Source organism: Ruegeria halocynthiae (genome assembly GCF_900106805.1).
GTDB classification, from domain to species: Bacteria; Pseudomonadota; Alphaproteobacteria; order Rhodobacterales; family Rhodobacteraceae; genus Ruegeria; species Ruegeria halocynthiae.
Window position 1 is genome coordinate 56,436 of sequence record NZ_FNNP01000004.1, and the last position, 56,786, is coordinate 113,221.

The following is a 56,786-nucleotide window of genomic DNA, read 5'->3' on the forward strand; positions in this document are numbered from 1 at the left end:
GATTGGGCGTTCAACGAAAATCAGCGCACCGCCATCTGACATCAGCAGCGATTGCCGGAATGTCTCTTCTGCGCCTTTGGCCAGAACGAAGGAGATCACGAAGGCCGCAATGTTGAAGTCATATTTGCGCATCAGCCAGCCGACAAAACCGGCACAGGTCATCACTGTCACATCGAACATCGAGCCGCGTGCCGAATAGGCCGCAACAAAGGCCGTCATGAAGATCAACGGATAGAGCACATTGGTCGGGATTTTAAGGATTAGTCGGGCTACTTGCGTGGCACCAAAATATCCAATTAGGCCGTAGGCGAAAATACCGAGCATCCCGCAGGCAAAGAGCTTGTAGACAAGTTCCTTGTCGGTCAGGAACAGCGTCGGTCCGACTTGGATGCCATGGATCAGGAACACGCCCAAAAGGATCGCGCCAATGGTCGAGCCTGGAATACCCAAAGTCAGCAACGGAGCCATGGACGGTCCGGACACCGCGTTGTTGGCGGCTTCTGGCGCGGCCACACCTTCCAATGCGCCATTGCCCCATTGTTCAGGGTTTTTTGCGCGGCGCTTACCTTCTCCATAGGAGATGAAAGCAGCGATCGCTGACCCCAAACCCGGCAGCAGACCAATGCCAGCACCAATAAATCCACCGCGCACAGCATGGGGCAGACACGGTTTGTATTCCTCCCATGTCAGATCATTGCCGTCAGCAGAGCTTTCGTTTTCCTTGGTTTCGCCAGTCGCTTTGCGCCGCTCTTCAAGTTGCGCAAAGACTTCGCCCAAGACAAAGACACCAATCATCAGCGGCACCAAGCCGATCCCGTTGGAAAGATCGAACGAGCCGAACGTGTAGCGCTCTTCGCTGGAAATCGGATCGAGTCCAACCATTGCCACCAGAATACCCAGGAGTGCGGAGGCCAGACCTTTGACGATGGACTTTCCGATCACCGAGCCGATCACCACAAAGGCAGCAAAGTAGATGGCAAAGGTTTCTGGTGGCCCCAGCTTCAGCGCAATTGCCGCGATGAACCCCACGCCAACAACCAACAGAATGTCGCCCATGAGATCGCCGATCACGGATGAAATCGTGGCAACCTTCATTGCTTTTCCCGCTTTGCCAGCGCGGGCCAGTGGATAGCCGTCGATCTGTGTCGCGGCACTGGCGGCGGTGCCAGGCGTATTGAACAGGATCGCGGCGATAGAACCGCCATAGCGTCCGGACTTTCCGATCACATAAAGAAAGGCGAGCGCAAAGAGCGGCGACATATAGAAGGTGATGGGCAGCAGCATCGCGATTGCCGCTGATGCAGTCAGACCAGGCGTTGCACCCACGATCATGCCCACAGCAGCGGCAAGAACGATGGCAAAGAGCAGCATTGGGTCGGTGATGACCGAAAGAAGGGCGGGAAAAATTTCCATGAGACTTACCCCTGTATCCAGCTGAGCAGGTCGAACACTTCGCCGTAGGGCGGGAAGACACCAAGCAGCACAAAAAAGATGAGGTGGAAAACCAGCGGGCAGATGACCACGGATACCGCAAGGCCGATCCAGCTCCGCACACCGAACATATAAAGCACGATGGGAGCCACGATGGCCGTGGGCAGCAAGTAGCCAAACCAGCGGAATGATTGTTGGTAGATCAACGCGATGATGAACAGCACGATGATCTGAACGGTCGCGCCGCTATCCGCGCGGGCAGTTGCGACATCTCCCACCTGACTCGACGCACCCACCAGCAAGAGGCCAGACAACCCCAGAAGAGCGACGGAGGCCGCAAAGGGCACAATCCCGGCCCATGTGTCGCCGGGCGATGCAGCGGGCACCTGCCACGCGCCCCAAATGGCCACGAGTGAAACGACGGCCAGCACGAGACCTTCGGCATAAGTGCGCATGTCATCCTCCCTGAATAATGCATGGACGGAAAAAAGCCGGGGGCGTTATGCCACCGGCCATGAAGACTTAGTTGGTCAGACTCTCGACCAATGGAGCGGCGTCCTCTTTCATAGAGCTCAGCGTTGCCTTGGCATCCGCGCCGTTCTGATAGACCGGACCAGTGCCGCGCGACGCCAGCAATTCAGCGAACTCAGGCTTTGCTGCGATCTGTTCCAGCGCTGTTTCCATCGCCGCGACCACCTCAGCAGGCGTGCCCTTTGGAGCGAAAACAATCACCGGCGAGGAGACTGCGGCAAACGGAATGCCCAACTCTCCAAAAGCAGGCACATCCTTCATGATCCCGTCGCGTTCTTGGCTGTTGACAGCCAGAGCACGCAATTGATCTTCGAACCCGGCCAGCTGTTGAACGCCCAGAAAGCCGAAGTCAGCTTGTGAACCGATCAGAGCGGCGCGGGTTGGCCCGCCCCCTTTGAACGGCACATCCTGCGCTTCGATACCGTTGTTGGCCAGAAAACCCAGGCCGCCAACATGGTGGAAACCACCGCGACCTGAATGCGCCCAACGAAGCGAGCCAGGATCAGCTTTGGCCGCATCGATCACGTCCTGAACGGACTGGAACGGGCTGTCTTTAGGGACCATCAACGAGGTTTGCAATTTGCCGACCTGCGCGACGAACTCAAAGCTGTCCAGTGCATCAATATCCGTGTCGCGGGTCATGGTGGACAGCAAGAATGAGCCACCAGAGGTCATCATCATGGTGTACCCATCGGGCCGCGCTCCGACCACAGAATTGGCTCCATTCAAGCCACCTGAGCCGGGTTTGTTCACGACCACAACCGGGACATCCAAAATGCCTTCAGCGGCGGCCGAGATGGCGCGAGCATAGGCGTCCGTGCCGCCGCCTGCCTTGTAGGGCACAACCAGGTTGATCGGGCGTTTGGGCCAGTCAGCCGCAAAGCTGGCCGTGGCTGTTGCCACAAGGGCGATGCCTGCCAGTGCGGCAGAAATGAGTGTTCTGCGTTTCATAGAGTCCTCCCTAATTTCTCTCCTGATCTCACCTAGCAGATGATAGTAATTGCGAAAAATGCAAAGATGTTTAGTTTACTTGCAAAAAATGTAAGTGATGGTGGCGAACATGAGCATCAAAGCGCTTCGTGCATTCAGAGCTACGCTGTCTGAGGGATCACTCGCAGCAGCAGCAAATATACTGCACCTTTCGCAACCAGCGGTGAGCCGTTTGATTTCTGGCCTTGAGGGAGAGTTGCGGCTTGATCTCTTTGACCGCAGTGGCCGCAACCTCACTCCAACACCCGAGGGGCTTGCGTTTTACCGAGAAGCCGGCCGCATCCTCAACAATCTGGATGAGATCCCCGGCATTGCCGCCGAGATCCGCGCTGGCCGCACCCAGAACCTTAGGATTGTCGCCATGCCGCGTATCGCTCGCGCACTGGCTTCCCCTGCTGTTGGTCAATTTGTTAGGGCAAACCCGGATACCAATGTCAGTCTCGATGTGCGCGCCCGCAGGGAAGCCGGGAAGTGGCTGGCCGGTCGGGAATATGACGTGGGTATTGGCGCGCTGCCCGTCGAACACCCGGATATCCAAACCGAGCTGCTATTGCGCGTGAGGGCGCAGGCTATTGTCCCGGTTGGTCATCCGCTTGCCCAAGCGAAAGAAGTGTCTATGGACGACTTAAGAGATCTCCCAATTATTCGTCTAATGCACGGGTTGCTTTTACGCGATCAGCTCGATGATATGTTCCGCTCGGCAGGTGTACTCCCAAAGCAAACTTGTGAGGTTGCATCGTCCTCGCTGGCCTGCGCGCTGGTAGCAGACGGCGGTGGAATCACGATCGCAGATGAACTGGTAGCCACAAACGTAGACCAGGCGCGCATCCGTACTGTTCCGGTCACGCCAGAGCGTTGGATGTCTTTCGGACTTCTGTTTCCGTTACATTCAGAACCAAATGATGCACGTGACGAGTTTGTTGCTGTGCTGAAAGCGCATGTTGCAAAACTTGCGGCGTTAAGTCGATCGATAGAGCTGGCCTTCCAACAGGCTCACTGAATCGCAGAAACACTTCAGCCGTCATGTTTCTCGTTGCTTTCGATGTGGGGCGCGTTGATTTGCTGCCATGGGGCTTACTGCGGTGTTTGACCGGCTCCGATAGTGCGCGGCATGGAAAGTGTAAGAGGCTCTATTTTTCAACAGCGATAAATTTAACGCATCGAATTCGACGTGTAACTGCTTGGTATTGCATTTTTCTTTGTGGCTTGCGTAGCATTAGCAAACGATGCTGCGTGTAGTCCATCGCTGGATCGAAGCACCGGAGGCAATTTTGGCAGAGCGCGCTCAGAAAAGGTCAACGCTCAAACAGTTAGAGGTTCCGAGTAACCTCGCTGGCAAGCCTGCTGGCATCTTTTTCCTGCTGAATGAGATTGAGCGTCAAAAGGCACGAGCGAAACCGGATAAAGATACTGGCCCGCTCGAATTAAAGCCATTCTGGCTTACGGATGAATTTGTCTTTCTCTAGAGCGCTTGTGATCCAGACCACGCCACTGACACCCTTTCTGGGATGATGTATCCGTAAGACGGTAATCACTTTTACCACTCGTTAACCAATTATTCGGCATGGTCGAACGAATGATACGTTAATCAGGTGCTGCGATGAAAAGCCAATTGATTGACCAGCTGAATCAGGTGTTAGGCAGTGATCCTAAGCGGTTCGGCAAGCTAGTGAAGCACGATGGTCAGAACGGCTTTTTGGAAGATGCTATGCAGGGTTTGAGGGATCTGGACGCGCGCATCCCGACCCCAGCACTATCACCGAACCAGCTAAATCACAGCTCAGACGGGCTGGGTAATGCCACTAGACCAATTTCAGGCTTTCCGCTTTCTCCGAATAAGCGCAAAAAATCCGAGGCCACCGATGAGCAGGGGGGCGCCTGCTGGGAGTGGTACGGGTGAAACTTGACCCAAAGTACCCAGGTCTTGTTCGATGCCGTCGACAAATACACGCGCCAATCTTGTCGACATGAACAAGCGTGAACCAGTCGCAGAATTCACCGTATCATAGTCGGTTTGGTCGATTAAGCGGCTGCTGAAGTACAGTGTTCCCGAATCGCTGTTGGAATAATAATAACCTAACAATTCTAACAGACCTGTCAGGCTGTGTTCCGCTACTTCACTTGGTTGAAATGGAGCATTGGTTCCGTCCCAAGAAGCATTTGTCGCAAGCCCAAAGTGGAAACTCTCCGATAGAACCTCATGATCCCTTGGGCCTGTACGTATGTTCTTTGCGCTTGTGGAATTACCGATTGATAAAGAGTCATAGTAGTACCCGTCCCTAGACCCTTGCGCGTATACTGTAGACCAACTCAAATGATTGTTTGAGTAATTGCTGTCTTCTGGTCCATTGGTAGTCGGCGCTGTTTGGCGTAAGGTCGTCAGAGATGTAGGTTCAACAGCGGATGATGCATTGTCGGGTCTGCTGGTGTATTCCAGATATGTATTCTGTCCTGATCCAATGATAGTTCGTGTGTCAAGCAGATCAGTATCTATGGTAAACGAAGCAGTTCCGCTTGCTGATATCGCTGCAGCGCGACTGTCGTCGATAGTGCTGCCATTGGAATAAGTTCTTACAAAATACTCTTCTGCTCTAGTCACTCCTGTAATTTCGACTTCAAATGTGACTGTTGCTGCAAATGTCGCTGCGGGCATTATGAGCGCAGCTATTGCTACTAGCGAAACTCTACTAACCATTACCCATCTCCCACTCACTAACACGAATTGAGTTCCTGATTTTGTAAGACTAACAAAAAAACTGATTCCATCAAAATCTCACAGGGTTGAGCTAACCGATAGGCGGATCACTTTCTGGCAACGAAGGCCTCACCGGACACTCCCCATTTCTAGCGGGCTGAAATTGACGGGGTTCTGTGCTAAGATGCGAAGGTTGCTCTGCGTGAGCATCAAGGGGAGAAACCCACCGTCTCACAAATGATTGAGAGTGAAGGTGGTGAGGGGCTGGATGAGGGGGTCTTAGCCAGCCCCTCTCTCTTGAGGGGGATTTACGGAGTGGTAGTGTTGTTCCGTTGAACTCAATCTATCTTGTAGGGGCCTTGTCTGAAAATTGGGGGATTCCCGTAGACCCTATCTTTTCTTATCGCAGACATAATTCAAACACGTGGCACCAATACCAAGCAGATACGGCGCGTCATGATAGGATTTGCGATTTCAAAGAGGGGGTACGAGTTCGGCGCGTCGTACCTCCAGCCATCAAAGCCGTTGCCCATGGTATTGGCTGCACCGTGCCAGTAGTTTTGCAGTGAGAGTTGTGTTTTCTCGTTTAGAAATATCGCTACCGATGCAACGAAGTCCACCAGCCTCAATCCTCTGATGCATTCCAACGAGTCGCGACGATTTTGTATCACTCGACAAACACTTCTCACGCCGAACTTCTTTGACATCGGCGTCCAGTTGCTCTTCAGTCAATCTGGGCTCCACCCAAGTGTAGTGTGCCTTCGATTCTTATAAATGTGCTCCCAACTTCTGCAAGCGATTGTTAAGCTTGAATATTTAGACCTCCAAGTTCTTTCAGCTCGACCAAAAGCTTCGGATCGTGTTTTGCTATTTCAGTCTCCAGTGCTCTTAGGCATCCCTCCAAGGTTCCTGTCGTGAGCCTTCGATAAACTTCATCGGACATGCCCGCAGTCGCCCTGGAAGTCTCCAAATAGACACGATGGCGAAAATCCTCATCTTCCTCGTCCACCTTGCGGACCAGCCGCACTAGTCCAACTTCTGGGAATTCACCAGCCACGAAAGACCCAGATGCGCCTGCTTCAAACTGAGGGCACCAATCGGGTTCCCCGCCACCGGCCATCTTCTCCAGTTTTCCAATTCTTGTTCGAATGCTCATTTCGCTGCACCTATCGGGTCACAGTGAGGACGCTGTTCTCCTAGTGCGTCGCGGACACATGGCCACTGAGTTGCCGTTTGCTGCGGTTGCAGCCTGGGAATCAATCTGCGTCCGCTCTTGTTCAAAGTGGGCTTTGCGACGGAGGAAACTTTCTTGACTCTATGCTGGGTAAGAACCACAAGAGAGCATTGGGAAAATTTACTCGTCGTCGCGATGCTGCCGACTTCGATGACCCAATGGCCTTCAGAATGACTGTAGCATGTACCCAAGCTTAGGAACGGGTTTCGCTAGGGTGTTCGGAACGAACTCGTCACTCGCAAACATTCGCAATTGTCTCCTGATAATTTCCAAACGATGTGCGACACATGAAAGAAGGCTATACATGGTCACTAGATGGCTCATAAAATGCGTGCCTGATGCCCTATAGATCCGGCACCAGACACCGCTTTAACTGGTTTGCATTAAAAAGTACGCGCGGTATTTCGCGTTTAATCCCCACAATCTTGGTGCTGCTTTCGGGAACGCAATTTTCAGGTCAAGTAGCGCCTGCGAACGCCCAAGTGGCTGGCAATGCGGACGGATTGGTTTGTGAAGAAGGTTACGAGTACAAGGGCGGATCATGCCACAAGGAAAATGTACCTGAAAACGCGCATTTGACCGGCAGTTTCTATGGTCCAGGCTGGGTGTGCAACCATGGTTTCAAGCGTGTGGAGGATCGATGTGAGGAGGTAGAAGTTCCGGAAAACGCCTACCTTGCTTCAACGGGAGACCGCTGGAAGTGCGCTCGTTTGTTTCGACGTGTCGAAGAAAAATGTGAAGAGGTGTTTGTGCCCAAAAACGGGTTCATCGAAACCCGATTTGGCGCGCAGGAAACACATTGCGACTGGGGTTTTCGCAAAGAGGGCCGGGATTGTGTCGAAATAGAAGTCCCCGAAAACGGGCGCTTATCTGATCGGAGAAGCGCGGATGGCTGGGTGTGCCTTAGAGGATTCAAAGCAACGGAAGCTGGCTGCGTCTTTGTGACAGTTCCTGAGAACGCATACCTCGCGTCTGACACCTATTCAGGATGGAAATGCGAGCGTGGTTTCCGCGCGAACCAAGACAAATGCACGGCATTCATCGTCCCATCAAACGCTCATTTGAACCGAAGAGGTGATGGATGGGAATGCAATCAACCTTTTAATCTCCAGAATGATACATGCGCCGAAAATTTGCCGCGGCAATAGGCTGTTGGAATTCGCCGTCGCACTGGCATAGCCGGAAGGATCGCATTGTGAAACATAACTCGATTGACGAAAATCTGGGCAAAAGGCTCAAAGCCGAAAGAGTTCGCCGCCTAACTTACGGAATCAAATATTTTATCGCGTCAGTGGTGTTCGTAGCGACGGTTTTTGTGGTGTTCCTCTGATGCGCAATAGAGCCCCTAAAATCAGTCTTCAGAGCGCAAAGGCTTCAGTTCTTGGTAGGGAACAGCGAGAATTTCAAGACCGCAGTGTTCGAACATCGCGGAATGCTGACGTATCTGGAGTTATCGAAGTAGAGTTCGGAAAGTATATGATAAAAGCCGGAATTCTGAGTGGTAACAGCGTTGCACGAGCGTTCCCCAAGCCACCCGCTAAAACGCAAGCCATGATTGCCGATGCAGTTGGCGAAACACCGGAAATCGCTATCGAAGCATTGAAAAAAATCTTGGAAGAACGTGACAGGAAGCGCAGTGTGCAACGCCGTTTAGAGAGAAACTCCGGCACGCTTGTTCCCAGCGAAAGAGAATACACAGAAGCCATGCGCCAAGTCAGGTTTACACCTGCGCAGGTTACTATGCTCAGAGCACTTTCAATCGCAGGGAAGGAAGGTCTGACAATTGGTCAACTATCTCAGGCAGCCGGTTACAATTCGCGCGAGACATCCATTAAGGTCTTCAAAAAAGCAGGGCTATTGATCGCGGAATATCTGGAGCTCGATCTTCCCGAAACCGGATCGGAACAGAATGATGGCGCTGCTCAGATCGTGGCCTTCTCTCATATCGAAAGTGACGGTGAGCCAGCGACTTGGATCATGCATCAGGAACTGCGCGGCGCTGTTCGTTCGGTACTTTGATGTACAGTCCAGCGCCCGCATTTGAGAGTAAATCCGAACCGTGCCAAATGCACGAATGGTTGCACAGGTAGCTTATGCTGGAGAAAAGATCATGCCCGCGTAAATTGATCTATGTGCCTGTAAAACGTACAAAAACACTTGATCGGAATAAAGTTCTGACGCTTACCGAGGATATTCTGAAGAACGGCTAGACCACACCGATCCAATTACGCGCTGGCAACAAGAGAGTTGTGCTGATCGAAGGCCTCCACCGATTGGAGGCCATTCGTGCCCTTGGCGGTGACACAATTGAAGCCTATCTAGTACGCGCCAGACTACACTGATAGTTCCTTGGAACCGGCAGCTCCCCGATCAAAGCAACCGAGTGCGGCTGCAGCGATCAAATGGTTGAGGAACGGCGGTAAGGGCAAGGAAAAGGTTCAGTCCTCCATTCGTGCGTTTACAACCATCGATGCCGCGGGAGTCATCGAAGCCATTCGTTTGTCAATTATCCCTTGCGAAAGCAATGGCAGGTCGATCTCACCGCATGCCCTTGTCATATGTTGGGGGCGTAACATCAAAGAAATAACAGCGCTTGAGAAGGGGTCCAAAGGGTTCAAGAGCAAAACCACTCTAAACTGTCCCATTGGTGCTGACGTCAGACAAATCCCAACGCTTTCCTACGACGTAAGCAATCCTGATATTTTGGTTGCTCCAACCTGCAATAACGAAAGGAACTGCGTCAAACCACCCAAATCGTGACGCTGAGTCGGCGCGTGAACGGACAACGTGGCCGCGAGCCGGTTGTTTTCATCTAACACAGGCACAGCTACTGCGGTCATCCCAGGCATGAATTCTTCGTCGTCAGTTGAGTACCCTCTTCGCGCAATATTTATGACTTCGACACGTAGAGCTTCAGGATCAGTTATTGTACTTTCGGTGTTTGGATTAAACTTACCGGCAGAAAGAAACCCGTCCAGCGTGTTCTGACGAAGCGTAGAAAGATACATCTTTCCGCTGGCGGTGCAGTGAAACGGAACCTGTGTTCCAATTGGCAATTGAATTCTCAGGGGCCATTTCGTTTCCACACGGTCCAGATAGATCATGCCCTCTCGGTCTGGGATGGCGAGGTTGCAGGTTTCACCAATTTCATCTGCAACGCCTCTTAGGATCGCAAGGCGGGCCGTGCGCAGGTGTTCTGACGACACTGTGTTTACTGAAAGCAGTCGCAATCGCGGCCCAGGTCCATAGGATCGACCGTCAAGATCACGTTGAAGAAACCCTTCACCCTCGGCTGTTTGCAGCAGACGATGAATCGTCGGCTTTGCCAGACCCAATGCTTCGATCAGGTCCGACGGTTTGACTGCAACACCACGCTTGGCGACCTCTTCTAAGATTAGCAGTAATCTCAGATTAGTCGGAATCTGGGTTTCTTTTTGTGGTGCGTCCGCATTGGCCATTCCGCTACATTCTAGTTGTTTGGCAACAGGATCAAGGCCAGATCGGGCACCAGAGACACCAAAATCCACACAGATAGCAGCGCCACAAGGTATGGCACCGTATAACGCAGTAGTCGGAAGTACGGGACACCCGTCACGCCTGATGCGACATAGAGGTTCAGACCGTAAGGTGGGGTGATGAACCCGATGGACGCACCTACCAGAAAGATCACCGAGAAATGGATCGGATCTACACCTACGGACGCCGCAATCGGCGCGAGGATCGGCGCAAGGATAATCGTCACCGGTAGGCTTTCAAGCACCATGCCTGAGAAGAAGACGATGACCATCGACGTAAACAGAACCGCGTAATATCCACCCATCGAGGTCACGAAATCCCCAATGGTTTGTTGCGCACCCAGCAGCGACAGGATCTGCTGCATGACGACCGAGATCGCGATCAGCGGCGCAAGAATGCCTGTGATCTGGGCTGAGCGGATCACAATCGACGGGATCTCAGGGATGGTAAAGCCTTCGACCACCAGCATCTCGGCAAAACTCTTCTCGGTGGGAGGGATGTCGTCGCGGGCCCCCATGATGCGGTTGATCGGATAGCTGACCAACCCTGCGATTACGCAGAAACCTACGGTGACCCCCGCAGCCTCGGTTGGAGAGAATTTACCAGTATAGATACCCCAAAGCACCAACCCGATAGCAAAGAACCCAAGCCAGGCGCCAAAGGCGGTTTTGAGGATACGGTTTAGTTGAAGCGGGATCAGATGGCCCCAGCCGTTCATGCGGCAGATGATCCAGCAGGCGAATTGCATGCCGATCACCATCAACGCCCCGGGCAGGATCCCGGCCACGAACAACTCGGAAATCGGTAGGTTCATCAGGAAGCCGTAGACGATGAAGATGATTGATGGTGGGATGATGATTCCGACAGTACCGCCCGCCGCTGCCGTGGCAGCGCTGAACCGTTCGTCATAGCCACCCTTAACCATCTCGGGGTGTAGCATCGATCCGATTGTCGCAGTTGTTGCGGAATTTGATCCGGAAATCGCGGCAAACAGCCCGCATGCCCCAAGAGAGGCCATAGCCAGCCCACCACGTATCCAGCCCAGACAGGAATAGGCAAAATCGCTCAACCGCCGTGCGATACCCGATTTGTTGATCAGGTCACCGGTCAGGATGAACAGTGGCATCGCCAGCAAAGCAAAACCCTTGTTAAAGACGTTCAACAGTTCCGCGCCCATATTATCGAGTGTCAGGCCCAGAACGAACGAGCAGCCGATCACCCAGTACCCAATGACCAACAAGACCGGCACGCCCAGCATGAACAGGAATGTCACGCCGAGCGATATCAATGTAACCCAGGTTCCGTCTGTCATCAGTCTGCCCCTATCACAGCCTGCTTGATCAGCGGCTCTCCGGTTTTCCAGTTGTGCAAATCATCGGCCAGATTTTGAAATACGCGGCCGACCATCAGGAAGAAGGACAGCGGTGCTGCCAGCAGGAACCACCACTGCATGATGTTGTCGGTCCCAAGAACGATCTGGAAGTTTGATGCCGACAAGGCAACCAAACGCGTCGTGGTCACGATCACGATGACTGCAAAGATGAACCACAACACAGCGTCCAGAAACAGGCACGCCAATTGTCCGCCGCGCGGCATTGCGGTGCGAAATTCGCTGAAACTCAGGTGCGTACGCAGGCGCACGTTGTACGAGGCCCCAAACCAGGCCATCACCATAAACAGAAGCGGTGGAATGGTTGTGGACCAGGGCTCTTGATCATTAAAGACAAAGCGGTCGATCACGCCCCAGAATATGATTAGCGCGATGGCGAGATAGGAATACACCATGACCGAACGCTCGAAATGGCGTTCGATGATGGGCACCTTGCGATAGATCAGCATGACAAGAAGGCCGCCGAGTGCCGCAACAACCGTGCCAACAACCCATGCTGCGTCAGATTCCAAAGCAGATTGAATCTCGAATGAATCCAGGCTGAGTAATGCGCTGAAAATCGCGCCAATATCTGCCGCTAAAGACATGAACCCCGTCCTCCCAGTCGGTGTTTTGTGGAACCGGCCCACGAAGGGCCGGTTCGTTATTCTAGATCAGGCCCCGCCTTTCCACCAACGGCGGGGTTCAACGTTTTCGGCACGGGTATCCGCCGGTATTTCACGCGCGATGTCGTAGATCTCTTGATAGGTGTCGATACCGCCGGCCCATTTGTTCAACCGCTCGCGCCATTGCGCCCAGGGTTCCGGATTGTGGTTCGGGGCACACATCTCTTCGGCCAGTTTGATCTGATCGTCCGCCAGGAAAGCTGGGCGCACACCATTTTCGGCGAAAATGGTATTGGGCAGCTGCGGGTCAGAGAACCCGACGGTGTTCATCAACGCCGCCTCATTGGCACCCTGAATAAGCGCCTGCGTGAAATAGGACGATTCCATAACTGCGTCCTGCAGCTCTCCGCTCAGACCGTCAAAGACCTTGGCGGACATCGACGTATGTTCTGTTCCGCAGAAGAACTTGAGGTTCACCGATTGAGAGACCACGGGCGACATGTTGGCGTAAGCCACAGCCGATGCCCAGGTTTCGGCCCCATCAATCAAACCAGTTTTAAGGGCGTCCAGCGTTTCTTCCCAAGCCACCGGCACCGGGTTCAGATTTAGCAGCTGCATGGCGATCCGACCCAGCTGCGTCCCGGTCACACGGTTTTTGGTGCCGAACAGCTCTTCCAGCTTGGTCACCGTCGGCTTATCTGAGAAGGTCGAACCCATCTGCAGACCGCGCAATTCGCAATGGGTGAACAGGAATTTCAGCCCGTGGCGCTTTTCAAGCGGGTCACGCAGGATGCGCTGGCTCGCCGGGCTATAGAAGAAGTGATACTGCGCCGCCCGGCTGGGGAACATATAGGCATAGTCCAACACGTTCAGATAAGGCGCTCCTCCGGCAGAGTTCTGGGTCGACGCTGCATAGATGTCGACGATTCCCTGCTGGGTTTTTTCAACACAGCTCAACTGGCCACAGATCTGATTGTCGCCAATGAACTCGATGCGAATCTCGCCGTCTGTGCGCTCTTCCAGATCGCGGGCGAATTCAATCGCACCTGCGCGTTCGATCAGCAGGTTCCGAGTGTTGAACCCCGACGCTCCGAATTTCAGCGTGTGTTTCGCCTCTTTCGAAAACCGCTTTTCATAGGTCGATTCAGCCGCATGTGCCAAGTTTGCAAGACTCATCGCCCCACCAAACCCTCCGGCCGCCAAGAGTGTCGAGCTCATGCCATAGCGCCCGGCCACACGGAAAAAATCCCGTCTTGAGATGCCACTTAACTTTTGTCCAATCTCCATTGCTTACCTCCCTGATCACAATTAATGAGACGTTTTGTATCAAAAAAGGCTAGTATAGTTCTGGCAATTTGCATAGAGTTTTTTTCAACAACCTTGGAAGGAGATCGTCATGGAGGTAGATTATGCAGTCGTCGGAGCCGGATCTTCGGGCTGTGTCATTGCCAATCGCCTGAGTGCCGATCCCAACACCAAAGTCGCTTTGTTCGAGGCTGGCGGACCCGACACCAACCCTTGGATTCATATCCCCGTTGGCTATTTTAAAACGATGCACAACCCGTCGGTTGACTGGTGCTACCGCACCGAGCCTGATCCTGGTCTGAACGGGCGATCCATTGACTGGCCACGTGGCAAAGTACTCGGTGGATCGTCCTCCCTGAACGGTCTTCTTTATGTACGTGGACAGCAAGAGGACTATGACCGCTGGCGCCAAATGGGGAATGTCGGCTGGGGCTGGGATGATGTGTTGCCCCTGTTTAAGCGCAGCGAGGATCAGGAACGAGGCGAGGACGAATTCCACGGAATCGGAGGCCCTCTTGCGGTTTCCAACATGCGCATTCAACGCCCCATATGCGATGCTTGGGTCGTCGCGGCGCAGACGGCTGGTTATCCCTTCAATCCCGATTACAACGGGGCCAATCAGGAAGGTGTTGGATACTTTCAACTGACCACACGAAATGGTCGCCGCTGCAGTGCTGCGGTTGCCTACCTCAAGCCAATTCGCAGCCGACCAAACCTGAACATCGTGACCCGCGCGTTGGTAACTCGGATCGAAATGGACGGAAAGAAAGCTACCGGGCTTCTCTATCGCGATCGATCGGGCAAAGTGAAGTCCGTCAAAGTGCGGCGCGAGATTATCCTGTCCGGTGGCGCTATCAACTCCCCTCAGATTTTGATGTTGTCGGGTATCGGCGATCCGGATCATCTGAAGGCCAACGGCGTCGAACCCATTCATTCTTTGCCCGGTGTCGGCAAGGGCCTGCAGGATCACCTTCAGGCACGCCTTGTTTTCAAGTGCAATGAACCGACTTTGAATGACGAAGTACGAAGCTTGTTCAATCAGGCTCGCATAGCATTGAAGTATGCAATGTTTCGAGCAGGGCCGATGACGATGGCGGCCAGTCTGGCCACCGGGTTCCTAAAAACCCGTCCTGAGGTCCAGTCACCAGACATACAATTCCACGTTCAACCGTGGTCTGCTGACAGCCCAGGAGAGGGCGTCCATCCGTTTTCAGCGTTCACAATGTCCGTCTGTCAACTTAGACCGGAAAGCCGCGGAGAACTGCGTCTGGATGGCCCTGACCCAAGCAGCTACGTCAAGATTATTCCAAATTACCTGTCGACTGAATCAGATTGCAGAACCCTCGTAGACGGCGTGAACATCGCGCGCGACATCGCCCGGCATGATCCCTTAGCTTCTAAAATTTCAGAAGAATTCCGCCCAACATCGGATCTGTCTCGCGATGATTACGAAGGTACATTGGATTGGGCGCGTTCGAATTCTGTCTCGATCTATCACCCGACCGGAACTTGCGCGATGGGTACCTCTGAAACCGCCGTTGTGGACCCAAGTCTGAAGGTTAAAGGTATCGAGAACCTTCGCGTCGCCGATTGTTCAATCATGCCCGAAATCGTCAGCGGCAACACCAACGCGCCTGCCATCATGATTGGCGAAAAGGCCAGTGAATTGCTTTGCGCAAAAAAGTGACTTTGACCACTATGTTTCACAATACTAGTCCGACATACGGCAAATTCGGATACTACTGCATTGGGTTAGAGGTGCGTCTTTAATATCAAAGCAATACTTCCGACGTGGTTCCCGTTATCATCTATTTCGCAAAAATCCGATCTACATAATTGAGACCGCCGCGAAGGTTCACTTAACCTGCGCCCTGCAGAATGTGCAGGTCTGCTTCGAGGCCAAGGCGGCCATTTCTCTTGGCGAGACAAACGGCAGAAAAGTCCCGCTGTGTGTGAGTTCGCATGTCGCGTAACTTCGCGGATGCAGCGACTGCCTCCTCTGACGGGCCGCACCCCAGCGCCCGGGTACTGTAGCGAGTGACCGCTCTTGGCCGAGACTACCATCAATTGATTTAAGACCGAGTGTTTACGTCGAGTAAGAATGCTTAGATCTTGGCGAGCCATGGCCGTCGAATGATGGTTTCTCTTTTGAATTGCTAAGTGTCCGGTACTCGGTAGGCGATTGTCCGTAGACCCGTTGGAATGCACGATAGAAATTTGAACGTGCCAAAAACCCTGATTGAGTGGCGATGTTGGCAACGCTTTCATCAGTCTGTGTAAGCAACCGGGCCGCATGCGCCAAACGAAACTCGTTCACGTATTGCGACATGTTGGTTCCCTGCGTTCTGTTGACAGCAGACGACACGGTGCGGGCCGGAAGGCTCAGGCGCTTGGCAAGCCGTTGGACCGTAATATTGGGGTCCAAAAAAAGCTGTTGTTCATACATCAATGCCTGCAGTAGATCCACGACTTCTTCGTCTTCAGTATTGGCTACTGGCGCTGGGTTCGACACCGCGTTAGCTTTGGAAAACATCAATGGGAGCGTGATTGACGTCGCAAGAAGCAGAAAGATCAACGGAACAGTTCCGTAAGAAATCAGCATTGAGGCATTGGCGCCTTTGTTGACGGCAAAGTCGATTGCGATCGCGCTATCCAAAACAAGTACAAAGACGAGAAATCCAATGCCGCGCAAAAGCCAGTTGGAAAGGGTCTGCGTGACATCGACCCGTGCTTGACTCAGTGCGTCGGGCCCCTTTCGCCAAAGTATGAAGAGAGCGATGCAATAATACGAATAACTGGCACTGATTACCCAATCCAGACTTCTCAGGTCGCTAGCCAAAAGCAGATACAACCCGATTAAAATGAAAGGCGCACCCAGGTGCATCATGACGATCTTGGCGACGTCGTGCCTTTCGACAGTCAAGGATGCAAAGCTCAGATAAAGGAGTGGCCCGAGAAACAAGGGCAACGTGCGTTGCAGCGGGATCAACTCCTCGACTCCATAGCCAAACCGCAGACCGACCAACAGGGATGAAACGGCGCCCACCCCAAAGAAGGCCGAGAACAACATGTTGGCCGGACGAAAGCCCAGATCCAGCCGCCAGGCCAGCATGGCAAGCACACCGCAAAGCAACGCTGTCGCCAGCGGCAAGGGGAAACTGATCAACCCGGGGCTGTCCATTTGTCCTCTTTCTATTGCGATCTGTCCTCGATCAGGATCAAGGACAGGTATAGGCAGTGCATAGCATTGTTTCAAACAAACCTACGGCTCAGCTTTGACTTATCTTGAACGATGACCGGAGCTTTCGATGAGACACTCTTCTTACCTTCTTGCTGGATTCTTAGCTATGTGCGCAGCCATGGCTTTTGCTCAACCCTATTGGCCAGCAATGACAGAACTGAAAGTCGCCGACGTTGAGGGAGAACGCGATCTGTCCGGATTTATTTGGTATCCAACCAAAGCAACTGGGCCGGAGACTTACGACTTCGAAAGCGAAGTGTGGGTGGGAACAAAAGTTGTGAAAGATGCCACACCAGCGACGAGCCGGTTCCCACTTGTTGTTTTATCTCATGGTATGTTTGGCAACGCCTACAATCAGGCGTGGCTTGCCGGGGCCCTAGCGCGCCGCGGTTACATTGTGGCCGCCGTCAGCCATCCTGGTACATCAACCTGGTCCCGCGACCCCGATCTGACTCGGCAACTATGGGAGCGGCCAAAAGACATTTCCCGTGTCATAGACCATGCGACTGGCGCATCTGATTTTTCGCAATATGTCGATTCAGACAGGATCTATATGGCGGGACACTCTCTGGGTGGGTTCACGGCTGTTGCCTTGGCCGGCGCGCGCTACGACGCGGCTGGATTAGGTCAGTTTTGCGACACTCAGCCAGACGAGCTGGCCTGTGGCATCCTTTCGGATTGGAAAATCGCACAAACACCTGAAGATCGCGCTCAAATGGAGGCCGATTTGTCCGACCACCGGATCAGAGCATTTGCAGTTTTTGATCTTGGCGGAACACAAAGCTTTTCCGAAGCGAGTCTTCGTCAAATCGACCGCCCCATGCTTGTCTTTGGGGCGCCAATTATGAATTCGGGTTTGACGCTCGACATTGAATCCCGCGCGTTGATAGCTGCCCTACCAGAGAGCAATTCGCGCTATATCGAGCCGAAGACGTTATCGCATTTTGATTTCCTGGGTCGCTGCAAGCCCGGAGGTTATGAGCTTTTGGCGAAAGAAGAACCGGGAGACGAAATCATCTGCTCAGATGGCGGCACGGCTCGCGCTGCCAAGCATGAGATGATCATCGACGCTGTTACAGATTTCTTTTCGAATTCATAACCGTGCGGAGACGGAATAGTCTGGCGAATCCAGCCTTCCGCCTTCGCCATTACCTGCTGTCATGATCGCATAAACCAGTTTAGGCGACACCACCGTCGACAACTTGATCGGGATATCGTTCCGCCCAATCTGACAAAAACTCGGATACGGCATCCTGGCTTGCCAGTTCTATGGCACGGCGCGGAAGAGCGACGCCTTCACGCAATGCCAGACTCAGGCACAGAGTATAGTCGCGGTCTAATCGCTGCGGGCAGTTCTCCGATCCATGAATGATTGTCGACAGAAGTGTCCCTCCATAGCCGTTCACATGTGTCAGGTCTGGCTTTAGCGACAGAAGGTACTCCATGACGTCTGGCAAGCCTTCCCATCCGGCAACCTGCACCGGTGTCAATCCTTCGGTATCTGGACGGTCATATTCGACTCCTGCGGCGACCAACCGTCGAACGTGATCCAGTTTGCCCGGGATATGCAGGATCATTCGGATGATATTGCGGTATGCATCAGGTATCTTGTCTGGATCAAGGGTGCCCGGCGGCTGAACGTCATCGGCAACGGTACTGAATGTAATTTCGATTTCACTCAAGGCTGTATCTGCGCCGCGTTCTTCAAGCATCCTCGCCAAACTGGCATTTCCAAACACCCGCGCATAGGCATAGGGCGTTGTGTCCTTGAACGGGCGGTTCAGATCGGCGCCGTTTTCAAGCAGCAGCTCCACCATCTCAGGTGAGGACATCCTGCGCGCCGCCTGGTGCAGCGCGGGAACGACCCAAGGAGCTTCGCCGCCAATATGCGTCCCGTCAAATTCATCTACTTTGGCCCCATGATCGAGAAGCATCTGAACAGCCGTTGTGTCATCGAAATCCATCGCGCGCAGCAATGCGTTTGTCCCCTTCGGGTCGGCGCCATGATCCAGTAGCAGTTGCAACCCCTTGTGATGACCCAGCTCGGTTGAGTGATAAAGACTCTCGCCGTCGTTCGGATTTGCGCCGTTCTCCAGCAGCCATTGCCCAAGAATCATATTGTCCGAATGCCCTATGGCGAAGTAGAGCGGTGATAGCTTGTAGTCATTGCCATGATAGACTGGCGCGCCGAGATCAATGTCAGCACCAGCTTCCAATACTGCGTTTGCGATATCAAGCATGTCTTGGGACCGCTCAGGCGCGTGATGGATCCACTTGGATCGGGCAAGGATTGTCAAAGGAGGCGCCAGATCGCCAATGAGCTGCGTCGCCAGTTTTGGTGTTTGTTCGAGAAATTCCAACACATCCGCCTTGCGATAAAGAGCCAGGCAAAGCCCGATATCTCCGTCTGCCAGATCTTGTGTGTCAGCCAGCAGCTGACTAACTGCGGTGAAGTGACCCTGAGCGAGGGCCAGTTTCAGGCGCTGCCGTTTGGCGGCATTGTCCATGCCTAGCAGTTCGGCTGCGAACTTTAGGGCAGGCCAGGACGGAAAACTGTTCTCGCGCGCAATTACATGCAAATAGTCCGAGTGCCTGAGAGCTGTTGCCTCCGGTCGAGGTGGGTAGTTTGCGATGCGTTGACGGGCACGCAATTCGCCTGCTTCATAGGCTTTGCGAAGTGCTTTGGCGTCGCGGCGCAGTTGGTCCAGGGATTTTGTCATCGGTGTCCTCATTTTTGGCTCGATGGTCCGCTGAATCCGAGCTTGAGACATACCGAAATAAGGCTGTCGTTTTGTTGAAAGAGATGCCGATGACAGCTTTCCGCGGACCTGGAGGCTTTCCCTAGAAGCATCCTCAACATAGCCATTCGAAGCAACACCAGCAAGATCGGCGTGAGCGGATGACACTGGTGCGAATGACCGCAAAACGAAAGCTGCGGCGACTGACCAGGTCGTCGATGTAGGCTCTGGGTCGAGAGAGCTGCGTCAAAGAGCGCCGTCCGCTTGCAATCTCGCTACTACGAAACTGGTCATGTTGGCGCATCGTTTGCCGCCAAATGGGAAGATTGCTTCGAAGCCACCCCTGATCCGGTGTTCGATTGTAATCCGCAATCGATGTCGGGCGCGAAAGAGGCGTGTTTTTACGGTTATCGGGTTGATCTGAAGTTCGCTTGCGATGGCAAGGATACTCATATCTTCTGCTTCGCGCAGCAGAAACGGCAGTCGCAGATGGGGTGGCAGATCGGAAACGGCAGTTTCAAGCAAGTCTCTCAATTGCGCGCGCCCAAGCGTTGCGTCGGGCAGTTCGGAGCTTTGTCCGGGGAACATAATCACCCTGGGTGTGCTGATTTCGTCCACCGTGTCGTACTCTTCAGAAACAGGCGCCCGTCTGCGCTGCATACGCGACGTGTTGATCACGATCCGGGTGATCCAGGTGGAAAAACGGGCCTGCTCACGAAAACCCTTCAATTTGCTGAACGCAGAAAGATAAGCGTCCTGCAGCGCTTCTTCTGCCTCGGCGTCACTGTCAACAATACCCCGGGCAACGCGAAACAGGCGGGGGTTCAGGCGACGGATAAGTTCCCTAACCGCCAGCTCGCTTCCTTCACGTGCGGCACTTACAAGCTCAGCTTCCGACTTGGCCACATTGCTGGATGCTTGTTGCCTGAGGCTTGTTTGGATCTTCATGATCAGTCCTCCCTGCGAACGATGCCTTCCGAAAGGATCTTCTGTACCAAAGGCAAAGCTGCCAGGACATCTTCCGAAACATCACTCTCATCGTGTGAACTTCCCTCCCAGCCGGAGTCGCCAGGGGTTCCAACTACTATGCGACCAACCATCGCCGCCATTTCGTGTGGTAGGCAGTAGTAGTCATATACGCCTGGTGCGGTCAGGGTGACTTCAAAATACTCATCCGGAAGCAAAAAGTCACTGTCCCACGGTTCGGCCGCACTGGGAATACGTCGCCTTCGATCATAGTTTGCCGGATGAAAGGTGGTCGCCGTATGACTGTTGCCGGGATCGCGATTGATGAACCGGATGGTGGTGCCCGGAGACACCGCAAGCCCAATAGGATCATACCAGATGCGTTCGCCGCGCGGGCTGCCGCGCATCTCAATCGTGGCGACCGGATGCGCTAGCGCGATCCGGGAGCCAGCGACGGCGGCGGCTGCACATCCCCCAAGCCATACAGCATGACGTCGCGTACAGATCATTCAGCCAGGCGATCTTTTGCGTTTTCATCGTGAAACAGAACGATATGTGCGTGTGGCTTATCCACACCAGGGTGCCCGGCATTATAGTATATATCTGTTGAACTGACTGTGTGTGAGCCAATGTTCAGACCGTCAAATGACGTCCCGTTTTGCAGATCATCAAGGGGGGTCATGTAGACCGTGGCTGACAGTCGGCCGTCACGATCATAGGCGAGGAACGGACCAGCGGGCAATGTGGCCGGATCCACGAAAAGCGTTCCCAGACCAGGGATGAACTCGGGCAAGGGGAGAACGTCGCTCACTTTTACATAAGGATCACCGGCTGGCGCATTGGCGAGAGCTTGTTCATCGTGAGCTTTGGCAGCTGGAGCAGCAGCGACGATAAATCCAAAAACAATTACGGTTTTTCTAAGCATGGTTAGGTTCTTTCCAAGGTTTTCACCAGGTGCGCATTCGTGCGCTCCTGGTTCTTTGGATGCAGGAAACGAGGAAAGGTTCCTGAAAATCGACGAACTCATGCAAAAAAGATTGGGAATGCGCTGAAGGGTGGCTTTGCCAGCTATGTTTGAATTCATTCACTTCCGGATTATGCGCTCGCAGCGTATGTCCCCTTCGACGTGCAAATCCGCAGCGCATCTGAGGTCTGGTGCGAGCCCAAACCTTCAAATGCCGCGCATTTCAGCAATGTCTCAATTATAATGTTGATTTGAGCAAGCAATGGTTGTCGCGAATAACCCATCGACCAATAGTGGAACTCCGAACAACATAAACTTTGCAACGGAACCGTCAGATGAGGCTGCTCATGCGAATTTCCAGCAAATCATCGTCTGACGGTCCTGAAACCAAGTCCCAGATCTCATGGTTCGACCAGCCTCTCAATGCATCAATAGATCGAAATGAGATCTGTGCCGCTTCAGATCAGCATTTCTATCTGTGACCCCGGGAAACGCGACACCATTGTGGTCGCGTCAGAAACGGGCATTAGGCACAGGGCGGTTGATAATCCATCGGCCAGTGCGGCTTGTGGGGCGGATACGGATGCTGCCTTGTGGGTTGGATTCTTGCCCTGAGGATTCAGGATGTGGCCCTGATTGCCGCGTAATATAGTTCCTGCGGGGGCAGAGGTTGCGACCGCCCGGTCCTGGACTCTGATCCGTTTGGCAATGGTGCCATCTGGTCCTGACAGCCCGATGCGCCAGAGCTCGCCACTGTTGCGCCGACCCAGGGCTGCGATTTCGCCCATATCCACCAGCACGTCCTGCAGATCGAAAGACCGCAGCAATGCGGCGATCCGGTCTGTAATCGCCCCTTGCGCGATTCCGTTCAGGGTGATAGCCGAGCGCCCGCGATGCGGCAACCGGATTGCATCGATGTCGACGCTGACCTCATCCCACCCGATTAGATGTCGCACCCGGTCTATCTCGGCCTGCGACGCGCCGTTCGCCAATGCCAGCCAGAGCGGTTGTACCGTAGGATCAAACGCGCCGTCCGAGGCGGTGTGCAGGGCCGAACACAGGCTCAGCACGTTCAAAAGCTCGGGGTCTGGAGAGGTCAGAATGCCGGTTTGGTTTAGTCTGCTGATCTCTGATTCAGGGCGGTAGAGGCTGAATACATCCTCAAGCCGGTTCAGCTCGGCTTCGACCGCGGCAAAGATCGGTGCGGCCTCGGTCGGGGAAAGACCTTCGAGGCGCAGGCTGGCAGGGGCACCCAGCGCGATGCCGGCCCATTGGGCAGAGGCCGGTGCAGCACGTGCAGAAACGGCGGCACAGGCGGCTGAAATGGTTAGAAAACGGCGGCGTGTCAGGAGGGTCATGCGGGTGTCTCCAGGATCAGGTCCAGATCGACGGGGCCAAGCACCTCGGCCTCGGGGACCTCAGACATGGGCAAAGCGGTGCCGCCATATTTCAGGATGAAGTCTTTGGCCTCAGACGGATCGGCAAAGGGCACCACCTCGCGTGCGCCCATGCCGCCTGCGACGTCGGCCCCAACGACAAAGGTTGCACCATCGGCGGCGATCCAGTTGGAGATGCCCGGTTGTCTCCAACTGGGTGCGATGCCCATGTCGCTGACATAGACGGCGGTGATTTCGGCGTCGCGTTCTGGGCTTTTCAGATAGGCCAGCATGTCGCGTACTTGTGCGAAGAACAGCGGTGCGGGATAGCCTTCCAGATGGATCTGTCCCTTTGGCCCGCCATGTTCGGCGATGTTCATCTGGCAGAAATAGCTCAGCGCATTTGGGGTCAGATCAACAGGGTCGGGGGCTTCGGCAACCTCTTCCTTGCAGGCCGCCAGCGAGACCAGAGCGATCAGGGCAAGGTGTTTCATGGCTCAACCCTCCGGAAGGCTGCGCGGGCGAGGGCAAAGCCCAGCACCGGCCAGATCAGCAGTGAGGCGGGCGCGGCCCAGACCGGCAGCGCTTGCGCAGCGCCGGTCATGCCGGATGCCATGGCTACACCTTCGGTCGCGGCGATGTTCCACAAACGGAAAGCGTCGGCCGGGTTGGCCACCATCACCCATGGAAAGACGGATTGGGTGAAGCTGCCGCCCTTGTCCATGACGACGGCCCCCAACAGGCCCAAGTCATAGAGAACGACAAAAACCAGCCAGAGCCCGGCCGACAAGCCTGCCGCCGCCGTGGCCCCCTTTGCCATAGCCGACAGCAGGTATCCAAGCGCCAGAAAGACAGCGCCCAGCAGGATCGAGGTAAGGATGAGGCGCGCCAAAGCCATCAGGCTTTCTGGACCAGCGCCGCCAAACCATGCGGCCACCGCGCCTGCGGTGCCGAAACCAACTGTCATAGCAAACGCCAAAGCGGCCAGATGCGCGGTGAACTTGCCCAGTAGAATCTCTCCGCGCCCGGCCGGGTAAGACAGCAGCAGCGACAGGCTGCCGCGATCCACGTCACCGGCGATGGCATCAAAGGCGATCATTAGCGCGAGCAGGGGCGCAAGATAGACCGACAGCGTGGTCATCGACGCGACCGAGACGGTCAGCATGTCGACCCCCAGCGTACCGGTGGGTGCACTGCCCGCAAAGGTCAGTGCCAAGGCGAACAGAACCATGATCAGCGTCGCAACCAGCAGCCAGCGGTTGCGGCGCAGGATCAGCATTTCGGTGCGGGTGATGGCGAGGAAGCGGGTCATTGCAAATCCTCCTGTGCATAGTGGCGATAAAGGTCCTCCAGCTTGGGCGGGGTCATTTCGACATCCGCCACCGCGTCGCCCAACCCGGCGATCCGGCGCAGGGCCTCCATCTTGTCTTCTGGTGTGCAGAGCAATTCAACGGATGCCCCATTGATCCGGTTGCCGCCCAGTTCAGCGGCCAAAGCATCCGGATTGGCGCTGGCGCGTACCTTCAGGCGGATTGGCAGACCCGCCAGCGCCGAGAGGTTGTTCAACGTGTCGTCGGCGACCATCTGGCCCTTGCGCATGATCGCGATCCGGTCGGTGCGGGCCTCAACCTCGGTCAGCGCATGGGAGGCAATCAGCACCGCAGTGCCTTGGGCAGCCAGCTCGTCGATGATAGCGTACAGATCCTGCCGCGAGATCGGGTCCAGGCCCGATGTAGGCTCATCCAGCAACGCCACTTTCGGCTGGCCCAGCAGCACCTGCGCCAGACCCAGACGTTGCCGCATCCCCTTGGAATAGGTGCCGATCCGGCGATCCAATGCGTCGCTCAGACCAACGCGCTCCAGCAGGCCGGGCACATCCGCTTTTGATCCGGACAGTTTCGCGAACAGCGTCAACTGCTCGCGACCTGTCAGCGCGGGATGGAACGATACCGCCTCGGGCAGATACGCCGTCTCGCGCCGCGCCTGTGCGCTGCCGGGGGTGGCGTCTCCGATCCGAATGGCTCCGCCTTCAATCGGGATTAGGCCAAGGATGGACTTGATCAGGGTCGATTTGCCCGCGCCGTTATGACCCAGCAGCGCAACGCGCTGACCGGGGGCAAGGGACAGGGTGATATCGTCAAGAACGCGGGTTTTCCCTCGGTCCTTAATGACTTGGGTAATACTCAGGGCCTTATCCGTCATGAGGCACCTTTTTCATAGCTGGAGGTTCAGGGGCTTGCATCAATGGGTTGCTGTCCATCACACCGCCCGGCAACAGGGCCGGGAAAGCCGATTGCGACCAGCGCACCAGTTGCACGGCAGGCGAGCCGAGCAACAATTTGGCTGCGGGTTGGGTCCACAGCACATGGTCCATACTGTCATTGGGGCGATAGGGGGCGTCGGCAATACCGTCGCCATCCACATCATAAGCGGCGAAATCGGACCAGTAATTGCCGCGTCCGTCTTCGGACCACTCGACCCATTTGGTCGAGACGTATTTCACCTGCGTCCGGTTGCCGATGAACGCGTTGCCAACGATATGGTTGCGTTCGCTGCCAGCGGTAAAGTGGATGCCGATGCCGCACCCTTCGAACCAGTTATCGGTGAATTCATTCTTGTTGGAGTTATAGAGGAAGGTGCATTTTTCCTTGGCACCTATCACCACGTTGCCGGTGATGACGCTCTTGTTGGCGTAGTTCAGCATCACGCCATGCTCGCGGTCATCAATCGATACGTTGTCGGTGATTTTGACGTTGGTTGTGAACATCACCGCATAGCCCAGATCGTTCCCGATCGAGACATTATTGCTGACGACCGAATTGTCCGCATACATGTAGTGCACGGCAAAACGCAGATCGCGGAACAAGTTGCCGGTAAAGGTGTTTTTCTTGGACGAGTTCACAAAGATCCCGTCGCGGCCATAGCGGATGTCATTGTCCTCAACCACCGCACCCGGCGCGTTCCAGACATAGACACCGTTGCCACGCGCGTTCATGTGACGATCCTGTCGTCCTTCGATCCGATTGCGCCGCACGATGCTGTCCTTGGCCCCGTGGATGTCGACGCCATAGAGATTGCCCAACAGCACGTTATCCTCGACCACGGGCGCTTTGGCCGTTTTGGTCAGCTGGATGCCACTGTCGATCCCATCATGGCTTGAGCCCGAGCCGATCACCGTCAGACCGCGCACGGTCACGCCCGGCCCAGTCACCGTGATGACGCTGCCGTCGCCTTGTCCGTCAATAGTGGCCAGTCCCAACCCGTCGATGGTGACGGGCCGGTCCAGAACCAGTGTTTCGGTGTAGATACCGGGGCCCAGGCGGAGGGTGTCTCCATCCGCCGCCTGCGCCAGTATTTCATTGATGGCCCCCGCCCGGTTGGGCACATCCCAATCCGCCGCCCAAAGGGGCGAGCCGAGCAGGAGCGGTATGAGCAGGGGCCAACGCATGGGTTATGCTCCCTGCGGTTCGACCAGCATCCGGCCGCGCATTTCCATGTGCAGCGCGTGGCAGAACCACTGGCAATAGAACCAGTGCACGCCCGGACGGTCAGCGGTGAAGGTGACCGAAGCGGTCGCCATCGGTGCAACTTCCATCGCGATGCCGTAGTTGCCCAGGCAGAAGCCGTGGGTCACATCGTCCACGTCATCCAGGTTGGTGATGTAAACCGTCACCTCGTCACCCTGTTTGACGGTGAACTTCTCAAGGCTGAAGGTCGGGGCCTGCGAAGTCATGTAGACCCGCACCTTGTTGCCGTCCCGGATCGGTTCTTCGGCACCTTCTTCCAGATCGATGCCATCGGCCTCGGCCTGTTTACGGGCGTCTTCCCACGTGATGTCGTTGCGATCCCAGATGTTGACTGGGTTGACGATATCGGCACGCACCATGATCGAGTCATGCGGCTCGGCAAAGGTCGGACCGTCGTGAACCACCTTCATCTCGTTGGATGAGATGTCGATCAGCTGTTCGTTCTCAGGCTTCAGCGGACCCGTGTTCAAGAACCGGTCTTTCGAGAACTTGTTCATCGAAATCAGCCATTTGCCGTCGGCCTCCTTGGTTTCACCCATGGTGGTCGAGTTGTGGCCCGGCTGATAGTGCACATCGACCTTCGAGATGATCGGGTCCACATCTGCGCCACCGTAAGCCTCGATTGCTTTATCAAGGTTCCACTTCACGATCTGACTGTCGAGGAACAGCGTGGTGAACGCATTACCCTGACCGTCATAGGCGGTGTGAAGCGGGCCAAGACCCAGCTGCGGCTCACCCACGATGGCTGAGCGCGGATCGGCGTCGCTTTCGAACAGGGCGTCCAGCTTGGTGACGTCCATGATCGATACGGTCGGCGACAGCTTACCGTTGATGCAGACATGCTTGCCGTCAGGCGCGGTGTTGATGCCGTGCGGTGAGTTCGGGATCGGGATGTAACGGGTGTACTTCTTGTTCTGACCCTTACGGCCGTCCAGAACCTTGACGCCTTTCAGCTCCTGATAGTCACCGGCTTCAATCCCTGCTTCGATTTCGGCGAGGTTGAAGACAACAACGTGGTCCAGTTCGTTCTCGGTCATCTCGGCCAGGTTCATACCCATTTCCGAGTTGTACGAGGTCGAATAGGCGTATTTGCCCTGATAGTCGCAGTCGGTGTTGTCGAGGTTACCCGACACGATCACCTGCCATGCCACTTCCATGGTGTCGCCGTCCAGCGCGGTGAAGATGTTCACGTATTGCGACGGATCGTCCAGCACGGTGCCGTCATTGACCAGCGGAGTTTCATCTTCACCATTGGCAAAGACATAGCCGGTGCGCGGGAACTTCTGCGGACGCAGACCGTGGATCGCCTTAGCGTTCGGGATCTCGGTGATCTTGTCGCATTTCATCACGTCGCAGCGCACGCGGGCAACGCGGGTGTTGGCCTTGTCATTCATGAACAGGTAACGACCATCATAGGTGCCGTCGGTGAACGACATGTGCGGGTGGTGAAGGTCGCCGTTGTCATAGGTTTTCATCCCGCGCTTGGCGAGGAATTCCTTGGTTTCTGGCAGCAGACCATCGGTCATGATCTTCAGCGACTCGTTGGTCTGACCCCAACCGGTGGCCGAGCAGCGGTTGAAGACCGGCACCCGCATCAGTTCGCGCATGGACGGGAAGCCCAGGATGCGCAACTCGCCGGTCTGACCCGAGGACCAGAAGCCATAGTACTCGTCCAGCTCGCCGGGCTGTAGATTGGCGTTAGCCGCAGCGCTGGCCTGTTTCGCGGTCATCAGGGTCGAGCCCAGACCGGTTCCGGCCAGCACGGCGCCGGTTGCGGTTGCGCCCAGCATTCCGCGGCGTGTGATGTTCAGTTTGTTGTCATGTTCCGACATGATCGTTCCTCCTTTTAGGAAACGGTTTTCGGTTTGGCGTTCGGATGGTTCGCCGGTGGTTGTCCGAGTGGGGTCTTGAGATCGACCGACCCTGTCTTGGCCCGCCGCTTAAGCTGGCGGATAACGACGGGACATTTGTCCTCGGACTGGTAGAGCACCTGACAATGCAGGCAGGTGACGCACTCGTTCGGATTGATCTCACCGGTGGGGTGGATCGCCTGAACGGGGCATTCATTGGCGCAGGTCTGACAGGGCGTGCCGCAGTCCTTGTAGCGGCGCAGCCAGTCGAACATGCGCATTCGGGCCGGGATCGCCAGCGCTCCGCCCAGCGGGCAAAGATAGCGGCAATAGAACCGCTCAATGAACAGTCCGATCCCCAGCAAGAGCAGCGCAAAGACCACGAAAGGCCAGTCGCGCATGAATTTCAGAATGATCGCGGTCTTGAAGGGCTCGATCTCGGCATATTTCTCGGCCAGCGGGATCGAGACAAAGCTGAGGCCGAAGAGACCCAGGAAGATCATGTATTTCGCAGGCCAGAGGCGTTCGTTCAGGCCCCAGGGCAGGGTCCATTGCGGCACGCGAAATGCCCGCGCGATCTTGTTGGTCAGCTCCTGCAATGCACCAAACGGACACAGCCAGCCGCAATAGGCCCCACGCCCCCAGAACAGCAGCGCGGCGGCGACGGCGAACCACTGGATGAAGACCAGCGGGTCCAACAGGAAAGCATCCCAACTGAACCCGGTGCGCAAGCTGCCTGCCAGCGCCATCAGGTTCACCACGCTCAGCTGGGCATTGGCATACCAGCCGATGAAGAACAGGGTCATGGTCAGATAACCGATGCGGAACCAGTAGAAGAACCTTGCATTCATCGTGGCGTGGAACTGGAAGAAGAAGGTCGCGCTCAGAACCAGCAGCATGACGCCAAGGACACCAATTTCGAAGGTGCGATCCTTCCAGATGCGCTTCCAAAGGGCGGCCTTGGCCGCGGCTTCGCCCGTGGCATCGTCTACGACAGCCGGGGCGGCAACAGGCAGCAGATACTGCTCGGGCAGTTTGTATCCCAGATCGAATGTCAGGAACGTCTTCTCAACCGCACCCACAGCCCGTTGCACCAACAATTGCAGGCGGAACGGCTCGGCTGGATCAAACTCCGCCTCAGCGGGGATTTTGAAGATATCCAGTTCGGTGAAGCTGGGCGCATCCGGGGCTGCGACCTTGCCAAGGCGTTCCTGTTGTTTGTCAAAGAACCGCACCGAATTGTCGCCCTGGATCAACTGAATCCGGTCGAAAATGCCACCGCGCACATAACCCGAGCCCTTGAAGCTGTAAGTGCCGCGACCCAGCACCAGAATGGCCTGTTCACCTTCGTCCAGCCACTCGGTCAGGTTCTGATATTCAGCCTCGCCCAACAGGGACTTGCCGATCGACGGCACCGAGACCAGCGCCATATGCATGTCGATGAAGGTGTCATCCGGCTCGCCCGGCTCAGGCCGCTTGATGGCGCGCTGATCACCCGTGGCCTCAAAAGCTGCGTTGACCTGACCGACATCCAGTGTCAGCCGCCGCACCGAACCGTCTCCCGACAGCGTGCTCCAGTCGTAAACGGCATCCTGCGCCATATCGACTTCGCGCTTCGGCCCGTCCGCCTGTAGCGGAGACAAGCCGCCCAGACCAAGTGCACGGGCGACCTTGATCCCACCACGCACAAGGCTGTCATCGATCACCATGATCGTCACGGTTGCGCCCGAGATGATGTCGAGGTCATGCCCCTCGCCACCCATCTCAGTTTCGACCTTCAGATCGAGACCGGTGTAGCCTTCGGTCAGCTCGACCATACGCGCATTGGGAATGCCGATCAGCACGATCGGTTCCGAGTGTTTGACCAGTTGCACGCCGGTCAGAATCGCATCGTCATCGATAGCGGCGACCACGTGGATCGGCTTGCCGGAATACCCGGTGGTGCCGACGAAATCTGATGTCAGGAAAGCCCAGGCAACCGTCTCGCCTCCCTTCAGAACGGGGGCAACGGGCACATCCTCGCGCACCGGACCAAAGGCATCGGCGCCAGGGGCCAGATCGGCGGGTTCAAGCTCGGGCAGGAAACTGGCGAGGCTGTCGGCCTGTGCGCTAAGCGCCATCAGACAGGACAGAACAAGGGCCAGCAGAAATTGGGTTGCGCGACTTACGACCACGGCGCACCTCCGATCACTTGGGTGGGTGCCATGGACGCGCGCAGGGCGCGTTCAGATTCTTTATGGGTTGCGAGCGGGGGCCCCCGGGTTTCGGGCCACAGCCTGTTTGAGTTGTACAACTCAAAAGATTCGCTGAATTCGCAGCGTACAAATTGCACAATTCCCGCCCGCGTCAGCTGAGGAAGATCCGGAACCGGTGCTGCGATGGTGAGCGCGCACAGCGCGCAGTCAGCGCATTTCGGGCAGGGCGCAGTCGGGTCAGAGGTTTCATCTTCAAGGTCAACCTCGACCCAGACCGCGCCCGCCTCCGAGCAGATCTCCATCCATACACTTTGTCCGGGACTCGCCAGCGCCGGACCAAGCGTCTGCAACAACAGAAGGACAATGCCTGCCAACCCAGTTGCCGCGCGAAACGCACGGGCAGATAGGTTGTGCAAAGGGACTAGCGCAGGCATGGAGACTCCGACTCGGGAAGTTATGCCTGCGTTTTAGGGGATTTGTCGGGGGGGATACTTGACTTAGATCAGGTACGGGGAATTTCTGATTTTACAGTTATAAATCAACCGTCTGCCTCATCCATCAATCCGCGCACCCAACGCCCTGTCAACCAGGCAGCAGGCACGCCCAATGGGATCGCCCACATGATCGCGGGTACTGGTCCAATGGCGCCGAAACCCACGCTGTGCAGGATCAGGCCAGCCAGAAACAGGTTGATCGCCACGGTCAAAGCCGTCGCAGGATAAAGCAAGATGGCCAATTTCCAGACCGGCCATCTGCCCTCAGTGGCTGGTGCCTTCTGAGAAGGTGATCTTGTTCCAGACATTGTACTTTCCTGAAGGTTTGCGCATTGGAAGGCGGCGGACCTCTTCCAGTGTTTTTGCATCATAGATGATCACCGCGCCGTCATCTTCCCAGATCGAAACCAGTGCGTGACTGCCGTCCTTGGTGAACTCCACATGGGCCACGGTCTTGCCCGGTGCAGGGCGTAAAGTCTTCACGATTTCAAGGCTTTGCTTGTCGATAACATGCATGGCGTCCTTGTTTGGTCCGAAGAAGACATCGGCCCAGACATACGGCGAATTCTCGTGGCTGCGCATGAAGAAACCGGGTCCTTCAGTCTTGATCCGCTTGACGGTTTCCCATGTTTCCATGTCGATCACCGACACCGTGCCATCGGTCAGATGCGGCGTCGCCATCACGGTCGTGTCGCCATGTTTCCACGTAATCCCCGAGCCTAAGTGAGGCATCCCCGGCAGGTCCAGGTCTGCCACTTTCTGACCGATGACAAGATCGATCACCTGGCCGCCCTTGCCATCACGCGATGCGCCCATCACGTATTCATAGCTCTGGTCAAAGAAGAAATCATCCAGATAATCGGGCGTGGTGATCTTGCGCACTGGGAAGGGATTCGGATTCTTGAACTGGCCTTCGATGCGGAAGTCATGCCCAAGCCCGAATTGCGGCGGGTTGTCCCCGTAGAAGACCTCCCAGATCTCGGGCACATCTTTCAGCGCCAGAACAAAGCTCTCACGCGGGGGCGCCTGGTACACGGCCGAGACGCGGCTGGGGTTTCCCTTTTTACTTTTGATTTCAATGACCTTGGCAACCGAGAGGTCCTCGGTCGACAGCAGGGTCAGCGAGTTCGGCAGGTAATTCGCCACGGCCACCCATTTGCCATCGCCGGACATGGCAATGTTGCGGCTGTTCAGGCCTGCGCGCACGCGGCCCACCTGTTTCAGCGCCCAGATGTCATATTTCTGCACCCAGCCATCGCGGGACATGATGAAGACATATCGCCCGTCCGGACTGAACTTTGGGCCACCGTGCACTGCAAACGGCGTTTCAAACCGGTCGAGCACTTCGAACGTATCTCCGTCCAGAACGCTGACATGATGATCGCCGGTCTCAACAGCCAGCGTGATGTTCATCGGGTCACTGTCCCAGACGGGCGCATCTACAGATACATAATCTTCGTCCAAAGTGCGGCTGGCCATGATATCGGCTTCGCCCCATTCAGGGTTACTCTCCAGCGGAGATTTCAGCCAGCCCGCCAGTTCCTCGATCTGCAGCGCGTCGAGTTCATGGGCAAACGCAGGCATCTGAGTTGCTGTGCGACCCTCGGCGATGACGGCGGCCACGCGGGGGCCACGCATGCGCTTCAGAGCCTCGGGGATCAACGCCGGACCGACGCCGCCCAGACGGTTTTCGCCGTGGCAGGATGCGCAGTGTTCTGCATAATCCGACGGGGCATCCGCCCAGGCGTCGCCGGTCAGCAACAGGGCACAGAGTACTCCGGTTTTCAGAGTGTCAAAAGAACTGGTGCGCCGGATCATGGCGTTTCCCCCGGAATGGCGTGACCTGCAGGCGTTCGCCTGCGTCATTGACGCCGATTTCTTGGTTTGACAGGTAGCAGGCCGGATCTTCGGCCCAAGGGTCGCCAGTGACCTGCAAAGCCCGGATACGGGTGTTGCCGCCACAGACGTCTTTCAACTGACAGGCCCCGCACCGCCCTTTGAGCGGGCGCGGACGGGTGCGCAGCATGGCCAGCATTTGATCATCGCCGGTCCAAAGTTCGGAAAACGGCGTCGTTTTTACATTGCCCACGGTATAATCCGACCAATAGGTGTCGGGATGCACCCGACCCAGATTGTCGATATTGGCCACACCCAGTCCGCTGGAATTACCACCCCAGGCCGCCAAGTGTTCGCGCACATGAGCCGCCTTTTCAGCGTCGAAGTTTGCGTGAACCCAATTCAGAAAATATCCGGCATCGGCATCGTTGTTGCCGGTCACGACGTCCAGCGGTCGCCCGCCCGAGGCAGCTTCCCATGCACGTTCCAGCAAAAGGTCTAATCCCTTGCGGGTGCGCAGATGTTCGGCATCCTCGCCCCGGTTCTTATCGCCGCGCCCGGCGTAGACAAGGTGGGACAGATAGAATTTGTCGACGCCCTCGTCATCACACAGCTGCAGCAGGTCGGGCAGATGATGCTGCGTGCCCTCGGTCAGGCAGAATCGCAAGCCGACCTTGATACCGCGCTTCTTGCATTCCCGCACGCCGCGCAAGGCGTCGGCAAAGGCGCCTTCGACGCCGCGGAACCAGTCATTCGTGGCCCCGATACCATCCAGAGAGATGCCGACGTAGTTGAACCCGACATCGGCAATCATGTCGGCGGATTCGTCGTAAATACGCGTGCCATTGGTCGACAGCGCCAGCATCGGCACCAGATCGCGCGCGCGTTTGGCGATGTCGAAGAAATCGAACCGGTCCAGCGGCTCCCCACCCGAGAGGATCAGGGCCGGGACGCGAAATTGACCCAGATCCTCAAGGGTTACCATGGCTTGCTCGTGGCTGAGCTCGCCGGGAAACGCAACATCCGCCGAAACGGTATAGCAATGGCGGCATTTCAGATTGCAGCGCCGTGTCAGGTTCCAGATCACCACTGGTTTCACCGGCCCTGGGCGGCGTTTGCGCACAGGGGTCGGTTTCACGAGGTGATGCATGTATTCGGTCAGGCGGAACATGTCTCAGCCTTTCTTTTTCAGGCGCAGCCCTGTCTTTTTCAGGATACGCGTGGAATAGAGGATGTCTTTCGCCTGACAGGCGTCGCCGAGGATGGCGGCAATCTCGGCACGTTTCTCCTCGACTTCAACACGGTCGGTGCCGTGAACCATGGCGAAAAGGTTGTAGGGCCAGTCAGGCAACGCACGCGGGCGTTCGTAGCAGTGGGTCACGAATGGCAAGGCGCCAATCTGGGCCCCCAGTTCGGCAATCCGGCTGTCTTCAACATCCCAGACGGTCATTCCGTTTGCCATCATCCCCAGCTTGTAATGGTTCGGAGCGGCGGCGATCCGGCGGATCACACCGCGCGATTTCAGTTTCGCCAGACGGTCCAGCAGGGCGCCCTCGTCTAACCCAAGGGTTTCGGCAACAACGGCATAAGGTGCGGGCACGAGCGGCAGGCCGCTTTGCAGCGCTTCGATGATGTGTCTGTCTGTCGCGTCGATCATGCTGCCACCCGGAAGCCGATAAAAAATTCCTGCAGTTTGGGGAAACGCAGAACCTTGATCCCCGTTTCCCGTTCGATGGCATCGGCCGTTGCAGCGATTCCTTCGGGTGTTTCGGTTGCCAGAACGAACCACATATTCAGCCGATGCGTGCGTTCATAATTATGCGCGACCTCCGGATATGCATTGACTTTGGTCAGGACCGGTTCGAAGTCATTGTCCGGCACTGCCATGGCGCACAGACAAAACGCCCCGCCCATTGCGGCGGCGTCAAAGAATGGTCCGAAACGTGTGATGATCCGCTGCTCTTTCATCCGGGCGAGCCGGTTCAGCAGGTCGTCTTCGGCAATTCCCAACTCTTGCGCTACGCTGGTAAAGGGATGCGCGGTCAGCGGCAGGTCGTCCTGCATTCGATTCAAGATCGCGCGGTCGGTTGCGTCTAGGGTCATGCTGCCGCCTCCTTCGGTTGGATCAGGGCGCCGGTCTGCTTGAAACAGCGTGTTGAGAACAGGACCTTGTGCCGTGTTCCTGCCAGTTCGCGCAGGGAAGAGGCGCCAGCCAGAATATCCAGTGCTTCGTTACGCGACCGGGCGTGGATCATGGAATAAAGGCGATAGGGCCAGACACCCTCGACCGGGCGGCGTTCGTAACAAAGGGTCACGCCGGGATGTGCTGCAAGCACGGGACCAGCGGTGGCGACCTGTTCGGCGGGTATATCCCAGACCACCATCGCATTGGCCGACCAGCCCAGCGCCCGGTGACGCACGATGACCCCGAGGCGCGAGATGATGCCCGCCCGGTGCAGTATGCGGATACGTTCCATCACGTCCGCTGCGTCCCGGCCCAACGTGTGTGCCAGAGCGGCAAAGGGCGTCTCTGTCAAAGTCAGGCCCGAGCTGAGCGCCTGCAGCAATGCGCGGTCTTCGGCTTGCATGGCCGAGCAATCCACCTTGCGAGGGCCGGGGACGTTGCGCGCATGTCCTGACATGCGAAAGCCCAGATCCACATTGAACGGGCGCACCAGGCGTAGGTCCAGAACCCGTAACCCAGAGCGCTGGCTGATGCGCGCCAGTGTTTCATCGACATGGGCGCGGTCCGGCCCCGTGGCGACGAACCAGAGATTCCAGTCATCCTCGCGCTGGTAGTTGTGGTTCACTCCCGGTTCGGCATCGATCATGGCGGCGACTTCTTCCAGCCGGTGTTCCGGAGCGGCAACCGCCGCCAACGTGCTGGCAGAAACCGCGCCAGGGGCGATTGTTGCGCCGACGCGGGTAATCCGCCCGGTGGTGCGCATACGACCCAGGCGATCGATCACCTCGGCTTCGTCCAGCCCCAGCGCGAGCGCCAATACCTGAAACGGACGCTCGGTCACGGGAAAGTCGCGCTGGAACTCGTCCAGCAGACGGCGGTCGATTGGATCGGTGATGTGGTTCATCGTCTCAAAGCCCCGTTCTGTGCGCGCGGGCGGTAAAGAAGATGCCGGATGGACTGTCTGCTTCGATCTCGCGCAGCTTCTCGAAGGTTCGGGTGTCATAGACCATGACCTTGTTGGCATCGCGTACGCTGATCCAGACCTCATGCCCGCGCGGCGTGAATTCCATATGCAGCACAGCCGGGCCGGGTTTGAATTCGTGAATGATTTCTTTGGTAACTGAATCAATCACCTGAATCGTGTCGTTCAGTGGGTGGGCGAAATTCACCCAGACTTGCCGACCGTCGGGGCGGGCCATAGCAAAGACCGGCTGGCCGTGGGTTTGGGTGCGCCCGGTCTCGATCAGGGTATCGGCATCAATCCACAGAACCTGCGGGTGGCCGACGGCAGGCAGGACAAATTCGCGCCCGGTCAGCGCCCAGCCTTCCAGATGAGGCATCTTGTAGACCGGCATTTCCTCTTGTCCGCGGCCGTAATCGGGCAGGACGCGGATGGGCTCGGGGGTTTCGTCCCAGAGGTCCAGCGCCGTCAGACCGTCCTCACCGAACAGGCCGGTGATGTAGGTGCGGCCATTGGCAGTGATCAGTGCGTCATAGGGGTTTTTGCCCATGTCAGGGATCTTAGTGATCTCGGGGCTGCCGTTGGCAAAGTCGGCGATCCATGTCTCGCCGGTATCCCACATGGTGAACACGAACCGTCGACCCGGCGCATCGACCAGGCCGATGGTTTTGCTGCCCGTGGGAATATCCGCGACCATCTCCAGCGTATCGGCATCAAAGACGCGCACACCGCCGGGTTCGTAGTTCGATACAGCCACCAGCTTGCCGTCATCCGAAATCGCGCCACCAATGGCGTTCCCTGCCTGCACGACACGGCTCTCGATCTGACGGGTGACGATATCGACCTTGGTCAGACCTCCATCACGACCGAACACGTAGGCGAAACGTTCGTCCGGCGAATAGACCAGCGAGGCATGGGACAGATCGCCCAACCCTTCGATCCGGGCCAAAGCGGCGCGGTCGGATTGATCGACCAGAAGGACTGAGCCCTTGGCGCGTTCGATCACCAACCCGAGGTCTCCGGTCGCGGTGGGTTCGGCATGTGCTGCTGTCATCATCAAGGTGGCGGCAAGGCCAAGGATGAGCTGTTTCATTGTGCCTCCGATTTCAGAAGATAGCGGGCGATCCATTCGGCCTCTTCCTGAGAGATCAGAGGCCTCCATGGGGGCATTGCGGTGTCAGGGATGCCATCAAGGATCACACCGGTAAGGACGTCAGCGTCGTAGTGTTCCAGCGTCTCGGCGCGCAGATCGGGGCCGAGCCCCCCTTTTAGCGATAACCCGTGACACGATCCGCAATCCTGATGCACAAGTCGCTTCAACGCGTTCGGATCCAGCGTGTCGGCGGCGAAGGCGGATGTGGCCAGTACAACGGCCGAGGTCAGAGCCACGCGAGCGGCCCAACCTGTACGCCCCGGCGCAGTCTCGGATTTCGCAGCACGCAGCCCCAATTGAATATGGGACAAGCTAGCCATGAGCTTGCTCCAAGATCAGGTCGAGCGTATTTTCGGCGTAAAGCGAGACGACCTGACCAATGATGAACAGTGTCGGCGCCTTCAGCTCGGCCTTTCGCACATCCGCCGCCAGCCGGTCCAGTTGGGAAACCAAGCGGTGCTCGTCGGGCGTGGTGGCTTGACTGATCGCCAGTACAGGGGTCGAGCCGGGCAGGTTTTCAGTCATCAGCCCGATGGCGATCTGGCCGATATTTGCGACGCCCATGTACACCACGAGGGTCGAATCCGGGTCAGCGAGGCGTTTCCAGTCGAGATCCAGAACTTTGTCGGCCTGACGATGGCCGGTGACATACTGAACCGAGGTCGCCAACCCGCGATGGGTCAGTGGTACACCGGTCGAGCTGGACGCGCCTTGTGCTGCGGTGATGCCGGGTGCGTATGCGACGGCAATGCCATGGGCGCTCAGATAGGCGGCTTCTTCCGAGCCACGGCCGAAGATCATCGGATCGCCCCCTTTCAGGCGGGCAACGGTGTGTCCGGCGCGGGCTTCTTCCAGCAGTATCTCATTGATGCGTTCCTGCGGTACTGTGTGGCATTTCGGAGCCTTACCAACCGGGATCAGCCGCGCGCCTTCGGCGTGCATGGCCAGAATTTCATCCGACACAAGACGGTCATAGACAACCACATCCGACGCTTGCAGCATCCGCAGGGCGCGCAGGGTCATCAGCTCAGGGTCGCCGGGGCCCGCACCAATCAGAAAAACGTTACCGCTCATGATAAAACTCGCTTGCTCTGAGTGTCGTCTGAGCCCGGTTTTTCCGGCAGGTCTTGTGTTCGAATCCGTTCGACATTCGGGACGTTGCTGGGTGAGCCGGGCGTGTCATGGGGGCAGACTGGCGCAATCGCAAACAAGCCTCCTTGACATAAGTTAAGGAGCGCGGGATTTGCGCCCGCGCCCCTTAAATCCTGCCAGTAGTTCTGCCTCGGCTCAGGGTTCGACTGTGATCATTGCGATCATGTTTTGCGTCTCCCAATGCGGACCGCACAGGTAATCCTGCGGACCGGGTGTTAGGAAGGTCAGATCAACCGATTCCTCGGGGAACAGACGGTCGCTTTCAGGTTCGCTGCCATCTTTCAACAGCACGCTGTGGCTGGTGCGTTTATCGACATTGACCCAACGAACCGTGGTACCTGCCTTCACCGTGAGTTCGGTGGGGCAGAAGTTGTACTTGTACATCAGCACCACTTCGGCGTCTTCGATCGAAGCCGAAGACTGGCCGAACAGCTCGACATATCGCTCTTCGGCTTCAGCACAGATGGCCGCAGTTTCATCGTCTGCGGCCAGGGTGGGTGTTGCCGCGAACAGCAACATCGCTGCAGGAAGAAGGCTTTGGGGTTTCATGGTCCATGTCTCCTTTCCAAAAAGGCAGGGGCCGGATGACCCGGCCCCGACCATTATTGCTTCACCACGTTGATGAAGGCCGCGTCGTCATCCATTGCCAGGCTGGTGTTCAGCGTCACGTGGTGGAATCGTGCGGCGGCAAAGTCGTCGTGGATCGCAAATCCGACCGTGTAGGTCTGACCCGGCTCCAGTGGCACGTCACCCGGCGCGCCCGAGTTCAGTGGCCGTGAGAACACAACCGTCCACATACCAGCATCAAGGCTGGCTGAGGCTGCGATTTCGCCCTCATTGACCACACGTTGCTCCAGCAAATAGCCGTTGGTGGCGCTGCCATCGGCATAGACACGCATCAGGTCGAGATAGGTACCATCCTTAAGATACTGTGCGATCTCCTCCTCGGCTTTCAGCTTGTCCCAGCCACCCAGCGCTTTGCCGCGACGGCCTTTGACTTCGACATCGGTGCGGCTTTCGCTGATGTATTTGGTCACGGTGTCCTGTGCGGTCACGCGTCCCGCCACATCGGCGTTGCCTGCGATGGCGTCTGCCTCCGGGGCGAAGGGCATATAGGTGTTGTCGGCGTGGCACGAAGCCCAGCAACCCACCTGATCCCCCATCTCGATCCCGGTGCCGGTGATCATCATGGCAACCTTGATCTGGTTGTCAGGGTCCATTTTGCCGCCATCGACAAACGGTGCAGGATTATGCCCCGCATCCGGCCATTGCAGACGAACATAGAGATTCTGATCGTCATGCGCGGCCTGTACGGTTGCATCGATCACACCACGCTTGCCAGGGATCGGCGTTGGTTCCAGCTCACCACCTGCAACGATCTTGTTGCCGATGGTGTCCAGCTCTTTGGCATGACAGGTGGTGCATTGGTCGCCACCTTTGGTCAGCGGGCGTGCGCCACCGTGGAATTTGCCGTTTTGAACCCATTCAAACGAAGCCTGACCGGGGTAAAACAGCTTCAGATCCGCTGTGGCCACCGCGTTCCAGTCAATGTCCGAGCCGACATCGCTGCCACCTCCACCGCCTGAGGGTGCTGCGGCATCTTCACCGCTGGCTGCGGCGCGCTCTTCGGCCACGGCCGCATCCACAGCCGCAGCAATCTGAGCCTGCACGGCCTCATGCTGCGCCTGCTTGGCGGCCTTTTCTGTCGCGGCTTCAGCGGCTTCTTTGGCTTCGATCCGTTCCAGGCTGGCCATGTATTCTGGCGGGATCTCACGGATAAAGTCCGGGTTCGGCGCTTCAAGTTTCTCCAGATACTCTTCGTCGGCCCGGTCGCGGGCATCCGAGTGAGCAATCCCCTTGTGACAGTCGATACAGGTTTGACCGACGGTCATCGCGTTCATGTGTTGCTGACGCGCGCGGGGCTTCTGAAATTCGGGCATCATCGATTCGAAATCGTGACAGTTGCGGCACTCGCGCGAGTCGCTGGATTTCATCCGTTCCCACTCGTTCATCGCCAGATGCACGCGCTTGGCCTCGAACTTCTCGCGCGTGTTGATGGTGCCGACCATCTTGCCATACAGTTCCTTGGACGCCTTGATCTTGCGGATGATCTTGTGGGTCCAGTCTTTGGGCACGTGGCAGTCGGAACAGACCGCACCGACGCCTGAACGGTTCACATCGTGAATCGTGCCGGTGTATTCTTCAAAAACAAAATCTCGCATCTCGTGACACGAGATACAGAAATCCTTGGTGTTGGTGGCTTCCATGGCGGTGTTGAAACCACCCCAGAAAACGATGCCGGCGACAAAGGCCGCCGCGATACCGGCCACAGGCATTCCCCAAAGGAAATACCGGCGCCAGATCGGTTTTTTCTTATCCGGTTCGGAGGTCATATCCGGGCTCCGTTTTGGCTGTCAGTCTGGCCTTGTGTGGCAGGCCGGTGAATTTGGCTTATGGGTCAAACGAGGAAAGGGCGGGCGAGGGGCCCGCCCTTTCCGGAGTTGGCTGCGAACCCGTCAGGTGACGTGATTCGACCGGTTGTAGACGTTGAACTTACCGGTCGGAGCAAAGAGCCCCTCGATGCGACCGATTTCTTCCAGCGTCTTGGCGTCGAAAATCACGATCTGACCATTGGGCTCCAGCGAGTCAGACAGGTTCCACTTGGATACCCAGACCTCGGTGCCATCCGCGTTGAACTCGAAGTGAACGGCAGCACTGCCTTCGTCTTCGGTGATCTGGATGGTTTTCACGATCTCGCCGGTCTCTTTCGAGATGACCTGCACTGATTGCTGCACTTCCGGTTCCGGATGTTTGGTCTGGTCAGCCCAGATGTAGTCCGAGTTCGGATGGGTGCGGACAAACAGGCCGGGGCCGTCGGTTTCCACTTCGTAGCAGACCTTCCAGGCATCATCTGGGCGGTTCTCGGGGTCATTCCCCCAGACCGTCACTGTGCCGACGCCAAGGTGTGTCGTGCCAGCAACCGGGCCACAATTCGGGTCGATCCAGTTGGCGCCCGGGCCGGGGTGCGGCAGGGCGGCAGTGTCGATCATCGCTTCCAGCTTGTGGGTTTCGGTGTCGACAACAACCATCTTGTTCGACGCGTTCGCGGCGATCTGGAAGTACCGGCCTGTCGGGTCAAAGAACCCGTCATGCAGGAATTTGGCGCTGTCGATCTTGTCGATCCGCAGGTTATCCAGGTCGGTATAATCGACCTGCCACAGCTGACCCAGTTCTTTCACGGCAACGATCCAGGTGGGTTCGTTCGGGGTAGTGTAGATGGCGGCAACGCGGGCTTCTTCCACGTAATCTCCGTCCACGTTCACACCGCGGGTCGACACAACCTTGACCGGTTCCATGGTCTGGGCGTCAACGATTGCAAAGTGCGGCGGCCAGTAGCCCCCACCGATGACGTATTTACCATCGCCGGAAACGGCAACGTCGCGTGCGTCATAGGCAATCTTGACTTCAGATACCAACATCTTGTCCGGCGTCTGCCAGAGGTCGATTTTGGTCATCTTGCCGTCGCGGCCCATCGTGTACCAGAAGCGACCGGGTTGTTCCGGCTCTTCCAACGCGTGGTGTTCCGACGCTTTCAGAACGTGCACCGCATATCCGGTTGGGATGTGTGTCAGCACCTCTTTGGTGTCGCCGTCGATCACGGCCACTTTGCCCACATCACGCTCGATTACGACAAAGAAGTTTTCCCAGTTGCGGCCGTGCAGCGGCTCGGTCGGGTAGTCGGCTTCTTCGACATAGACTTTGCGGGTCGCCATCATCTGTTCCAGCGACATTTCTGGCGGCTTGGGCGGCTCCATCATGATGTATGTCGCCATGTCCTTGATTTCCTGCTCGGTCATGATGTCCGAGAAGTTGTTCATCCCGCCTTCGGTACCCCAGGCGATAATCTTTTCAAGGCGCTCTTGGCCCAGTTGCAAAGTGCCGCCTTCGGTCACTGTGCCGTCGGTTGCGGTGTTCTTCCAATGAGGTTCAAGGTTCTTACCTGTTGCCCCTTTGCGCAGAACGCCGTGGCAACCCGCACATTGTTCAAAATAAAGCTGCTTGGACGATTCAAAGGCTTCATCGCTTAATGTTGGCTCTTGGGCGAAAACTGGTGCAGCTGCTGAGCCCAGCAGCATCGCCAAGCCAACACCAAGTGTGCGGCTGGCTTTCGTGTAGCTGATTCCAAGTGACATGATCACTCTCCATATGCTTGGTGAGGCAGGTCGAAGCCTGAAACATTGGCGCCGAGTACTCCTTGACGAAAGTCAACGGAAAGGCCGCAATCTGGGGATTGAAGGGTTGAATCGGGTTATAAAAAACAAGAAAAAACCTGTGTTTCAGGGTCATGTTTTCCTCGACGCTTGATTTCGGTTAAGTCCTGCATGAGTCGGCTTTGCTAGACCGGGCTCAATAGTCACCGAGGCCGGGGAGAGCGCGCATGTCGGCAATGATCGCACGGGTACTGGGCGAGGGATTTCGCGTTTTTTTCCTGTCAGCCGGTTTGTATGGCTTGTTCGCGGGTGGCATCTGGGGCGTGTGGTTGGCGACGCAGACCGGGATGATCGGATTCGAAGATCCGACCTACGCCATGAGCCCGCCGATGTGGCACGCCCACGAAATGATCTTTGGATATGCCACGGCCGCTCTTGGTGGGTTCTTCCTGACTGCAGTTCCCAGCTGGACGGGCACGCCAGAGGCGCGGGCGCAATTTATCATGATGGCTGCGGGCCTGTGGCTGGCCGGTCGGATAGCGATGTGGTTTTCGGGCGCGCTATCGCCGGGTCTGGTTGCTGTAGTTGATCTGGCCTTTGTGCCAACCCTGGCCGCAAAGATTGCAAGCCAGCTGATCCGACGCCCCAAACCGCAGAACATGATTTTCCTGCTGTTGCTCTGCTATATCTGGGTTGCCAACCTGTTGACCCATCTGGAATGGGTTGGTGTGACCCGCGATACATTGGATATCGGATTGCGTGCCGGATTGCTCGCGTTGTGCAGCATGATCGCGATACTTGGCGGGCGCATCACACCGGCCTTCACCAGAAACGCGATGAAGCGGGCAGGAGAGCCTGAATCCGCTTGGCCGGTATCGGTTGCGTCCTTCGACAAGGCCGGGATGGCGTTGGCGCTGATGCTGCCGCTGTGCGCGCTGATCTTCGGCCTGAGTCCGATTGCGGGTGGGGTCGCCCTGATGCTGGGGGGCGTACAGATCCTGCGCATGGCACGCTGGCGCGCGCGCTGGGCGCTGCGCCAGCCGATCCTGATTGCCCTGCATCTGGGTCTGGGTATGCTGGCGCTCGGGCTGATCCTGTGGGGGCTGGCGGTTCTAGGTATCGGCAGCGAAATCGGAGCCTTGCACGTTCTGGGCATAGGCTGCGTCGGGGGTATGACCCTTGCCGTGATGAGTCGGGCCGCCCTTGGCCATAGTGGCCGCGCTCTTGTTGCCCCACCGCCCATGGTGGTCGCTTACGGGTTGATGGCGATTGCGGCTGTTCTGCGCTGGGTCGGCTCTGTACTCAGCGAGGGGTATCTGGTCGCGATGCTGGTTTCGGACGGGCTGTGGATCAGTGCGTTGGCCCTGTATTTGATTGCGATGTGGTCTGCCCTCGTTAGCCCGAAGGCGGTCGCGTCCTAGGCTCAGATCCTGTCGATCAGCGGTTGGTCATTCTTCAGGTGCCGGCGGACCATGTGGCTTGCCTGCTTGCCTTTGGTCGGAATGTGACGTGCAGAACCCGGCGCGTGGCCCGGCAAGCCCAGCTCGGGGAAAAGTTCGATGATTTCAGCCCGCGCCTTTGCCCCGACACTCTTGAGGGCTTCGGGTCCGGTGAACAGACTTTCCGAAGGCGCGCCTTCGGCTGTAATGATTTCGTGGCGATCAAACAGCATATGATAATAGGTCACGCCATTAGCCGAGTCATCGACGGTTATACCCGGTACGCCGACCAGCTTGTTCGCGGGAATCAACACTTCTTGCGCGTTGAACATACGGACCGCAATGGTCGAGCGGACCAGCATCCGGTGTTGCGGCGAAACCTTCAGATCGCGAAGTGGCAGGCCAGCCCCCAAGGCGCCGGCCCTAATGGTAATGGGCCGCAGGCGCGGTGCCGCGGCCAGTTCGGCGCCAGTCAGACTACGCGCCCCAATCCAGCGAATGGGCTGTGGGCCAAGATCGGCAGTCAACACCAGATCACCTTTGGCAAGGGTTTCGATGGGCTTGTCACCTTCGGGCGTTGCGATCATCGTTCCCGCGGCAAAACAAGGGACGTCAACAATTGCGCCAGGGTCTGTCGTATCGGGCGCATTGTCCGGCGTTACGTTTGATCGAACGAATGAGTATGCGGTTCCGGGTGTCAGTGGTTCGGACGTGATGTACCCGACAAGATTGCCCTCGACCTCGACGCGGAACACATCAATGGTTCCACCACTCGGATTGGTCAGGCTATAGGATTCCTCAAGGTAGATTGCGCCCGAGTCAAAGGTCACCGAACCGTCCAGATTGGTTACTACACCGTTCTGGGTCAGGTCGTCTCCAACCTCGTTGTTGAAGCGGTCACCGTTGAAATCGGTACCGTTATCAGGATCGCCGTTTACAAGGGTACCACCAGCGGCATCCTCGACATCAAAGACACGTCGGTCGGTATCTGGATCATAGCTACCACTTAGTGTGATCGTTCCGGTGGAGAACCCTGTAAAGCTGACCGATATGACCCCCGGCGCATAGCCGATATATGAATAGTTCGCCATGTCTTACACCTTCACTCGTCCTGATAATCGGCAGCGCCGCACTATTTCCACTAAATCTGTATATATAACCAGGCATCGAAAACAAAGTTTCAAGGCGATTTCAGGACATTTTGTTGTTTCTGACGTTTTTTTTAGCCGTCAGCGATAGCTTCCAGCCTTACTTGATGAGGCTTGACTTTCGTTAAGGCACTTCACGCGTTCTGACGTCATTTTGCTCACACCAACAAAGCGGCGCAAAGGAGAGCGCAATGCGAGACGTCATGACAAAGAGCATGGCCCGCAATATATTTTATGGCGGGTCATTGTTCTTCATTCTAATCTTTCTGGCCCTATCGGCCCATTCCCATTGGTACATCGTCAATTCTGAGAACTCGGCGAAGCTTGATGAAAGTGTGGTTCGGGGCAAACACATCTGGGAAAAACACGCCTGTATCAACTGTCACACAATCATGGGTGAAGGTGCCTACTTTGCGCCCGAGCTTGCAAATGTGATGACACGTTGGGATGTCCTGGACGACCCGGAATCGGCCTTTGAATCCCTCAAGGGCTGGATGGAGGCGCAGCCAACCGGCATTCCCGGTCGCCGGCAGATGCCCAATTTCAACCTCAGCGACGACGAGATCCGTGATCTGGCGAACTTCCTGATCTGGACGGACAACATCGACGCTCAGGGCTGGCCGCCCAACGAGGCAGGCTGAGAAAGGGAACGGAGCAATGAAATACGAATCCCAAAAAATTGCCTATGCCTACTTTGCGGTAGCTATGGCCCTGTTCGCGATACAGGTGATCGGCGGCCTTCTGGCCGGTTTCATCTATGTATTCCCGAATTTCCTGAGCGAGCTTTTGCCGTTCAACATCGTGCGGATGCTGCACACTAACTCACTCATCGTCTGGCTGATCCTTGGCTTCTTTGGGGCCGCATACTTCCTGATCCCGGAAGAGGCGGAACGCGAGATCCACTCGACCAAGCTGGCCTATCTGCAGCTGATCATTCTTGTGGTCGGTACGTTGGGCGTGGTTGTCACCTATGTGTTCAACCTGTTCGAGGGCAACTGGCTGCTGGGCAAAGAAGGGCGCGAGTTCCTTGAGCAGCCCAAATGGGTCAAGATGGGTATTGTCGTGGCCGCGCTGATCTTCCTTTACAACGTGTCTATGACTGTTCTGAAGGGCAAGAAGACCGCCATCACCAACATCTTGTTGCTGGGTCTTTGGGGTCTGGCGCTGTTGTTCCTGTTTGCCTTCTACAACCCGGGCAACCTCGCCCTGGACAAACAATACTGGTGGTATGTTGTCCACCTTTGGGTTGAAGGCGTGTGGGAACTGATCATGGCCTCGATCCTGGCCTATCTGATGCTGAAGCTAACCGGTGTGGACCGCGAGGTTGTCGAGAAATGGCTCTATGTCATCGTCGCAGCCGCGCTGTTCTCGGGTATCCTTGGAACGGGCCACCATTACTACTGGATCGGTACACCCGCATACTGGCAGTGGATCGGGTCGATCTTCTCAAGCCTTGAGGTGATCCCGTTCTTCGCGATGATGGCCTTTGCCTTCGTCATGGTCTGGAAGGGCCGTCGTGACCACCCCAACAAGGCTGCACTGCTGTGGTCGCTGGGTTGTGCCACGTTGGCCTTCTTCGGTGCTGGTGTCTGGGGCTTCCTGCACACACTGCACGGGGTGAACTATTATACCCACGGCACGCAGATCACCGCGGCTCACGGTCACCTGGCTTTCTATGGTGCCTATGTATGCCTCAATCTGGCGATCTTCACTTATGCGATGCCGATCCTGAAGAACCGCGATCCGTATAATCAGGTTCTGAACATGGGCAGTTTCTGGCTGATGACCAGCGGCATGGTCTTCATGACCTTCGTGCTGACCTTTGCCGGTACCGTGCAAACGCACATGCAGCGTGTTGTAGGTGACTACTTCATGGATGTGCAGGATCAGGTTGCCATCTTCTACTGGATGCGCCTTGGATCTGGTGTGGTCGTGGTTCTTGGTGCGCTGTTGTTCATCTACTCGATCTGGGTTCCCCGGAAAGAGATTATTGAGCCCGGCGCAGCCGAAACCCCTGCGGAGTAATGGATATGGATGGCTCCATACAACTGGGTAAGGGGGCGGCTGACGCCCCCTTCTACCTGCCCCAGGGCGACGAATGCGATGTGTTCGCCGCCGCTTATTCCAACAACCTGCCGGTTCTGCTGAAAGGTCCGACGGGCTGTGGCAAGACGCGCTTTGTCGCCCACATGGCCGCCAGCCTTGGCCGCCCCCTTTACACCGTGGCTTGCCACGACGATCTGGCCGCCGCCGACCTGATCGGCCGCTACCTGCTGAAGGGCGGAGAAACCGTCTGGGTCGATGGCCCCCTGACCCGCGCGGTGCGCGAAGGCGCGATCTGCTACCTCGACGAGGTGGTCGAAGCCCGCAAGGACGTCACCGTCGTGCTGCACCCGCTGACTGACGATCGGCGCATCCTGCCGATCGACCGCACCGGCGAAGAGCTTGAGGCCGCGCCCGGTTTCATGCTGGTGGCCTCGTACAACCCCGGCTACCAGAACATACTGAAAACCCTGAAACCCTCGACCCGACAGCGCTTTATCTCGCTGGAATTCGATTTCCCATCGCCCGAGATGGAGGCCGAAGTCGTCGCCCAGGAAAGCGGGCTGGCGCTGGAGCGCTGCAAGCCGCTTGTGCGGTTGGCGGGCAAACTGCGCGGGCTCAAGGGTCAGGATCTTGAGGAAGGCGTTTCCACTCGTCTGGTCGTCTATGCCGCGACGCTGATCGCACAAGGCATGTCCACCGACCGCGCCATCCTTGCCGCTATGATCGAGCCTCTGACAGATGATGAGGATATCAAACGCGGGCTCCTCGATCTTGTCACGGCTGTCTTTGGGTGAGGCCGGCCGATGGTCAGGATCGATTTTGAGCCATGGGAACCCGAAGAAACGATCGGGAAACTGTGGCACACCCTTGCCAGTCGCCTCGATGCACCTGAGGTGCATGTTGGAGCCGCGGTCGACCTCTCAGAGGTCGCGGGGCGGCTGGCAGTCCTCTTCCGAGGGCTTGGGGGTAGTCCGGGCGTCGAGTTGCGCCCGGTCTCACCCGAGATTTCACGTCACCGCCTAAGCTGGCGCCGTCGTCTGGGGACCGAGGCCGAGATAATGCCCCGTGCCTCATTCGATGGTGAGGTTTTGCGCCTGCCGGACCGGCTGGCGGTCTTTCCTGCGCGCGAGGCAAATGGCGCGCTTTACGTTTGGCTGGCTGCCGCTGCTGCCCATGCCGGAGCCCGAATAGACGAAGACGATCCATTGCGCGCAGACCTGCGCGCGTTGAACGCCGCCCGACTTATGGTCGAGGCGTCACTGCGCAACGCGCCCGGTTTGCGTCCGCTATATGCTGAACTTTGCAAGGGCGTTCTGCATCACCGTGACGTTCCCGGTCTGCCACCTGTCGAGGCCGCGGTTGAAGAGCTCGTCCGCCACATGCTGGGCGATCCGGTACCGTTGTCGCCGAAAGCTGAGCAGCTGTTGGCACTGGATGATGACCTGACCGCCCCGCGCGGTTATCAGCATTTCCGTCCTGTCCCGTTGTGGCCCGAACTGCGCGCCGTCGGATTTTCCGAACATAACGAGGTCGAAAACCCCGATACCGAAGGCCCGCCCGAGGAATCCGGAGAGAAAACGCACCGCGCCCGCCGTCGCAAATCGGATCAGGCCGAGCGTCAGGATAGTCTTATCCTGCACAAGTTCGAGGCGATCCTCAGCTGGGCTGAGTTTCTGAATATCAACCGACGCATCGACGATGACGATCCCGACAATGCCAAAAAGGCCGCGGACGATCAGGAAGAGATCGGCCTGGGCCAGATCTCCAAGGCGCCGCCGACCAAGCTGAAACTGCATCTGGATCTCGCACCCGAAGATGTGAACCGAGAGCGTCTGTCAGGCCGCATTCTCTATCCCGAATGGGATGTGCGGACAGGGCGGTATTTGCCCGATCACGTCAACGTTCTGTTGTCTGATGCCGATATCCGTGAGGATGCAGCCGCGTTCGGAAAAGACCCCGCCACTGCGCGGCGCATCCGTGCTGTCAAGCGCCAGTTCGAAGCCTTGCGCCCGGGCCGCGTCATGACCCGCGGCCATCTGGATGGCGACCAACTGGATATTGAGGCCGCCGTTCGGGCACAGGTTGACCGCTGCGCGAATGGTGAAGGGACCGAGCGTGTCTGGATGCAATCCCGCCCTGAGGCCCGCGATCTGGCGGTCTCGATTCTGCTGGATGTCAGCCGCTCGACCGAAAGCGCCGTCACCGGCCGCGCTGTGATAGATATCGAACGCGAGGCGCTGGCCGCGCTTGCCTGGGGCCTGAATGCTTGCGGTGACGATTTCGCCATCCATGCGTTTAGCTCACTGAAACGCCAACGAGTCTACATCCAACGCTGCAAACGGTTTGATGAGCCGATGGGCGGATTGGTCGAACAACGTATCGCCTCGCTGCGGCCCGGCCACTACACAAGGCTGGGGGCAGCGATCCGCCATTGCTCGTCTGATCTGGCCAGCCAATCCCGCAAACGTCGGTTGCTTTTGGTGATCACTGACGGCAAACCCAATGATCTGGACCATTACGAGGGGCGTCACGGTATCGAAGACACCTGTATGGCCGTCCGTGAGGCGCGCCGGGCCGGGCAATCGGTTTTCGGCGTCACCATCGACAAGACCGGCAAAAGCTGGTTTCCCCGCATGTTCGGACAGGGTGGTTTCGCCGTCATCCCTGACCCGCACCGCCTGACCATGGCTTTGCCGCAGATCTATCGCCAGCTGGTCGGCGCATGAGCGACACCTCTCTCATCGACGAGCTTCCGGGCGAGTTGCTGATGTGGGTGCTCATCATTTCCGAACTGCTGGTGTTCGGCGCGGGTCTGATCGCCTTCATGGGTGTCCGGCTGACGGATCCGGCAGGCTTTGCAGAGGCGCAGTCGCATCTTTATCGCACAGGAGCCGCCTTCAACACGGCGGTGCTGGTAAGCTCGGGTTACCTCGCCGCGCTTGCCCTGTACTGGCGTCAGGCAGCACGTCGCGGCAAAGCACGTCTTGCACTGGTCGGGGCGGCGCTTCTGGGGTGTGTGTTCCTGATCATCAAGGGTGCCGAATACGCGGACAAGGCTGCGCAGGGGATCTCGTTCGAGTCCCACCCGTTTTTCATGTTCTATTACCTGCTGACCGGTTTTCACGCCGCCCATGTGCTGGCCGGGGTTGTTATCCTGCTATTCGTTGCCTGGCGCGATGATGCCCACAACATCGAAGCGGGCGCCCAGTTCTGGCACATGGTTGATCTGGTCTGGATCATGCTGTTCCCCGTGATTTACCTGCTGGGATGAGTGATATGCCAACCACTTCATCTGTTTCCCACCACTCTCGCAGGAGACACCCCAACGTGCTGACCCGCGCATGGCTCGGTCTGCTTGCACTGAGCGTTGCATCTGCTGTGCTGACTATGTTGCACGCGCCTGCGGCGCTGATCGGCGCGGGTATCCTGATCCTTGCATTGATCAAATCCCGGATCATCCTCGCGCGTTATCTTGATCTTTCGACCAGCCCGGCATGGCTGCGAGGCTTCACGATGGTGTTGACGGGATTTGCGATCGTGGTTTTTGCACTCTACCTGATGTGATCATCGATAAGTTTTTAGTCAACGTTGATCACACGACCCCGGACAAGCGACTCTGCGGCGGCGTCGGCCAGAACCTGCGCGCGCAACCCGTCCTCGATCCCGGGAGTGAGCGTCTCGGACCCATCCACCGCGGTAACGAAATGCACCACTTCGGCGCGGTAGGCAGCCTCGTAGCGCTCCAGAAAGAAATGCTGCGCTGGGGCCTTGCGAAAGCCTGAGGGCGTGGCGATTTCGACCGTGTTCTCCAGCATGTTTTCTGCACGCAACATGCCTTTCTCGCCATGCACCTCGATGCGTTGGTCATAGCCATAGCTGGCGCGGCGCGAATTAGAGATCTGGCAGATCTTGCCGCTGGCCGTGGTCAGGGTGACGGCTGCGGTGTCGACGTCTCCGGCCTTGCCGATCTCAGGATCAACCAGCGAAGATCCAACTGCGTAGACGCTGATCGGTTCTTCACCCAGCAGGAAACGGGCCATATCCAGATCGTGGATCATCATATCGCGGAACAACCCACCCGAACTTTTGATGTAACTGATCGGTGGGGGGGACGGATCGCGCGACAGGATGGTGACGATCTCGACATTTCCGATTTCTCCGTTGGAGATTCGGGATTGGATGTTGGCAAAGTTGGGATCAAATCGTCGGTTGAAGGCAGTCATGAAGGGGATGCCTGCAGCCTCGACCACTTTGATGCAATCGCGGATACGGTCGGCAGACATGTCCACCGGTTTCTCACAGAAGATCGCTTTGCCCGCCCGCGCCGCCTGATGGATCAGGTCGAAATGGGTGTCGGTTGGGGTTCCGATGACCACCGCATCAACATCCGCGCTTTCGATAAGGTCTTGTGCCGAGAGGACGTTTGCACCGGTTCTGTCGGCCAGCATTTGAGCTGGTTCCGCGAATGCGTCCGCTACTGCGCTAACCCGCGCGCCGTCGATCTGCCCGATCGAGCGCGCATGAACCTGCCCGATACGTCCGCAGCCCAGTAAACCGATATTCAGCATCTCATGCCCCCTTGAAGGCTTGCAGAACCCGGCGTGTCGCCTCAACAACCGGCTCATGCGTTTCTTTCAGAATCTGTACGCGGTCAAAACGTTCGGGATCGGCATTCACTGCCGTTCTCAGCGCCTGACCAAAGGCCATGCGCAGTTCGGTTCCGATGTTGAATTTGCAGATTTTTGACCCGCGTGCCAGTGCCGTACGCTGTGCGACCGGAACACCCGACCCACCGTGGATAACCAGCGGAACCTGGGTCACGGCTTCGATGGCGCGGATGCGGGCCTGGTCCAGACCGCCTTCTTTGTCTTGTTGCAGATGCACGTTGCCGACCGAGATCGCCATCGCGTCGACGTCGGTCTCACTGGCGAACTGTGCTGCCTCATCCGGGTCGGTCCCGTCCGATCCTTCACCGCCGGAATAGCCGACAAAACCAATCTCGCCTTCGCAGGAAACGCCAGCGGCATGGGCCATCTCGGCAATCGCGGCCGTCTCAGCGATGTTCTGCGCCAATGCTTTGCGCGAGCCGTCGAACATGACCGAGGTGAAGCCGCTGTCGATGGCGGTCCGGCATTCCTCATGGGTGTAGCCATGGTCCAGATGGGCCACCACAGGAACGCTGGCCGCTTCGGCCAGATGGCGGAACATCTTGCCCAGAACCGGCAGTGGCGTGTGTTCACGACAGGACGGCCCGGCCTGCAGAATAACGGGCACGTCTTCGGCTTCGGCGGCGGCCACATAAGCGCGCATATCCTCCCAACCCAGCGTCACCAACCCGGCCACGGCATAACCGTCGCGCAGCGCGGGTTGCAGGACGTCCGATAATGTCACAAGGCTCATTTGAACTTGGCCACCATGTCCATAATGCCCGGAATAGTATGCAGTTGGGCTGCGTGGGTCGGTTGGAAATACTGTTTCAGAGAACGCTGGCTGAGGCCGCCGAGGATGGTGAAATAATACATCTCATAACCCGGCAAAACTGCACAGGGGTGATAACCCTTGTCGATCATGATGGTTGAGCCATCCATGATGTGATAGGCATCGCCCGGTTTGTTGTCCTCGCGCTGCAGCATCTGAATGCCCGAGCCATAGTTGGGCCGAAAGCGGAAGTTATAGGTCTCGTCATGGCGGGTCTCGATCATCTCGCCATCGTCGCCTTTGCGGTCGGTGTCGTGCTTGTGGCTTGGAAAACCGGACCAGCCGCCCTGACCGACGGTGTAAAGCTCGGACACCAGAAGGCGGCCCACTTTGTCGTGATGGTTCGCACCGAGGATGTGTTTGATCTTGCGATGGGTTTTTGTGTCGTCCGAGCCATATTGTACCAGATCCAGCTCGGGCACGCGGACATCAAAGGGTTCGAGTACGCGGTCGAACTTCGCGCCTGCGATGAAGGTTTCGGTTTCGTTCGTTACGCAGGTGATGCGGACCTTGGCACCCACGGGCACATAGACACCCTCGGGATCGCCATCCCAAACGTCGATAGTGCGGTTGCCCAATTTGGAATAAACTGCACCATCCACGTCTACTTCGACGGTGCCGGTGGCGGGTACGATGCAGGTCTCATATCCGGGCACCGCATATTCGAACACCTCGCCCTTCTTCAGTTTGACGATGTTGAAATAGTTCAGCGGTACCAGATCATGGTCGGCATCGACGATGGGTTTGTTCTGGTTGTCATGGGGCGCGATATGCATCTGCGTCTCCTTTCAGGTATCCGTTGGACCCGGGTGTTGGGCCAGAAAGTCGTCAAGTTCAGGCGTGGTGGGCATGGCCCCGGCGCAGCCGGGCTTCGAGACGACAATGGACGCGCAGGCCGACCCGCGCAGTACCGCGCCGCGCATATCATGTCCCGCTGCGATCGAGGCCAACAGACCGGCCAGAAAACTGTCGCCGGCACCGTTGGGCTTCACCGCGGTGACCGGGTAGATGCCGGTGCGGATTTCTTGCCCATCGGTCAAGGTAATGGCCCCTTCGTGGCCCATCTTGTAGATCACCATTTTGCCTTTGGCGGCCAGCTCGCGGGCTTTGTCCAAACCCTTTTCGATGCCGCCTGCCATAAAGCCAAACTCTTCGTCATTGCCGACGATCAGGTCGCTTTCGTTGCCTGCACGGGTCAGGACCTCTGAGGCGATTTGCGGCGACGGCCAGCTATAGGGGCGGTAATCAATATCGAATATGACAGGCAGGCCAGCAGCGCGGGCGTTTTCAAACGCGCGGAACGTGGCGGAACGCGAAGGCTCTGCCGCAAATACCGTTCCCGCCGTGATCAGGGCAGAGAACGCGCTGTAGTCTACCGCATCCATGTCCGCCCCGGTCACCTGAAAATCGGCGGCGCCGTTGCGGTAGATGACGTTCTGGAAATCCTCGATGCAGCTTTCGTATACGGCCAAGGATGTACGCGCCTCGCCACCCACAGCGCGGACATATTGCGTTTCCACGCCATAATCCTGCAGTCTGTTCACGCAGAATCGTCCCACCGCATCATCCGAGACGGATGTGACCAAAGCCGCTTGCGACCCAAGTTTTACCAGCCCGGCACAAATATTGGCGCTCGATCCGCCCAGATCGGCGCGAAACTCTATTGCGTCCTCGCTTTTGGTCCCGATGGGGTTGGCGAACATGTCCATACCGGCCCGGCCAAACACGGCGAAGCGGTTGCCTTTTATGCCTTCGATCAGAGTCACGTGCGCCCCTCGGTATTGCCTGCCCGCGCAGTATCCAGCACCTCGGGATAGGGATAATTCAAACCCAGCAATTGCCGTATATCGGGGCTCGCCCGATCGAGGAATTCCTGTGGCAGCGCGGCGGGCATATCTTCCATCGGTTTGACCCATTTGGGCAGGTATTGGATCAGGATCGCGCTGCGGTCGTGATCGGCCTTGTTCGGCATCGCACAATGCCATGTCACGCCATAGAACAACGCGACATCACCGGGCTCACCGGTCATCTGCGCGCAGTTTTCATAGAACTTATCTTCGGGGGTCGGATAGCGCAGCTCTTTCTGCGATCCCGGCACATAGCCGGTCGCGCCGCTTTCTTGGGTGAATGGGTCCAGCAGGACCGAGACTTGCGCGTTCATCGGGAATGACCCGTTCAGGCCGACAGGATGCGTTTCGGGGCTGTGAAAGTCCCAATAGGGATAGTCTACATGGGGTTCTTGCCCCGGACCGCCCGGCAAGATGCGGTTGGCGGCGATCGAACCCATGATGAACTCGGTCCCCAAAAATTTCCGCAGAATCTTCATCAGAACCGGATGCGCGGCCATGCGGCAAAACACGTCGCCCTTCGCCAACAGGTTCCAGACCCGTCGTTGCAGGCTCAGTTTGCCATCTTCTTCAGCCGCCCCCTGAAAGTGGGTCACCTTCTCGGCAGCTTCCTCGGAATGTTCCATGACGATGGCTCGGGCCTCGGCGATTTCCTCGGGTGTAAACAGGCCCGAGATGCCAACAGCTCCGCCGCCGTTCAGCAGTTCATTGACGATGACGTCAGGATCGGCTGTTTCTGCTGTAAACCGTTTCATTATATGCCCTTACGCTGTTTTTCGCGGGTGGTTTCCCACTCGACATGCGCGTTGCGCACGTTTTCATCCGCCGAGGTGTGGGGCGTTCCGACCTCCCACCACGTATGGCCTTCAGTGGTCCAGCCGTCATAGGCGTCCACATCCATTACGATCACATAGGTCTTGTCGCTGGCTTTGGCGCGCTTGAACGCTTCGGCCAGTTCTGCCGGGTTCGCGACCTTTTCGCTGGTGGCACCCATCGAGGCCGCGTGTGCCGTGAAATCAACGCCGAACGGTTCCGGGATCGTCGGGCAGTCTGCCAGCAGGTTGTTGAAGCTCTCATTGCCTGTATTGTTTTGCAGCTTGTTGATAACGGCAAAGCCACCGTTATCCAGCACCAGTACGATCATCTTCTTGCGGCTCAGGACCGAGGAATAGATGTCCGAGTTCAGCATCATGTAAGAACCGTCACCGCAGAAGGTGATGGTGTCCTTGTCGGGTTCCCGCTCGGACTGGGCGATGCGCGCGCCCCAGGCGCCCGCGATCTCGTAGCCCATGCAGGAAAAGCCGAACTCGACATCAACCGTGCCGATATCCAGTGTGCGCCAGTTGGCGGTGACCTCGGCTGGAAGTCCCCCGGCAGCAGCGACCACCCGGTCGCGCGTGTCGCAAAGCTCGTTCACCACGCCGATGGCCTGAGCGTAGGAATTCGGGCGGTTTCCGTGGGACACATTCTCGGCCACATAGGCATCCCACTTGCGCCGTTCCTCTTGCGCCAGCGAGAGCCAATCTGATGAGGCGGTATAGTCAATTGCCTGTGTTAGAGCCCGGATCGACTTTTTTGCATCCCCAACAACCGGCAGAGACATGTGCTTGCCTGCATCATGGCGTGCCGCATTGATCGAGATGAACTGAGCGTCCTTGGCAAAAGCGGTCCATGAACCGGTGGTGAAATCCTGCAACCGAGTTCCTACAGCGACAATCACGTCCGCTTGCTCGGCAATCGCATTGGCACTGTCCGATCCGGTGACACCGATTGGACCGATATTCAGCGGATGAGTCGCCAGCATATTGGCGCGCCCTGCGATGGTTTCGACCACTGGGATCTGATGCTTTTCGGCAAAGTTGGTCAGTTCGGTGACAGCTTTGGAATACTGAACACCGCCACCTGCAATAATCATTGGGCGCTTCGCGCCTGCAATCGCGGCAGCCGCATCGGCGATTTCATCCGCATCAGGCGATTGGCGGCGAATGCGATGCACTTTCTTTTCAAAGAACTTCACAGGATAGTCATAGGTCCACCCCTGCACGTCCTGCGGTAGACCGAGGAAAGCAGGCCCGCAATCGCCCGGGTCCAGCATTGTCGCGATTGCGGCGGGAAGAGACTGAATCACTTGCGCCGGATGCGTGATGCGATCCCAGTATCGGCTGACCGGCTTGAACGCGTCATTTACGCCAAAGGTTGGATCGTTGTAGTTCTCCATCTGCTGCAGAACCGGGTCAGGCAGACGGGTGATGAACGTATCGCCGCACAGCATAAGCATCGGC

The 56,786-nt window shown here is 57.1% G+C and carries 54 protein-coding genes (2 of these 54 cut by a window edge); 13 read left to right on the forward strand and 41 right to left on the reverse strand.

Annotation, left to right across the window (positions count from 1 at the left end):
- The 3 genes from BLU89_RS12570 to BLU89_RS12580 form a co-directional block, all read right to left on the reverse strand.
- Positions 1–1,413, reverse strand: partial view of a tripartite tricarboxylate transporter permease gene (locus tag BLU89_RS12570; protein ID WP_074737189.1) — the 5' portion only. Its footprint begins 102 nt before the window's first position; only the first 1,413 of its 1,515 coding nucleotides appear in the window; its start codon is at positions 1,411–1,413; its stop codon lies beyond the left edge, outside the window.
- A 5-nt stretch (positions 1,414–1,418) separates the two neighbouring features.
- Positions 1,419–1,886: a tripartite tricarboxylate transporter TctB family protein gene (locus BLU89_RS12575; protein WP_074737190.1), complete on the reverse strand. Its 468-nt coding sequence runs from the start codon at positions 1,884–1,886 to the stop codon at positions 1,419–1,421.
- Positions 1,887–1,953: 67 nt separating this feature from the next.
- Positions 1,954–2,913: a Bug family tripartite tricarboxylate transporter substrate binding protein gene (locus BLU89_RS12580; RefSeq protein WP_074737191.1), complete on the reverse strand. Its 960-nt coding sequence runs from the start codon at positions 2,911–2,913 to the stop codon at positions 1,954–1,956.
- Positions 2,914–3,022: 109 nt separating this feature from the next.
- Between BLU89_RS12580 and BLU89_RS12585 the strand changes: the two genes are divergently transcribed.
- On the forward strand, positions 3,023–3,952 hold the full coding sequence (locus BLU89_RS12585; RefSeq protein ID WP_074737383.1) for a LysR family transcriptional regulator: 930 nt from the start codon (positions 3,023–3,025) through the stop codon (positions 3,950–3,952).
- Between the two features lie 226 nt (positions 3,953–4,178).
- The gene (locus tag BLU89_RS12590) at positions 4,179–4,418 is read left to right on the forward strand and encodes a hypothetical protein (RefSeq protein ID WP_074737192.1); all 240 of its coding nucleotides are present in this window, start codon (positions 4,179–4,181) and stop codon (positions 4,416–4,418) included.
- Positions 4,419–4,765: 347 nt separating this feature from the next.
- Here the strand turns inward: BLU89_RS12590 and BLU89_RS21105 are convergent, their stop codons facing one another.
- Both BLU89_RS21105 and BLU89_RS12605 read right to left on the reverse strand, forming a co-directional pair.
- Positions 4,766–5,647, reverse strand: coding sequence for a VPLPA-CTERM sorting domain-containing protein (locus BLU89_RS21105; RefSeq protein ID WP_083347754.1), 882 nt, complete (start codon positions 5,645–5,647; stop codon positions 4,766–4,768).
- Between the two features lie 802 nt (positions 5,648–6,449).
- Positions 6,450–6,803, reverse strand: a complete 354-nt coding sequence (locus BLU89_RS12605; protein ID WP_143030576.1) for a hypothetical protein — start codon at positions 6,801–6,803, stop codon at positions 6,450–6,452.
- A 416-nt stretch (positions 6,804–7,219) separates the two neighbouring features.
- On the opposite strand from BLU89_RS12605, the gene BLU89_RS12610 reads away from it, so the two are divergent.
- Both BLU89_RS12610 and BLU89_RS12615 read left to right on the forward strand, forming a co-directional pair.
- Positions 7,220–8,029 (forward strand): hypothetical protein, encoded by an 810-nt coding sequence (locus BLU89_RS12610; RefSeq protein ID WP_143030577.1) that lies wholly within the window; start codon positions 7,220–7,222, stop codon positions 8,027–8,029.
- A gap of 328 nt (positions 8,030–8,357) precedes the next feature.
- Positions 8,358–8,900, forward strand: coding sequence for a hypothetical protein (locus BLU89_RS12615; RefSeq protein WP_074737197.1), 543 nt, complete (start codon positions 8,358–8,360; stop codon positions 8,898–8,900).
- A gap of 659 nt (positions 8,901–9,559) precedes the next feature.
- Here the strand turns inward: BLU89_RS12615 and BLU89_RS12630 are convergent.
- From BLU89_RS12630 to BLU89_RS12645, 4 genes are all read right to left on the reverse strand, one after another.
- Positions 9,560–10,339 (reverse strand): IclR family transcriptional regulator, encoded by a 780-nt coding sequence (locus BLU89_RS12630; RefSeq protein WP_074737199.1) that lies wholly within the window; start codon positions 10,337–10,339, stop codon positions 9,560–9,562.
- An 11-nt stretch (positions 10,340–10,350) separates the two neighbouring features.
- Positions 10,351–11,709: a TRAP transporter large permease gene (locus tag BLU89_RS12635; RefSeq protein ID WP_074737200.1), complete on the reverse strand. Its 1,359-nt coding sequence runs from the start codon at positions 11,707–11,709 to the stop codon at positions 10,351–10,353.
- Complete coding sequence (locus BLU89_RS12640) at positions 11,709–12,374, reverse strand: TRAP transporter small permease (RefSeq protein ID WP_074737201.1); 666 nt, start codon at positions 12,372–12,374, stop codon at positions 11,709–11,711. Before BLU89_RS12640 ends, BLU89_RS12635 begins: the two co-directional genes overlap by 1 nt.
- Before the next feature lie 66 nt (positions 12,375–12,440).
- A complete protein-coding gene (locus BLU89_RS12645) occupies positions 12,441–13,679 on the reverse strand; it encodes a TRAP transporter substrate-binding protein (protein ID WP_074737202.1) in 1,239 nt (412 codons plus the stop codon).
- Between the two features lie 109 nt (positions 13,680–13,788).
- Here BLU89_RS12645 and BLU89_RS12650 point away from each other — a divergent pair, with 109 nt between their 5' ends.
- Positions 13,789–15,384 (forward strand): GMC family oxidoreductase, encoded by a 1,596-nt coding sequence (locus BLU89_RS12650; RefSeq protein WP_074737203.1) that lies wholly within the window; start codon positions 13,789–13,791, stop codon positions 15,382–15,384.
- Between the two features lie 399 nt (positions 15,385–15,783).
- On the opposite strand, the gene BLU89_RS12655 is transcribed toward BLU89_RS12650, so the two are convergent.
- Positions 15,784–16,878 (reverse strand): helix-turn-helix domain-containing protein, encoded by a 1,095-nt coding sequence (locus BLU89_RS12655; RefSeq protein ID WP_074737204.1) that lies wholly within the window; start codon positions 16,876–16,878, stop codon positions 15,784–15,786.
- A 127-nt stretch (positions 16,879–17,005) separates the two neighbouring features.
- Between BLU89_RS12655 and BLU89_RS12660 the strand changes: the two genes are divergently transcribed.
- The gene (locus BLU89_RS12660) at positions 17,006–18,037 is read left to right on the forward strand and encodes an alpha/beta hydrolase family protein (protein ID WP_074737205.1); all 1,032 of its coding nucleotides are present in this window, start codon (positions 17,006–17,008) and stop codon (positions 18,035–18,037) included.
- A gap of 79 nt (positions 18,038–18,116) precedes the next feature.
- Here BLU89_RS12660 and BLU89_RS12665 read toward each other — a convergent pair whose 3' ends face one another.
- The 24 genes from BLU89_RS12665 to BLU89_RS12780 form a co-directional block, all read right to left on the reverse strand.
- Entirely contained in the window at positions 18,117–19,658 is a 1,542-nt protein-coding gene (locus BLU89_RS12665) for an ankyrin repeat domain-containing protein (RefSeq protein WP_074737206.1), read from the reverse strand.
- A gap of 264 nt (positions 19,659–19,922) precedes the next feature.
- A complete protein-coding gene (locus BLU89_RS12670) occupies positions 19,923–20,624 on the reverse strand; it encodes an RNA polymerase sigma factor (protein WP_074737207.1) in 702 nt (233 codons plus the stop codon).
- Between the two features lie 2 nt (positions 20,625–20,626).
- Complete coding sequence (locus BLU89_RS12675; protein WP_074737208.1) at positions 20,627–21,151, reverse strand: cupredoxin domain-containing protein; 525 nt, start codon at positions 21,149–21,151, stop codon at positions 20,627–20,629.
- Positions 21,148–21,726, reverse strand: coding sequence for a hypothetical protein (locus BLU89_RS12680; RefSeq protein WP_218129424.1), 579 nt, complete (start codon positions 21,724–21,726; stop codon positions 21,148–21,150). The genes BLU89_RS12675 and BLU89_RS12680 overlap by 4 nt, the downstream gene beginning before the upstream one ends.
- Before the next feature lie 338 nt (positions 21,727–22,064).
- A complete protein-coding gene (locus tag BLU89_RS12685; RefSeq protein WP_074737210.1) occupies positions 22,065–22,964 on the reverse strand; it encodes an FAD:protein FMN transferase in 900 nt (299 codons plus the stop codon).
- Complete coding sequence (locus BLU89_RS12690; protein ID WP_074737211.1) at positions 22,961–23,476, reverse strand: nitrous oxide reductase accessory protein NosL; 516 nt, start codon at positions 23,474–23,476, stop codon at positions 22,961–22,963. The genes BLU89_RS12685 and BLU89_RS12690 overlap by 4 nt, the downstream gene beginning before the upstream one ends.
- Positions 23,473–24,294 carry an ABC transporter permease gene (locus tag BLU89_RS12695; protein WP_074737212.1) on the reverse strand — a complete coding sequence of 274 codons (822 nt, stop codon included), beginning with the start codon at positions 24,292–24,294 and terminating at the stop codon, positions 23,473–23,475. Before BLU89_RS12695 ends, BLU89_RS12690 begins: the two co-directional genes overlap by 4 nt.
- Positions 24,291–25,184: an ABC transporter ATP-binding protein gene (locus tag BLU89_RS12700; protein ID WP_074737213.1), complete on the reverse strand. Its 894-nt coding sequence runs from the start codon at positions 25,182–25,184 to the stop codon at positions 24,291–24,293. The genes BLU89_RS12695 and BLU89_RS12700 overlap by 4 nt, the downstream gene beginning before the upstream one ends.
- Entirely contained in the window at positions 25,174–26,430 is a 1,257-nt protein-coding gene (locus tag BLU89_RS12705) for a nitrous oxide reductase family maturation protein NosD (protein ID WP_074737214.1), read from the reverse strand. Before BLU89_RS12705 ends, BLU89_RS12700 begins: the two co-directional genes overlap by 11 nt.
- A 3-nt stretch (positions 26,431–26,433) precedes the next feature.
- Positions 26,434–28,341 (reverse strand): TAT-dependent nitrous-oxide reductase, encoded by a 1,908-nt coding sequence (gene nosZ / locus BLU89_RS12710; RefSeq protein WP_074737215.1) that lies wholly within the window; start codon positions 28,339–28,341, stop codon positions 26,434–26,436.
- 14 nt (positions 28,342–28,355) lie between these two features.
- Positions 28,356–30,479, reverse strand: a complete 2,124-nt coding sequence (locus tag BLU89_RS12715) for a 4Fe-4S binding protein (RefSeq protein WP_425441413.1) — start codon at positions 30,477–30,479, stop codon at positions 28,356–28,358.
- 44 nt (positions 30,480–30,523) lie between these two features.
- Positions 30,524–30,988: a DUF2946 family protein gene (locus BLU89_RS12720; RefSeq protein WP_074737217.1), complete on the reverse strand. Its 465-nt coding sequence runs from the start codon at positions 30,986–30,988 to the stop codon at positions 30,524–30,526.
- A gap of 104 nt (positions 30,989–31,092) precedes the next feature.
- Complete coding sequence (locus BLU89_RS12725) at positions 31,093–31,356, reverse strand: hypothetical protein (protein ID WP_074737218.1); 264 nt, start codon at positions 31,354–31,356, stop codon at positions 31,093–31,095.
- Complete coding sequence (locus BLU89_RS12730; RefSeq protein WP_074737219.1) at positions 31,313–32,866, reverse strand: nitrite reductase; 1,554 nt, start codon at positions 32,864–32,866, stop codon at positions 31,313–31,315. Before BLU89_RS12730 ends, BLU89_RS12725 begins: the two co-directional genes overlap by 44 nt.
- Complete coding sequence (gene nirJ, locus BLU89_RS12735) at positions 32,841–34,055, reverse strand: heme d1 biosynthesis radical SAM protein NirJ (protein WP_074737220.1); 1,215 nt, start codon at positions 34,053–34,055, stop codon at positions 32,841–32,843. Before nirJ ends, BLU89_RS12730 begins: the two co-directional genes overlap by 26 nt.
- A gap of 3 nt (positions 34,056–34,058) precedes the next feature.
- On the reverse strand, positions 34,059–34,541 hold the full coding sequence (gene ahbB, locus BLU89_RS12740) for a siroheme decarboxylase subunit beta (RefSeq protein WP_074737221.1): 483 nt from the start codon (positions 34,539–34,541) through the stop codon (positions 34,059–34,061).
- On the reverse strand, positions 34,538–34,987 hold the full coding sequence (locus BLU89_RS12745; protein ID WP_074737222.1) for an Lrp/AsnC family transcriptional regulator: 450 nt from the start codon (positions 34,985–34,987) through the stop codon (positions 34,538–34,540). The genes ahbB (BLU89_RS12740) and BLU89_RS12745 overlap by 4 nt, the downstream gene beginning before the upstream one ends.
- Positions 34,984–35,973 (reverse strand): siroheme decarboxylase subunit beta, encoded by a 990-nt coding sequence (gene ahbB, locus BLU89_RS12750; RefSeq protein WP_074737223.1) that lies wholly within the window; start codon positions 35,971–35,973, stop codon positions 34,984–34,986. Before ahbB (BLU89_RS12750) ends, BLU89_RS12745 begins: the two co-directional genes overlap by 4 nt.
- A gap of 4 nt (positions 35,974–35,977) precedes the next feature.
- Positions 35,978–37,123 carry a cytochrome D1 domain-containing protein gene (locus BLU89_RS12755; RefSeq protein ID WP_074737224.1) on the reverse strand — a complete coding sequence of 382 codons (1,146 nt, stop codon included), beginning with the start codon at positions 37,121–37,123 and terminating at the stop codon, positions 35,978–35,980.
- Positions 37,120–37,419 (reverse strand): c-type cytochrome, encoded by a 300-nt coding sequence (locus tag BLU89_RS12760; RefSeq protein ID WP_143030583.1) that lies wholly within the window; start codon positions 37,417–37,419, stop codon positions 37,120–37,122. Before BLU89_RS12760 ends, BLU89_RS12755 begins: the two co-directional genes overlap by 4 nt.
- Before the next feature lie 76 nt (positions 37,420–37,495).
- Entirely contained in the window at positions 37,496–38,257 is a 762-nt protein-coding gene (gene cobA / locus BLU89_RS12765; protein ID WP_074737225.1) for a uroporphyrinogen-III C-methyltransferase, read from the reverse strand.
- A gap of 213 nt (positions 38,258–38,470) precedes the next feature.
- Positions 38,471–38,884: a cupredoxin domain-containing protein gene (locus BLU89_RS12770; protein ID WP_074737385.1), complete on the reverse strand. Its 414-nt coding sequence runs from the start codon at positions 38,882–38,884 to the stop codon at positions 38,471–38,473.
- A gap of 53 nt (positions 38,885–38,937) precedes the next feature.
- The gene (locus BLU89_RS21885; protein ID WP_074737226.1) at positions 38,938–40,728 is read right to left on the reverse strand and encodes a NapC/NirT family cytochrome c; all 1,791 of its coding nucleotides are present in this window, start codon (positions 40,726–40,728) and stop codon (positions 38,938–38,940) included.
- A 123-nt stretch (positions 40,729–40,851) separates the two neighbouring features.
- The gene (locus BLU89_RS12780; protein WP_074737227.1) at positions 40,852–42,528 is read right to left on the reverse strand and encodes a cytochrome D1 domain-containing protein; all 1,677 of its coding nucleotides are present in this window, start codon (positions 42,526–42,528) and stop codon (positions 40,852–40,854) included.
- 245 nt (positions 42,529–42,773) lie between these two features.
- On the opposite strand from BLU89_RS12780, the gene BLU89_RS12785 reads away from it, so the two are divergent.
- Complete coding sequence (locus BLU89_RS12785) at positions 42,774–43,967, forward strand: NnrS family protein (RefSeq protein WP_074737228.1); 1,194 nt, start codon at positions 42,774–42,776, stop codon at positions 43,965–43,967.
- A 2-nt stretch (positions 43,968–43,969) separates the two neighbouring features.
- On the opposite strand, the gene BLU89_RS12790 is transcribed toward BLU89_RS12785, so the two are convergent.
- Entirely contained in the window at positions 43,970–45,076 is a 1,107-nt protein-coding gene (locus BLU89_RS12790; protein WP_074737229.1) for a Hint domain-containing protein, read from the reverse strand.
- A 248-nt stretch (positions 45,077–45,324) separates the two neighbouring features.
- Between BLU89_RS12790 and BLU89_RS12795 the strand changes: the two genes are divergently transcribed.
- From BLU89_RS12795 to BLU89_RS21325, 6 genes are read left to right on the forward strand one after another with little or no spacing between them, the layout of a single operon-like run.
- Positions 45,325–45,774: a c-type cytochrome gene (locus BLU89_RS12795; RefSeq protein WP_074737230.1), complete on the forward strand. Its 450-nt coding sequence runs from the start codon at positions 45,325–45,327 to the stop codon at positions 45,772–45,774.
- Between the two features lie 16 nt (positions 45,775–45,790).
- The gene (locus BLU89_RS12800; RefSeq protein WP_074737231.1) at positions 45,791–47,158 is read left to right on the forward strand and encodes a cbb3-type cytochrome c oxidase subunit I; all 1,368 of its coding nucleotides are present in this window, start codon (positions 45,791–45,793) and stop codon (positions 47,156–47,158) included.
- Complete coding sequence (locus BLU89_RS12805; protein WP_074737232.1) at positions 47,158–47,973, forward strand: CbbQ/NirQ/NorQ/GpvN family protein; 816 nt, start codon at positions 47,158–47,160, stop codon at positions 47,971–47,973. The genes BLU89_RS12800 and BLU89_RS12805 overlap by 1 nt, the downstream gene beginning before the upstream one ends.
- Before the next feature lie 9 nt (positions 47,974–47,982).
- Positions 47,983–49,905 carry a nitric oxide reductase activation protein NorD gene (locus BLU89_RS12810; protein ID WP_074737233.1) on the forward strand — a complete coding sequence of 641 codons (1,923 nt, stop codon included), beginning with the start codon at positions 47,983–47,985 and terminating at the stop codon, positions 49,903–49,905.
- Positions 49,902–50,450 (forward strand): cytochrome c oxidase subunit 3, encoded by a 549-nt coding sequence (locus tag BLU89_RS12815; protein ID WP_074737234.1) that lies wholly within the window; start codon positions 49,902–49,904, stop codon positions 50,448–50,450. The genes BLU89_RS12810 and BLU89_RS12815 overlap by 4 nt, the downstream gene beginning before the upstream one ends.
- Before the next feature lie 5 nt (positions 50,451–50,455).
- The gene (locus BLU89_RS21325; RefSeq protein ID WP_074737235.1) at positions 50,456–50,743 is read left to right on the forward strand and encodes a cytochrome C oxidase subunit IV family protein; all 288 of its coding nucleotides are present in this window, start codon (positions 50,456–50,458) and stop codon (positions 50,741–50,743) included.
- 14 nt (positions 50,744–50,757) lie between these two features.
- Here BLU89_RS21325 and iolG read toward each other — a convergent pair whose 3' ends face one another.
- The 6 genes in view from iolG to iolD are tightly spaced (at most 12 nt apart) and all read right to left on the reverse strand, a layout consistent with a single transcriptional unit that may run on beyond the window.
- Positions 50,758–51,747: an inositol 2-dehydrogenase gene (gene iolG / locus BLU89_RS12825; RefSeq protein ID WP_074737236.1), complete on the reverse strand. Its 990-nt coding sequence runs from the start codon at positions 51,745–51,747 to the stop codon at positions 50,758–50,760.
- Position 51,748: 1 nt separating this feature from the next.
- Positions 51,749–52,579: a class II fructose-bisphosphate aldolase gene (locus BLU89_RS12830; RefSeq protein ID WP_074737237.1), complete on the reverse strand. Its 831-nt coding sequence runs from the start codon at positions 52,577–52,579 to the stop codon at positions 51,749–51,751.
- Positions 52,576–53,433: a 5-deoxy-glucuronate isomerase gene (locus BLU89_RS12835; RefSeq protein WP_074737238.1), complete on the reverse strand. Its 858-nt coding sequence runs from the start codon at positions 53,431–53,433 to the stop codon at positions 52,576–52,578. Before BLU89_RS12835 ends, BLU89_RS12830 begins: the two co-directional genes overlap by 4 nt.
- 12 nt (positions 53,434–53,445) lie before the next feature.
- Entirely contained in the window at positions 53,446–54,423 is a 978-nt protein-coding gene (iolC, locus tag BLU89_RS12840) for a 5-dehydro-2-deoxygluconokinase (RefSeq protein ID WP_074737239.1), read from the reverse strand.
- Entirely contained in the window at positions 54,420–55,259 is an 840-nt protein-coding gene (locus BLU89_RS12845; protein WP_074737240.1) for a phytanoyl-CoA dioxygenase family protein, read from the reverse strand. Before BLU89_RS12845 ends, iolC begins: the two co-directional genes overlap by 4 nt.
- Positions 55,259–56,786, reverse strand: partial view of a 3D-(3,5/4)-trihydroxycyclohexane-1,2-dione acylhydrolase (decyclizing) gene (iolD, locus tag BLU89_RS12850; RefSeq protein WP_074737241.1) — the 3' portion only. Its footprint extends 341 nt past the window's final position; 1,528 of the gene's 1,869 nt are visible here — the last part of the coding sequence; its start codon lies off the right edge, out of view — the gene reads right to left on this strand; its stop codon occupies positions 55,259–55,261. Before iolD ends, BLU89_RS12845 begins: the two co-directional genes overlap by 1 nt.

Excerpts from the sequence above, each read along its gene's own strand:
- nirJ (WP_074737220.1), bottom strand. The coding sequence starts at position 34,055 with ATGTTCCGCCTGACCGAATACATGCATCACCTCGTGAAACCGACCCCT.
- BLU89_RS12680 (WP_218129424.1), bottom strand. The coding sequence starts at position 21,726 with ATGAATTCAAACATAGCTGGCAAAGCCACCCTTCAGCGCATTCCCAAT.
- BLU89_RS12715 (WP_425441413.1), bottom strand. The coding sequence starts at position 30,479 with ATGGCGCTTAGCGCACAGGCCGACAGCCTCGCCAGTTTCCTGCCCGAG.
- BLU89_RS12705 (WP_074737214.1), bottom strand. The coding sequence starts at position 26,430 with ATGCGTTGGCCCCTGCTCATACCGCTCCTGCTCGGCTCGCCCCTTTGG.
- ahbB (WP_074737221.1), bottom strand. The coding sequence starts at position 34,541 with ATGATCGACGCGACAGACAGACACATCATCGAAGCGCTGCAAAGCGGC.
- cobA (WP_074737225.1), bottom strand. The coding sequence starts at position 38,257 with ATGAGCGGTAACGTTTTTCTGATTGGTGCGGGCCCCGGCGACCCTGAG.
- BLU89_RS12635 (WP_074737200.1), bottom strand. The coding sequence starts at position 11,709 with ATGACAGACGGAACCTGGGTTACATTGATATCGCTCGGCGTGACATTC.
- BLU89_RS12645 (WP_074737202.1), bottom strand. The coding sequence starts at position 13,679 with ATGGAGATTGGACAAAAGTTAAGTGGCATCTCAAGACGGGATTTTTTC.
- BLU89_RS12655 (WP_074737204.1), bottom strand. The coding sequence starts at position 16,878 with ATGGACAGCCCCGGGTTGATCAGTTTCCCCTTGCCGCTGGCGACAGCG.
- BLU89_RS12695 (WP_074737212.1), bottom strand. The coding sequence starts at position 24,294 with ATGACCCGCTTCCTCGCCATCACCCGCACCGAAATGCTGATCCTGCGC.
- BLU89_RS12690 (WP_074737211.1), bottom strand. The coding sequence starts at position 23,476 with ATGAAACACCTTGCCCTGATCGCTCTGGTCTCGCTGGCGGCCTGCAAG.
- BLU89_RS21885 (WP_074737226.1), bottom strand. The coding sequence starts at position 40,728 with ATGACCTCCGAACCGGATAAGAAAAAACCGATCTGGCGCCGGTATTTC.
- BLU89_RS12590 (WP_074737192.1), top strand. The coding sequence starts at position 4,179 with ATGCTGCGTGTAGTCCATCGCTGGATCGAAGCACCGGAGGCAATTTTG.
- BLU89_RS12785 (WP_074737228.1), top strand. The coding sequence starts at position 42,774 with ATGTCGGCAATGATCGCACGGGTACTGGGCGAGGGATTTCGCGTTTTT.
- BLU89_RS12700 (WP_074737213.1), bottom strand. The coding sequence starts at position 25,184 with ATGACGGATAAGGCCCTGAGTATTACCCAAGTCATTAAGGACCGAGGG.
- BLU89_RS12670 (WP_074737207.1), bottom strand. The coding sequence starts at position 20,624 with ATGAAGATCCAAACAAGCCTCAGGCAACAAGCATCCAGCAATGTGGCC.
- BLU89_RS12610 (WP_143030577.1), top strand. The coding sequence starts at position 7,220 with ATGCCCTATAGATCCGGCACCAGACACCGCTTTAACTGGTTTGCATTA.
- BLU89_RS12790 (WP_074737229.1), bottom strand. The coding sequence starts at position 45,076 with ATGGCGAACTATTCATATATCGGCTATGCGCCGGGGGTCATATCGGTC.
- BLU89_RS12835 (WP_074737238.1), bottom strand. The coding sequence starts at position 53,433 with ATGCATATCGCGCCCCATGACAACCAGAACAAACCCATCGTCGATGCC.
- ahbB (WP_074737223.1), bottom strand. The coding sequence starts at position 35,973 with ATGAACCACATCACCGATCCAATCGACCGCCGTCTGCTGGACGAGTTC.
- BLU89_RS12640 (WP_074737201.1), bottom strand. The coding sequence starts at position 12,374 with ATGTCTTTAGCGGCAGATATTGGCGCGATTTTCAGCGCATTACTCAGC.
- BLU89_RS12575 (WP_074737190.1), bottom strand. The coding sequence starts at position 1,886 with ATGCGCACTTATGCCGAAGGTCTCGTGCTGGCCGTCGTTTCACTCGTG.
- BLU89_RS12810 (WP_074737233.1), top strand. The coding sequence starts at position 47,983 with ATGGTCAGGATCGATTTTGAGCCATGGGAACCCGAAGAAACGATCGGG.
- BLU89_RS12830 (WP_074737237.1), bottom strand. The coding sequence starts at position 52,579 with ATGAGCCTTGTGACATTATCGGACGTCCTGCAACCCGCGCTGCGCGAC.
- BLU89_RS12755 (WP_074737224.1), bottom strand. The coding sequence starts at position 37,123 with ATGAAACAGCTCATCCTTGGCCTTGCCGCCACCTTGATGATGACAGCA.
- BLU89_RS12615 (WP_074737197.1), top strand. The coding sequence starts at position 8,358 with ATGATAAAAGCCGGAATTCTGAGTGGTAACAGCGTTGCACGAGCGTTC.
- BLU89_RS12685 (WP_074737210.1), bottom strand. The coding sequence starts at position 22,964 with ATGACCCTCCTGACACGCCGCCGTTTTCTAACCATTTCAGCCGCCTGT.
- BLU89_RS12650 (WP_074737203.1), top strand. The coding sequence starts at position 13,789 with ATGGAGGTAGATTATGCAGTCGTCGGAGCCGGATCTTCGGGCTGTGTC.
- BLU89_RS12585 (WP_074737383.1), top strand. The coding sequence starts at position 3,023 with ATGAGCATCAAAGCGCTTCGTGCATTCAGAGCTACGCTGTCTGAGGGA.
- BLU89_RS21105 (WP_083347754.1), bottom strand. The coding sequence starts at position 5,647 with ATGGTTAGTAGAGTTTCGCTAGTAGCAATAGCTGCGCTCATAATGCCC.
- BLU89_RS12730 (WP_074737219.1), bottom strand. The coding sequence starts at position 32,866 with ATGATCCGGCGCACCAGTTCTTTTGACACTCTGAAAACCGGAGTACTC.
- BLU89_RS12845 (WP_074737240.1), bottom strand. The coding sequence starts at position 55,259 with ATGAAACGGTTTACAGCAGAAACAGCCGATCCTGACGTCATCGTCAAT.
- BLU89_RS12800 (WP_074737231.1), top strand. The coding sequence starts at position 45,791 with ATGAAATACGAATCCCAAAAAATTGCCTATGCCTACTTTGCGGTAGCT.
- BLU89_RS12770 (WP_074737385.1), bottom strand. The coding sequence starts at position 38,884 with ATGAAACCCCAAAGCCTTCTTCCTGCAGCGATGTTGCTGTTCGCGGCA.
- BLU89_RS12725 (WP_074737218.1), bottom strand. The coding sequence starts at position 31,356 with ATGTCTGGAACAAGATCACCTTCTCAGAAGGCACCAGCCACTGAGGGC.
- BLU89_RS12630 (WP_074737199.1), bottom strand. The coding sequence starts at position 10,339 with ATGGCCAATGCGGACGCACCACAAAAAGAAACCCAGATTCCGACTAAT.
- BLU89_RS12780 (WP_074737227.1), bottom strand. The coding sequence starts at position 42,528 with ATGTCACTTGGAATCAGCTACACGAAAGCCAGCCGCACACTTGGTGTT.
- BLU89_RS12795 (WP_074737230.1), top strand. The coding sequence starts at position 45,325 with ATGCGAGACGTCATGACAAAGAGCATGGCCCGCAATATATTTTATGGC.
- BLU89_RS12720 (WP_074737217.1), bottom strand. The coding sequence starts at position 30,988 with ATGCCTGCGCTAGTCCCTTTGCACAACCTATCTGCCCGTGCGTTTCGC.
- BLU89_RS12815 (WP_074737234.1), top strand. The coding sequence starts at position 49,902 with ATGAGCGACACCTCTCTCATCGACGAGCTTCCGGGCGAGTTGCTGATG.
- BLU89_RS12805 (WP_074737232.1), top strand. The coding sequence starts at position 47,158 with ATGGATATGGATGGCTCCATACAACTGGGTAAGGGGGCGGCTGACGCC.
- BLU89_RS12580 (WP_074737191.1), bottom strand. The coding sequence starts at position 2,913 with ATGAAACGCAGAACACTCATTTCTGCCGCACTGGCAGGCATCGCCCTT.
- BLU89_RS12675 (WP_074737208.1), bottom strand. The coding sequence starts at position 21,151 with ATGATCTGTACGCGACGTCATGCTGTATGGCTTGGGGGATGTGCAGCC.
- iolG (WP_074737236.1), bottom strand. The coding sequence starts at position 51,747 with ATGCTGAATATCGGTTTACTGGGCTGCGGACGTATCGGGCAGGTTCAT.
- nosZ (WP_074737215.1), bottom strand. The coding sequence starts at position 28,341 with ATGTCGGAACATGACAACAAACTGAACATCACACGCCGCGGAATGCTG.
- BLU89_RS12665 (WP_074737206.1), bottom strand. The coding sequence starts at position 19,658 with ATGACAAAATCCCTGGACCAACTGCGCCGCGACGCCAAAGCACTTCGC.
- BLU89_RS12605 (WP_143030576.1), bottom strand. The coding sequence starts at position 6,803 with ATGAGCATTCGAACAAGAATTGGAAAACTGGAGAAGATGGCCGGTGGC.
- BLU89_RS12745 (WP_074737222.1), bottom strand. The coding sequence starts at position 34,987 with ATGACCCTAGACGCAACCGACCGCGCGATCTTGAATCGAATGCAGGAC.
- BLU89_RS12660 (WP_074737205.1), top strand. The coding sequence starts at position 17,006 with ATGAGACACTCTTCTTACCTTCTTGCTGGATTCTTAGCTATGTGCGCA.
- BLU89_RS21325 (WP_074737235.1), top strand. The coding sequence starts at position 50,456 with ATGCCAACCACTTCATCTGTTTCCCACCACTCTCGCAGGAGACACCCC.